The organism is Pseudomonas sp. D4002 (assembly GCF_013385665.1).
GTDB lineage: Bacteria > Pseudomonadota > Gammaproteobacteria > Pseudomonadales > Pseudomonadaceae > Aquipseudomonas.
The window spans coordinates 1-54,361 of sequence record NZ_JACAPN010000023.1 but is presented as its reverse complement, the minus strand read 5'-3'; the positions used below and the strand labels follow the sequence as shown (position 1 = coordinate 54,361).

The 54,361-nt window shown below is 61.8% G+C and carries 47 protein-coding genes; 22 read left to right on the top strand and 25 right to left on the bottom strand.

The genetic code is table 11. From position 1 onward, the window contains the following. Positions 1 to 626: 626 nt before the first annotated feature. The 3 genes from HX824_RS17205 to HX824_RS17195 all read right to left on the bottom strand — a co-directional run bounded on the left by HX824_RS17205 (position 627) and on the right by HX824_RS17195 (position 2,934). Positions 627 to 1,526, bottom strand: coding sequence for a hydroxymethylglutaryl-CoA lyase (locus HX824_RS17205; protein ID WP_003211808.1), 900 nt, complete (start codon positions 1,524 to 1,526; stop codon positions 627 to 629). A gap of 12 nt (positions 1,527 to 1,538) precedes the next feature. Next, positions 1,539 to 1,937: a MerR family DNA-binding transcriptional regulator gene (locus tag HX824_RS17200; protein WP_003211806.1), complete on the bottom strand. Its 399-nt coding sequence runs from the start codon at positions 1,935 to 1,937 to the stop codon at positions 1,539 to 1,541. Positions 1,938 to 2,004: 67 nt separating this feature from the next. Next, the gene (locus HX824_RS17195; RefSeq protein ID WP_003211805.1) at positions 2,005 to 2,934 is read right to left on the bottom strand and encodes a LysR family transcriptional regulator; all 930 of its coding nucleotides are present in this window, start codon (positions 2,932 to 2,934) and stop codon (positions 2,005 to 2,007) included. A gap of 150 nt (positions 2,935 to 3,084) precedes the next feature. Here HX824_RS17195 and HX824_RS17190 point away from each other — a divergent pair, with 150 nt between their 5' ends. Then, positions 3,085 to 4,314, top strand: coding sequence for an acyl-CoA dehydrogenase (locus HX824_RS17190; protein WP_003211803.1), 1,230 nt, complete (start codon positions 3,085 to 3,087; stop codon positions 4,312 to 4,314). A 139-nt stretch (positions 4,315 to 4,453) separates the two neighbouring features. Here the strand turns inward: HX824_RS17190 and HX824_RS17185 are convergent, their stop codons facing one another. Together HX824_RS17185 and xthA are read right to left on the bottom strand one after the other, a co-directional pair. Then, positions 4,454 to 5,794: a substrate-binding domain-containing protein gene (locus HX824_RS17185; protein ID WP_177054862.1), complete on the bottom strand. Its 1,341-nt coding sequence runs from the start codon at positions 5,792 to 5,794 to the stop codon at positions 4,454 to 4,456. A 201-nt stretch (positions 5,795 to 5,995) separates the two neighbouring features. After that, on the bottom strand, positions 5,996 to 6,808 hold the full coding sequence (gene xthA / locus HX824_RS17180; protein ID WP_102369515.1) for an exodeoxyribonuclease III: 813 nt from the start codon (positions 6,806 to 6,808) through the stop codon (positions 5,996 to 5,998). Positions 6,809 to 7,011: 203 nt separating this feature from the next. On the opposite strand from xthA, the gene HX824_RS17175 reads away from it, so the two are divergent. The 7 genes from HX824_RS17175 (at position 7,012) to HX824_RS17145 (ending at position 18,046) form a co-directional block, all read left to right on the top strand. Then, entirely contained in the window at positions 7,012 to 7,662 is a 651-nt protein-coding gene (locus tag HX824_RS17175; RefSeq protein WP_003211798.1) for an N-acetyltransferase, read from the top strand. 64 nt (positions 7,663 to 7,726) lie between these two features. Further along, positions 7,727 to 9,454 (top strand): autotransporter assembly complex family protein, encoded by a 1,728-nt coding sequence (locus tag HX824_RS17170; RefSeq protein WP_177054861.1) that lies wholly within the window; start codon positions 7,727 to 7,729, stop codon positions 9,452 to 9,454. After that, positions 9,454 to 13,137 carry a translocation/assembly module TamB domain-containing protein gene (locus HX824_RS17165; protein WP_177054860.1) on the top strand — a complete coding sequence of 1,228 codons (3,684 nt, stop codon included), beginning with the start codon at positions 9,454 to 9,456 and terminating at the stop codon, positions 13,135 to 13,137. Before HX824_RS17170 ends, HX824_RS17165 begins: the two co-directional genes overlap by 1 nt. Before the next feature lie 145 nt (positions 13,138 to 13,282). Then, positions 13,283 to 13,756: a MarR family winged helix-turn-helix transcriptional regulator gene (locus HX824_RS17160; RefSeq protein WP_003211792.1), complete on the top strand. Its 474-nt coding sequence runs from the start codon at positions 13,283 to 13,285 to the stop codon at positions 13,754 to 13,756. After that, positions 13,753 to 15,216: an efflux transporter outer membrane subunit gene (locus tag HX824_RS17155; RefSeq protein WP_102605511.1), complete on the top strand. Its 1,464-nt coding sequence runs from the start codon at positions 13,753 to 13,755 to the stop codon at positions 15,214 to 15,216. The genes HX824_RS17160 and HX824_RS17155 overlap by 4 nt, the downstream gene beginning before the upstream one ends. Before the next feature lie 15 nt (positions 15,217 to 15,231). Beyond that, on the top strand, positions 15,232 to 16,449 hold the full coding sequence (locus tag HX824_RS17150; RefSeq protein WP_003211788.1) for an efflux RND transporter periplasmic adaptor subunit: 1,218 nt from the start codon (positions 15,232 to 15,234) through the stop codon (positions 16,447 to 16,449). Between the two features lie 64 nt (positions 16,450 to 16,513). After that, the gene (locus tag HX824_RS17145; protein WP_003211786.1) at positions 16,514 to 18,046 is read left to right on the top strand and encodes a DHA2 family efflux MFS transporter permease subunit; all 1,533 of its coding nucleotides are present in this window, start codon (positions 16,514 to 16,516) and stop codon (positions 18,044 to 18,046) included. A 168-nt stretch (positions 18,047 to 18,214) separates the two neighbouring features. Here HX824_RS17145 and lpxH read toward each other — a convergent pair whose 3' ends face one another. Then, entirely contained in the window at positions 18,215 to 18,964 is a 750-nt protein-coding gene (gene lpxH / locus HX824_RS17140; RefSeq protein ID WP_177054859.1) for a UDP-2,3-diacylglucosamine diphosphatase, read from the bottom strand. Next, complete coding sequence (locus HX824_RS17135) at positions 18,961 to 19,464, bottom strand: peptidylprolyl isomerase (protein WP_003211783.1); 504 nt, start codon at positions 19,462 to 19,464, stop codon at positions 18,961 to 18,963. The genes lpxH and HX824_RS17135 overlap by 4 nt, the downstream gene beginning before the upstream one ends. Before the next feature lie 246 nt (positions 19,465 to 19,710). On the opposite strand from HX824_RS17135, the gene HX824_RS17130 reads away from it, so the two are divergent. Both HX824_RS17130 and cysS read left to right on the top strand, forming a co-directional pair. Beyond that, a complete protein-coding gene (locus tag HX824_RS17130) occupies positions 19,711 to 21,411 on the top strand; it encodes a glutamine--tRNA ligase/YqeY domain fusion protein (RefSeq protein WP_177054858.1) in 1,701 nt (566 codons plus the stop codon). 20 nt (positions 21,412 to 21,431) lie between these two features. Then, positions 21,432 to 22,820 carry a cysteine--tRNA ligase gene (cysS, locus tag HX824_RS17125; RefSeq protein ID WP_008432427.1) on the top strand — a complete coding sequence of 463 codons (1,389 nt, stop codon included), beginning with the start codon at positions 21,432 to 21,434 and terminating at the stop codon, positions 22,818 to 22,820. Between the two features lie 256 nt (positions 22,821 to 23,076). On the opposite strand, the gene HX824_RS17120 is transcribed toward cysS, so the two are convergent. Further along, on the bottom strand, positions 23,077 to 23,628 hold the full coding sequence (locus tag HX824_RS17120) for a dihydrofolate reductase family protein (RefSeq protein ID WP_177054857.1): 552 nt from the start codon (positions 23,626 to 23,628) through the stop codon (positions 23,077 to 23,079). Between the two features lie 160 nt (positions 23,629 to 23,788). Between HX824_RS17120 and lepB the strand changes: the two genes are divergently transcribed. After that, positions 23,789 to 24,457 carry a signal peptidase I gene (lepB, locus tag HX824_RS17115; protein WP_008432435.1) on the top strand — a complete coding sequence of 223 codons (669 nt, stop codon included), beginning with the start codon at positions 23,789 to 23,791 and terminating at the stop codon, positions 24,455 to 24,457. A gap of 8 nt (positions 24,458 to 24,465) precedes the next feature. Here the strand turns inward: lepB and HX824_RS17110 are convergent, their stop codons facing one another. The 10 genes from HX824_RS17110 to HX824_RS17065 all read right to left on the bottom strand — a co-directional run bounded on the left by HX824_RS17110 (position 24,466) and on the right by HX824_RS17065 (position 34,128). Further along, positions 24,466 to 25,053, bottom strand: a complete 588-nt coding sequence (locus tag HX824_RS17110) for a TetR/AcrR family transcriptional regulator (RefSeq protein ID WP_177054856.1) — start codon at positions 25,051 to 25,053, stop codon at positions 24,466 to 24,468. A 31-nt stretch (positions 25,054 to 25,084) separates the two neighbouring features. Continuing rightward, positions 25,085 to 25,837 (bottom strand): 3-oxoacyl-ACP reductase family protein, encoded by a 753-nt coding sequence (locus HX824_RS17105; RefSeq protein ID WP_177023297.1) that lies wholly within the window; start codon positions 25,835 to 25,837, stop codon positions 25,085 to 25,087. A 134-nt stretch (positions 25,838 to 25,971) separates the two neighbouring features. Further along, positions 25,972 to 26,901, bottom strand: coding sequence for a sel1 repeat family protein (locus HX824_RS17100; RefSeq protein ID WP_177054855.1), 930 nt, complete (start codon positions 26,899 to 26,901; stop codon positions 25,972 to 25,974). A gap of 115 nt (positions 26,902 to 27,016) precedes the next feature. Further along, positions 27,017 to 27,952: an alpha/beta hydrolase gene (locus tag HX824_RS17095; RefSeq protein WP_177028454.1), complete on the bottom strand. Its 936-nt coding sequence runs from the start codon at positions 27,950 to 27,952 to the stop codon at positions 27,017 to 27,019. Between the two features lie 106 nt (positions 27,953 to 28,058). Then, the gene (locus HX824_RS17090; protein WP_003211753.1) at positions 28,059 to 28,427 is read right to left on the bottom strand and encodes a Na+/H+ antiporter subunit G; all 369 of its coding nucleotides are present in this window, start codon (positions 28,425 to 28,427) and stop codon (positions 28,059 to 28,061) included. Next, positions 28,424 to 28,702 (bottom strand): K+/H+ antiporter subunit F, encoded by a 279-nt coding sequence (locus HX824_RS17085; protein WP_003211751.1) that lies wholly within the window; start codon positions 28,700 to 28,702, stop codon positions 28,424 to 28,426. The genes HX824_RS17090 and HX824_RS17085 overlap by 4 nt, the downstream gene beginning before the upstream one ends. Beyond that, complete coding sequence (locus HX824_RS17080; protein WP_003211750.1) at positions 28,699 to 29,187, bottom strand: Na+/H+ antiporter subunit E; 489 nt, start codon at positions 29,185 to 29,187, stop codon at positions 28,699 to 28,701. The genes HX824_RS17085 and HX824_RS17080 overlap by 4 nt, the downstream gene beginning before the upstream one ends. Then, the gene (locus HX824_RS17075) at positions 29,184 to 30,866 is read right to left on the bottom strand and encodes a monovalent cation/H+ antiporter subunit D (RefSeq protein ID WP_003211748.1); all 1,683 of its coding nucleotides are present in this window, start codon (positions 30,864 to 30,866) and stop codon (positions 29,184 to 29,186) included. Before HX824_RS17075 ends, HX824_RS17080 begins: the two co-directional genes overlap by 4 nt. Next, positions 30,863 to 31,207, bottom strand: a complete 345-nt coding sequence (locus HX824_RS17070; protein WP_003192163.1) for a Na+/H+ antiporter subunit C — start codon at positions 31,205 to 31,207, stop codon at positions 30,863 to 30,865. Before HX824_RS17070 ends, HX824_RS17075 begins: the two co-directional genes overlap by 4 nt. After that, a complete protein-coding gene (locus HX824_RS17065) occupies positions 31,207 to 34,128 on the bottom strand; it encodes a monovalent cation/H+ antiporter subunit A (RefSeq protein ID WP_003211746.1) in 2,922 nt (973 codons plus the stop codon). Before HX824_RS17065 ends, HX824_RS17070 begins: the two co-directional genes overlap by 1 nt. A 186-nt stretch (positions 34,129 to 34,314) precedes the next feature. Between HX824_RS17065 and HX824_RS17060 the strand changes: the two genes are divergently transcribed. Further along, positions 34,315 to 35,892 carry an ABC-F family ATP-binding cassette domain-containing protein gene (locus tag HX824_RS17060; protein ID WP_177054854.1) on the top strand — a complete coding sequence of 526 codons (1,578 nt, stop codon included), beginning with the start codon at positions 34,315 to 34,317 and terminating at the stop codon, positions 35,890 to 35,892. 6 nt (positions 35,893 to 35,898) lie between these two features. Here the strand turns inward: HX824_RS17060 and HX824_RS17055 are convergent, their stop codons facing one another. Beyond that, positions 35,899 to 36,819 carry a DMT family transporter gene (locus tag HX824_RS17055; RefSeq protein WP_008432448.1) on the bottom strand — a complete coding sequence of 307 codons (921 nt, stop codon included), beginning with the start codon at positions 36,817 to 36,819 and terminating at the stop codon, positions 35,899 to 35,901. 92 nt (positions 36,820 to 36,911) lie between these two features. On the opposite strand from HX824_RS17055, the gene HX824_RS17050 reads away from it, so the two are divergent. From HX824_RS17050 to HX824_RS17020, 7 genes are all read left to right on the top strand, one after another. Then, positions 36,912 to 37,475, top strand: a complete 564-nt coding sequence (locus tag HX824_RS17050) for a helix-turn-helix domain-containing protein (protein WP_003211741.1) — start codon at positions 36,912 to 36,914, stop codon at positions 37,473 to 37,475. Positions 37,476 to 37,627: 152 nt separating this feature from the next. After that, on the top strand, positions 37,628 to 37,993 hold the full coding sequence (locus HX824_RS17045) for a hypothetical protein (protein ID WP_134326982.1): 366 nt from the start codon (positions 37,628 to 37,630) through the stop codon (positions 37,991 to 37,993). 237 nt (positions 37,994 to 38,230) lie between these two features. Continuing rightward, complete coding sequence (locus tag HX824_RS17040; protein WP_003211739.1) at positions 38,231 to 39,427, top strand: SfnB family sulfur acquisition oxidoreductase; 1,197 nt, start codon at positions 38,231 to 38,233, stop codon at positions 39,425 to 39,427. 12 nt (positions 39,428 to 39,439) lie between these two features. After that, a complete protein-coding gene (locus HX824_RS17035; protein ID WP_134326981.1) occupies positions 39,440 to 39,781 on the top strand; it encodes an acyl-CoA dehydrogenase in 342 nt (113 codons plus the stop codon). Then, a complete protein-coding gene (locus HX824_RS17030; protein ID WP_177054853.1) occupies positions 39,781 to 41,196 on the top strand; it encodes an LLM class flavin-dependent oxidoreductase in 1,416 nt (471 codons plus the stop codon). The genes HX824_RS17035 and HX824_RS17030 overlap by 1 nt, the downstream gene beginning before the upstream one ends. 124 nt (positions 41,197 to 41,320) lie before the next feature. After that, positions 41,321 to 41,908 (top strand): AMP-binding protein, encoded by a 588-nt coding sequence (locus HX824_RS17025; RefSeq protein ID WP_003211733.1) that lies wholly within the window; start codon positions 41,321 to 41,323, stop codon positions 41,906 to 41,908. 86 nt (positions 41,909 to 41,994) lie between these two features. After that, the gene (locus HX824_RS17020) at positions 41,995 to 43,413 is read left to right on the top strand and encodes an FAD/NAD(P)-binding protein (protein ID WP_177054852.1); all 1,419 of its coding nucleotides are present in this window, start codon (positions 41,995 to 41,997) and stop codon (positions 43,411 to 43,413) included. Between the two features lie 103 nt (positions 43,414 to 43,516). On the opposite strand, the gene HX824_RS17015 is transcribed toward HX824_RS17020, so the two are convergent. Genes HX824_RS17015 through HX824_RS17000 form a run of 4 tightly spaced genes read right to left on the bottom strand, consistent with a single transcriptional unit; the run spans position 43,517 to position 48,149 of the window. After that, positions 43,517 to 44,782 carry an efflux RND transporter periplasmic adaptor subunit gene (locus HX824_RS17015; RefSeq protein ID WP_177049036.1) on the bottom strand — a complete coding sequence of 422 codons (1,266 nt, stop codon included), beginning with the start codon at positions 44,780 to 44,782 and terminating at the stop codon, positions 43,517 to 43,519. Beyond that, positions 44,772 to 46,253, bottom strand: a complete 1,482-nt coding sequence (locus HX824_RS17010; RefSeq protein ID WP_177054851.1) for a TolC family protein — start codon at positions 46,251 to 46,253, stop codon at positions 44,772 to 44,774. The genes HX824_RS17015 and HX824_RS17010 overlap by 11 nt, the downstream gene beginning before the upstream one ends. Continuing rightward, positions 46,246 to 47,445, bottom strand: a complete 1,200-nt coding sequence (locus HX824_RS17005) for an ABC transporter permease (RefSeq protein ID WP_177020717.1) — start codon at positions 47,443 to 47,445, stop codon at positions 46,246 to 46,248. Before HX824_RS17005 ends, HX824_RS17010 begins: the two co-directional genes overlap by 8 nt. Further along, complete coding sequence (locus tag HX824_RS17000) at positions 47,442 to 48,149, bottom strand: ABC transporter ATP-binding protein (RefSeq protein ID WP_023658970.1); 708 nt, start codon at positions 48,147 to 48,149, stop codon at positions 47,442 to 47,444. The genes HX824_RS17005 and HX824_RS17000 overlap by 4 nt, the downstream gene beginning before the upstream one ends. Before the next feature lie 363 nt (positions 48,150 to 48,512). Between HX824_RS17000 and HX824_RS16995 the strand changes: the two genes are divergently transcribed. Next, positions 48,513 to 49,265 carry a TetR/AcrR family transcriptional regulator gene (locus HX824_RS16995; protein ID WP_003211721.1) on the top strand — a complete coding sequence of 251 codons (753 nt, stop codon included), beginning with the start codon at positions 48,513 to 48,515 and terminating at the stop codon, positions 49,263 to 49,265. Positions 49,266 to 49,662: 397 nt separating this feature from the next. Beyond that, positions 49,663 to 50,262, top strand: a complete 600-nt coding sequence (locus HX824_RS16990; RefSeq protein ID WP_371318533.1) for a LysR substrate-binding domain-containing protein — start codon at positions 49,663 to 49,665, stop codon at positions 50,260 to 50,262. Here the strand turns inward: HX824_RS16990 and HX824_RS16985 are convergent, their stop codons facing one another. Continuing rightward, positions 50,263 to 51,324: an FUSC family protein gene (locus HX824_RS16985; RefSeq protein WP_177054850.1), complete on the bottom strand. Its 1,062-nt coding sequence runs from the start codon at positions 51,322 to 51,324 to the stop codon at positions 50,263 to 50,265. It abuts the gene before it with no gap. Between the two features lie 154 nt (positions 51,325 to 51,478). Further along, the gene (locus tag HX824_RS16980; RefSeq protein ID WP_008432465.1) at positions 51,479 to 53,104 is read right to left on the bottom strand and encodes an NADP-dependent glyceraldehyde-3-phosphate dehydrogenase; all 1,626 of its coding nucleotides are present in this window, start codon (positions 53,102 to 53,104) and stop codon (positions 51,479 to 51,481) included. Between the two features lie 159 nt (positions 53,105 to 53,263). On the opposite strand from HX824_RS16980, the gene HX824_RS16975 reads away from it, so the two are divergent. After that, entirely contained in the window at positions 53,264 to 54,124 is an 861-nt protein-coding gene (locus HX824_RS16975; RefSeq protein ID WP_177054849.1) for a Dyp-type peroxidase, read from the top strand. Positions 54,125 to 54,361 lie beyond the last annotated feature (237 nt).

Here is a 54,361-nt window from a genome sequence, read left to right as displayed (position 1 = left end):
GCTGTTCAAAAGTGAGCCGCTGTAAGAGCGGAACCAATCTCAGCCATCACCCAAAAAACGGATATACACGCAAATCACCTTCCCCGAGAAAGCACAAAGGGGACCCGAAGGTCCCCTTTAATTTGTCGTTGCGTGCTCTTTTTTTATTATTGAGGGGCGGTCTATTGTTGTTTTTGGCAACCGTGGCCCTTTACCGCTGTTTTTGGCGACCCCCATCCGGGGTCAAGAGCAAACGTATTTTTTTGAGCGCTGATCTGCTTCTTCGCACGCGATCCAACCAGTGGGTAGCTACCTTGAGGTAGTTTTTTGTTCTTCTCTATCCGGTTGCGGGTTTCGGCAAGCCGTACCCTGCGAAGCACATCTTCTCCAAAAAAATCTGTTAGCTGCGTCTCTGCCGTGTTGTTTTTGTTATGTCAGAGTCGTTACGTCTTATTTTTATTAGGTTTGGTGCTTTTTATTCTTGTTATGCAATAGAGATAGCAGAAGCCGTGCCAACTTTATAAAGTCCTTTAAAATCAATGCCTTGATTTTTTGGCGAGAAATTTCCTTCAGGAAATGCGACAAAATATGTTCCCGTGTTACCCGATGTGTAGCCGCGAGGTAACACATCGTCACAAGCGCACTACTCAACCGGCGCTGCGAGCCTTCGCCACGCGCGAACCGGTGGGGCGGCCGAGTACCGTACAAATCTGCTGACCCGCCAGAATCAGCTTGTCCATGTCGATACCCGTCTCGATGCCCAAGCCATTGAGCAGGTACAACACATCTTCAGTGGCAACGTTACCGCTGGCCCCTTTGGCATAGGGGCACCCGCCGAGGCCCGCAATAGAGCTGTCGAACACCTGGATACCTTCCTCAAGGCTGGCGTAGATATTGGCGATGGCCTGGCCATAGGTGTCATGGAAGTGCCCGGCCAGCTTGTCCCGTGGCACCTGCGCGCCGACCACCTCGAACATCCGGCGTGTTGCGCCTGCAGTGCCGGTGCCAATCGTGTCGCCCAGGGACACCTCATAGCAGCCCATGGCGAACAGCTCGCGAGCGACTGCCGCGACCTGTTCCGGCGCGACCTGACCTTCATAAGGGCAACCCAACACACACGACACATAACCCCGCACACTCACACCGTGCTGCCTGGCCGCGTCCATGATCGGCACGAAGCGTTCCAGGCTTTCGCTGATGGAGCAGTTGATATTGCGCTGGGAAAACGCCTCGGAAGCCGCCGCAAATACGGCCACTTCTTTTACGCCCGCCGCCAGTGCATCTTCAAAACCCCGCAGGTTTGGCGCCAGCGCGCCATAGGTCACGCCCGGCTTGCGCTGGATCTGCGCAAACACCTCGGCCGACCCGGCCATCTGCGGTACCCATTTGGGCGACACAAAACTGCCGACTTCGATGTAACCCAGGCCGGCGGCACTCAGGGCGTCCACCAATTGCACCTTGTCGGCGACGCTGATGGGTTGCGCTTCATTCTGCAGGCCGTCGCGGGGGCCCACTTCCACCAGGCGCACATGAGAGGGGAGGGACATGGCAGCTACCTTTTATGAATGGCCAACCTGGCCCTGAATGGTCTGTTCCAGCGCCTGGGTGCAACGCTCTTCGGCGGTGTCCAGTTCGAGCTTCATCTGTTCGATGTCGAGCAACTGTTGTTCCAGCTGCTCGCGGCGCTCGGCGATTTTCGCCAGCATGCTGTGCAGCTGTTTCTGGTTGCCGCTGGTAGGGTCGTAGAGTTCGATCAGTTCCCGGCACTCGGCCAGGGAAAAACCGATGCGCTTGCCCCGCAGGATCAGCTTCAGGCTGACCTTGTCGCGGGGCGAATAAATGCGCTCCTGGCCCCGGCGTTCCGGGGACAGCAGGCCTTGTTCTTCATAGAAGCGAATGGCGCGGGTGGTGATGTCGAGCTCGCGGGCGAGGTCGGAGATGCTGTAGGTCGTGCTCATGAGGGCGCTCAAGGAGTGTCTTGAGCGTTAAGCTAATGGCTGGTTGACGTTAACGTCAAGCTCGCTCCTACAGTTTGTCCAGCTTCTTCTCATGGGCCGTCACCTGCTGGCACAACTCGATCATCTGCTCGCGCATCCAGCGGTTGGCCGGATCCTGGTCGGTGCTTTCATGCCAGTACAGATGGGTTTCCACCATCGGCACATCATTCACCGGCAGGTTGAACCAGTGCAGTTCATGGCGCCGTGCAAAGCGCTCCGGCACGGTCATTACCATGTCGGTTTGCTGCAGCACCTGCGAGGCCATCAGGTAGTGCTGGGAGCGCAGGGCGATCTTGCGTTGCAGGCCCATCTTGCCCAGCGCCAGGTCGACATGGCCCAGGCCGTTGCGCCGGCTGGAGATATGAATGTGGGTCAGCGACAGGTAGTCATCCAGCGTCAGTTTGTCCTTGCCCGCCATCGGATGGCCCTTGCGCATGGCGCACACGTAGCGGTCTTCCATGAGCTTGACGTGGCGCACTTGCGGGTCGGTGTTGAGCGGCGCATCCACGGCAAAGTCCAGGCGACCGGCCGCCAGTTCCTTGGTGGTTTCCCGGCGCTTGGACAGGAAGCTCTCGATTACCACCGTCGGTGCCAGGCGGCGCAAGCGCTGGAACAGCGGCGGCAGAATCACCGCTTCGGTGAGGTCGGTCATGCTGATGCGGTAGGTCTTGGCCGCCTGTTGCGGGTTGAAGATCCGGCTTTCCTGTACCGACACCCGCAGCAGCGACAGCGCGTTACGCACCGGGCCAATGATGTTCTGGGCCATGGGCGTGGGCACCATGCCTTGGGCTGTGCGCACGAACAGCGGGTCGTTGAAGGTCTCCCGCAGGCGGGCCAGAGCGTTCGACACCGCAGGTTGAGTAATCCCGACAATCTGCCCGGCGCGGGTCAGGTTGGCTTCGGTGTAGATCGCGTCAAAGACGATGAAGAGGTTGAGGTCGACCTTGCTCAGATTCATTTCGCTGCGCTCTTATTGTTAGGTGTCCATACGCCGATCATATATCGGTGATGAATGTTAATACACGCCGAGAATAGGCTAGGTAAATTATCAACGCTGTTCTAGCATCGATTCATGACCTCAACAACCTCCATTGAGAAGGTGCTGCCCATGGATTTCGCCTATTCGCCCAAGGTTCAGGAACTGCGTGAACGCGTCACCGCGTTCATGGACGCCTACGTTTATCCGGCCGAGCCTGTGTTCGAACGCCAGGTTGCCGAAGGTGACCGCTGGCAGCCCACCGCCATCATGGAAGAGTTGAAGCTCAAGGCTAAAGCCGAAGGCCTGTGGAACCTGTTCCTGCCGGAATCCGAATTGGGCGCCGGCCTCACCAACCTGGAATACGCACCCCTGGCCGAAATCATGGGCCGCTCCTTGCTGGGGCCGGAGCCGTTCAACTGCTCGGCACCGGATACCGGCAACATGGAAGTGCTGGTGCGCTACGCCAACGAAGAGCAAAAACAGCGCTGGCTCGAACCGCTGCTGCGCGGCGAAATCCGCTCGGCATTTGCCATGACCGAGCCGGACGTGGCTTCCTCCGATGCCACCAACATGGCCGCCCGTGCAGAGCGCGACGGCGACGAGTGGGTGATCAACGGTAAAAAATGGTGGACCTCCGGCGCCTGTGACCCGCGCTGCAAGATCCTGATCTTCATGGGCCTGAGCAACCCGGATGCGCCGCGTCACCAGCAGCACTCGATGATCCTGGTACCAGTGGATGCGCCCGGTGTGAAGATCGTGCGCCCGCTGCCGGTGTTCGGCTACGACGACGCACCCCATGGCCACGCCGAAGTGCTGTTTGAAAACGTCCGCGTGCCGTACGAAAACGTCCTGCTGGGCGAAGGCCGGGGCTTTGAAATTGCCCAGGGGCGCCTTGGTCCGGGCCGTATTCACCACTGCATGCGTTCCATCGGCATGGCCGAGCGCGCGCTGGAACTGATGTGCAAGCGTTCCGTCAGCCGTACCGCCTTCGGCAAGCCGCTGGCCCGCCTGGGTGGCAATATCGACAAGATCGCCGACTCGCGGATGGAAATCGACATGGCGCGCCTGCTGACCCTGAAAGCTGCCTACATGATGGACACCGTGGGCAACAAGGTCGCGAAAAGCGAAATCGCCCAGATCAAGGTGGTGGCGCCGAACGTGGCGTTGAGGGTGATCGATCGCGCCATCCAGATCCACGGTGGCGCCGGCGTATCCAATGACTTCCCGCTGGCCTATATGTACGCCATGCAGCGCACCCTGCGCCTGGCCGATGGCCCGGACGAAGTGCACCGCGCAGCAATCGGCAAGTTCGAGATCGGCAAGTATGTGCCGCGGGAAATGATGCGCAGCGGGCAGTAAAACCGAGGTGTCTTCATCGCAGGCAAGCCAGCTCCCACAGGGGAATGCAGCCAACTGTGGGAGCCGGGCTTGCCGCGATGAGGCCAGTTGATCGTTCCCACGCTCTGCGTGGGAATGCTGCCCCGGACGCTCCGCGTCCTCAATACACCCAGACCTCCACCCGCCGGTTCTTGATCCGTCCCTCATCTGCCGTATTTGCCGCCACCGGCATCTCGGCACCGAACCCCTGAATGTCCCTCAGCACCACGCCGCTTTTAACCAGTTCCCGGCGCACCGCCATCGCCCGCAACTTCGACAATAGCGCCGCCCGTTGCGCATCACTCTTGGCATCCCCAAACCCCACCAGCGTCACCTGCTTGTCCAGCTTGGCGTGGCTCTTTATATAAGCCACTACCCGCATCAGGTCCTGGCGCGCCTTGTTGTCGAGGCTGGCACTGCCTTCCTCAAACCGGAAATTCACCGTCAGGCGCTGCGCTTGTCGGGCAATCGCCTGGTAATCCCCGGGCATCGGCGCCCGTGGTTCCACCGCCATGGCCTGCACCTGCTGTGCGATAAAACCGTTGGCGGCGACGATCGCCTGGCCCTTGCTGCTTTGTGCAAAGTCCACCAGGGCCTTGGCCCAGGGGTTTTGTGCAACAGGTGGCAGGTAGAAGAACAACCGGCGTGACAGTGGGTAGTCCTCGGTGGCGATCAAACTGTTCAGCGGCAGCATCGGCTGCGAGTCGCCATCGACGATGGCCACCGCCTTGGCCTGGCGTACATAGGGCAATCCGATAAAACCGATGCCCTGGGGGTCATGGCTGACAGCATCCGACAACTGCTCGCTGGATTCGAAGCGCTTGGCGCTGCCATCCAACGACTTGCCGCGCCGGCTGAGCACCAGTTCCTTGAAGGTGTCATAGGTGCCGGATTGATCATCCCGCGCGTACAGGTGAATCTGGCCACCGATGCCGCCCAGTTGTTCCCAGGTCGAGACTTCGCCGCTGAAGATCTGCGCCAGTTGCGCGGTGTTCAGCGTCCCCAACGGGTTGCGTGGGTTGAGGATGATCGCCAGCCCGTCAATGGCGATGACCTGTTCGGCGTCGGGGCTTTTCAGGTCGCCGAGGGCTTCGAGGTCCACCAGTTCGCTGTCCTTGATCGGCCGGGAAGACGCCGCGAGGTCGGCGTTGGCGTTTTTCAGGGCTGCGAACCCGGTGCTGGAACCATGGGCCGCCACTTCCACCGTCACCTTCTGGCCCTGGCGAGTCTTGCCGACGATGTGCTGTTCGTTGGCCTGGTCAGATGGCTCGCTGTGCACCGCTTGCAACCCCTGTTGCTCCATCAGCCCCTTGACCAGCGCCGGGCCAAGTGCCGCGCCGATGGTATTGGAACCCTGGATGCGCAAGGCCGGGCCATGTTCGGGGAAGGGCAGAGGGGTGGAAAAAGCGGCGAAGGGAAATGCGCTGAGCAGGGCCAGCAGGGATAGAACGCGCAGCATCATGCCGGCACCTTCTCAAGCCAAAGGGAGTGCCGCAAGATTAAGTCAGAGAGGTTTCAGCAATATGACCGGCATCACGCCGTCAAAAAGTGTGGGAGCGGGCTTGCTCGCGAATACGGTGTGTCAGTCGACGTATCCGGTGACTGACACACCGTATTCGCGAGCAAGCCCGCTCCCACATTTAACGGCGCTGCTGTTAAGAAATCAGCTCAATTCCAGCCAGATCGGTGCATGATCGGAGGGTTTTTCCATGCCGCGCAGGTCGTAGTCCACACCGGCATCCTTTACCCGGGGCAACAAGCCCTGGGAAGCCAGGATCACGTCGATTCGCAGCCCGCGCTTTGGCTCGTCTTCAAAACCACGGCTGCGGTAATCGAACCAGCTGAAGCGGTCTGCCACATCCGGGTTGAGGTGGCGGAAGCTGTCCACCAGGCCCCAGTTCTTCAGGCGGGCCATCCACTCGCGTTCTTCCGGCAGGAAGCTGCACTTGCCGGTCTTCAGCCAGCGCTTGGCGTTGTCGGCACCGATGCCGATGTCGCAGTCTTCCGGGGAAATATTCACATCCCCCATTACCACCACGGCCTGTTCATTGCTGAACTGCGACTCCAGGAGGGTTTGCAGGTCCTCGTAGAAGCGCTGCTTGGCCGGGAACTTGGTGGGGTGGTCGCGGCTTTCGCCCTGTGGGAAATAGCCGTTCATGATGGTAATCGGGTTGCCGTTGGCGTCGGCGAAGGTGCCCCAGATAAACCGACGCTGGGCGTCTTCTTCGTCACTGGCAAAGCCTTTGTGCAGCGCCAGCGGTTCCTGGCGCGAGAGCAGGGCAACACCGTAGTGGCCTTTCTGCCCGTGGTAATACACGTGATAGCCGAGGGCCTTGATCTCATCCAGCGGGAACTGGTCGTCGTGGACCTTGGTTTCCTGCAGGCCGATCACGTCCGGCTGGTGTTTCTCGATCAGTGCCGCCAGCTGATGAGGGCGGGCGCGCAGCCCGTTGATATTGAAAGACACGATTTTCATGGTCGGCGGTCCAGTCTGGCAAAAGGGCGATGCTAGCCGACAATGCAGGACGGGAGCCAGCCTTGTAGCAGCTGCCGAGGCACAAGGCTGCGTTGGGCTACGAAGCGGCGTCCGGTGGCTACACTGAACGAAACAGTGCCGCAGACGTTCGTAATAACAAGAGCGCGACCTTTTGAGTCAGCGCCCAGGGGAGATTCACTGTTATGCCTGACACCTCGACTGCCATCGCCCAGATCCACATGCTCGACAGCGGCTACTCCCGCGAAGCCCGTTCGCTGTTGTACCAGGCCTATCGCCATGAGCCGACGTTCGCCTACATCTTCGAAGCCGAACGTCCCGGTTACGAACAGCGGGTGCGCGCCACGGTGCGTGAGCTGGTCAAACAGCACTTCTTCCAGAAACTCCCGGCGATTGGCCTGTTGGTCAACGACCGGCTGATTGGCATCGCCCTGATCGCGCCACCGACCCGCCGCCTGGGCATCACCGAAAGCTGGGCCTGGCAGTTGCGCATGTGGCTGAGTACCGGTGTGCGCGGTACCCGGCGTTACCTGGAATACCATCAGGCAGTGCTGGCGTGCCTGCCCTCGGATTCGGTGCATGTGCTGCCGTTGCTGGGGATTCACCCGCAATTCCAGGGCAAGCACTACGGTGAGCAACTGCTGGAAGCGGTGCACAACTGGTGCGCCGAAGACCCGCATTCCTCAGGCGTGGTGCTGGACACGGGGAATTCTCGCTATCTGGAATTCTATAAGCGCCAGGGCTATGAAGAGATCGGCGAGGTCGCTGTAGGACCGGTACTGGAACACGTGTTCTTTCACGCAAATCCGCAGGTGTTACAGGCTGCAACGGTTTAAGACAGAATTATTCAGACAAATCCGGGTTCTAACTCGCTCCCAAGCTCGTGTAGCATCCCGGCCTATGAAGTTTCCAGGAAGATTTACCAGCGGCTTGATTCTGCTGTTCACGAGCTGCGGCGCCTTGGCGCAAAGCGAATTGGATGTGCGCATCAAGCCTTCAAACGACGCGTTGAAAGCCAACATCGAAGGCTATATCGGCGGGGTCGGCGATCGTGACGAAGAAGCCCTGCTGCGGTTCAGCCGTGGCGCCGAGGAGCAGGCCCGCAAGGCCGCCCAGGCGCTGGGCTACTACCAACCGCAGATTGCCAGCGATGTGAAGGGCGGCAAGAACCCGCGCCTGATCCTCACCATCGACCCCGGCGAACCGGTGCATTTGCGCAATGTGACCATTCGGGTCGACGGCCAGGCCGCCGACCTCAAGGCCTTTCGCGTGCCCGCCAGCGACCAACTCAAATCCGGCGCCGTGCTCAACCACGGCAACTACGAAGACGCCAAGCGCGTCATCCAGAACCAGGCGTCACGCTACGGCTTTTTCAGCGGGCGCTTTACCAGTCAGAAACTCTCGGTCGACCCCAAGGCGGGTGTGGCCGATATCGAACTGATTTATGACAGTGGCCCACGCTACACCTTGGGCAAGGTCAGCTTTGCCGGCGATACGCCGTTTGATGAAGACCTGCTGCAACGCATGGTGCCGTTCAAGAGCGGCGCGCCTTACGACTCCGAACTGATCGCCGAACTCAACCAGAACCTGCAATCCAGCGGCTTTTTCGAAGGCGTGCGCGTGGACGCCGCTCCGGCGGCCTCGACCAATGACGTGATCCCGGTGGCCGTGCAACTTGAAACCCGCAAGCCGCGCACCATGGGCCTGGGCCTCGGTTACTCGACCGACGTCGGCCCGCGGGGCAAGGCCAACTGGACGCGCCACTGGGTCAACCCCCAGGGCCACAGTTATGGCTGGGAAGCCGAGCTTTCCGCGCCTCGGCAGAACGTCGGGTTGTGGTACGACATTCCCATGGACCCGCCACTGACCGACAAACTTCGCTTTGCCGGCGGTTACCAGAATGAAGAAATCGCCAACACCGACACCCTGAGTAAACTGCTCACCCTCGGCCCCGAGTGGCACAGCAAGTTGCCCAGCGGCTGGACGCGGGTGATCTCGCTCAAATGGCAGCGCGAAGAGTATCGCCTGGGCAACGACTCGGGCCTGAGTACGCTGCTGATGCCGGGCATCAGTTATTCCTACCTGCGCAGCGACAACCGCATCGACCCGCACAATGGCTATCGCCTGCTGTTCGACGCCAAGGTCGCCAAGGAAGGCCTGGGTTCCGACACCAACCTGCTTTACGGCACGGCGACCATCAAGGGCTTGACCACCCTGTGGGACAACCACCGTTTCCTGGCCCGGGCGCAGTTTGGCGGCAGTGCCACCAACGGCTACAAATCCGTGCCGCCGTCGTTGCGCTTTTTTGCCGGTGGCGACCAGAGCGTACGGGGTTACGAGTACCAGACCCTGTCCCCGGAAAACGATCGTGGCGACCGCATCGGCGGCCGCTACATGCTGGCCCTGAGCGCCGAGTACCAATATTCCATCGCCGAAAAATGGCGGATCGCGACCTTTATCGACCAAGGCAACTCGTTCAACACCCTGGAAATGCCAAGCCTGAAAACCGGTGTGGGTGTGGGTGTGCGCTGGGTGTCGCCGGTTGGCCCGATCCGCCTCGACCTGGCCCATGCCCTCGAAGATCCGGGCGGCATTCGTTTGCACTTTTCCATGGGGCCTGAGCTGTGATGCGTGGTTTGAAAATAGCGGGGCTGGCCATTCTGGCGGTCCTCGCGGTGATAGTGCTGGCACTGGGGACGGTGCTGGGTACCCAAGCCGGCAGCCGGTGGGTGCTGGGCCAGGTGCCGGGTTTGACCGTGGAGAATTTCCAGGGTCGCCTGGGCGGGCAGTGGAGTGCCGACCATCTGTTATGGCAGCAGGACAGCAGCCGCGTGGAGCTTCAGTCGCCAAAGTTCGACTGGTCGCCGGCCTGTTTGATGCGCATGACCTTGTGCATCAACCAACTGGATGTGGAGCAGGTGAGCCTGCAATTTCCACCCGGCACCGAAGAAAGCAGCGGCCCGATTACCCTGCCGGACCTGAAACTGCCGGTCGCCCTTCAGTTGGGTGACATCCGCGTTGGCAGCCTGCTGTTCAATGGCAGCGAAGAGCTCCAGGGCCTGCAGCTGGCGGCGCACTGGACTGCCGCCGGGATGCAGATCGATTCGGTGCACCTGCAACGGGACGGTTTGGTCCTTGACCTGTCCGGCCTGCTGCAACCCACCGGCAATTGGCCGCTGGCCGCCAGCGGCAACCTGAGCCTGCCTTACGCGCCGGGCGGTGCGCCCTGGACGCTGGCGCTGAAGGTCGATGGCGATTTGCTCAAGACCCTCAAGCTCGACGCCGACAGCAGCGGCTACCTGCCGGCCAAGCTCAGCGGCGAATTGCAACCGCTGGTGGAAAACCTGCCGGCGCAGTTGCACATCACCGCCGACGGCTTCAAACCCAGCGCCGATTTGCCCGATACCCTGCAACTCAATCAGCTGGACCTGACCGCCAAGGGCGACCTGAGCAACGGTTACCAGTTGCTGGGCAAAGCCGTACTGCCCGCGGAAAAAGGCCCGGTGGACCTGCTGCTGCAAGGCAAGGTCGACGCCAAGGGCGCGCAGATCGCCGGGCTGGATTTGAATGCCGGTGACAAGCAAAGCCTCAAGCTCAGTGCCAATCTGGACTGGCAGCAAGGCTTCAGCGCCGACGCAAAAATCGACTGGCTGGATTTCCCGTGGCATCGCCTGTACCCGGTGATCGACGAACCCCAGGTGGCCTTGCGTACCTTCAATGGTGAAGTTTCCTACAAGGACGGCAACTACCTGGGCAACTTCAAGGCCGACCTCGACGGCCCTGCGGGCAAGTTCAGCCTGGCCAGCCCGTTCAGTGGCGACCTCAAGCAAGTGTTCCTCCCCGAGTTGAAACTCGCGGCTGGTCAGGGCAAGGCCGAAGGCCACCTGAACCTGCAATTTGCCGATGGCATCGCCTGGGACACGGCGCTGGACCTGTCGGCGATCAACCCGGCGTATTGGGTCGCGGAGTTGCCCGGCACCCTCGCGGGCCCGTTGCGCAGCAAGGGCGAAATGAAGAACGAGCAACTCAAGCTCAATGCCGACCTCGACCTCAAGGGCCGTCTGCGTGGCCAACCTGCCGTGCTCCAGGCCAAGGCCGAAGGCGCAGGCGAGCAATGGACCCTCGGCACCCTCGACATTCGCCTCGGCGACAACCGCATCTATGGCAGCGGCAGCCTGCAACAGCGCCTTGCCGGGCAGATCGACATCAAGCTGACGCGCCTCGCCCAGCTCTGGCCGCAACTGCGCGGGCAGATGAATGGTCGCCTCGACGTCGCCGGCACCCTGAAAGCGCCGCAAGGCAAGCTCAACCTGGTTGGCCAGCAACTGGCGTTTGAAGATAACCGCCTGCAAAACCTGACCCTGGACGCGAACCTGGATAATGCCCAGCGCGCCAAAGTCGACCTGAAAGGCAGTGGCATCCAGGCCGGTGAAACCCAGCTCGGCACCTTCAGTGCCAGCGCCCAGGGCGATATCAAAAGCCAGAAAGTCCAGCTCGACCTGGCCGGCCCGTTGCTCAAGCTGGCCCTGGCCCTGGACGGCAACCTCGACAAAGGCAACTGGCGCGGGCGCCTGGCCAGCGGCGATGTGCAAGCCGGTGGCCAGGACTGGAAGCTGCAAGCGCCGGCGAAGATCGAGCGCCTGGCCGATGGCAAGCTGAACTTTGCGGCGCACTGCTGGGTCTCCGGCCCGGCGAGCCTGTGCGGCGAAGACCAGCGCCTGATGCCCGAGCCGAAGCTGCGTTATCACCTCAAGCAGTTCCCAATCGACAGCCTGGCGCAGTGGTTGCCCAAGGATTTCGCCTGGCAGGGCAAGCTCAATGCCGACGTGCAGCTCGACCTGCCGGCCAGCGGCCCCAAAGGCGTGGTCTCGGTGGACGCCAGCGGCGGTACCCTGCGGGTCAAGGACAAGGACCAGTGGCTGGATTTCCCCTACGACACGCTGAAGCTGGAAACCACCCTCAACCCCACGCGCATCGACACCCAGCTCAATTTCCGTGGCGGCAAGCTCGGCGAGTTGCTGTTGCAGGCGCAGCTCAATCCGCTGGCAAAGAACAAGCCGATCACCGGCAACTTCACCCTGACCGGCCTCGACCTCGCGGTGGCCCGCCCCTTTGTACCCATGGTCGAGAAGCTCAACGGCAAGCTCAACGGTAACGGGCGAATTGGCGGCAGCCTGCTGGCGCCTCAGGTCAACGGCAGCATCAACCTGGTGGGGGGTGAAATCTCCGGCCCGGAACTGCCCACCAGCATTGAAGGCCTGAATATCCAGGCGTTGATTGCCGGCGAAAGCGTGCAGCTCAATGGCGGCTGGCGCAGCGGCAAGGCCGGGCAGGGCACTATCAAGGGGCAGATCGACTGGGGCCAGGCCCTGGCGGTGGATATCGCGCTGCAAGGCACGCAACTGCCGGTCACCGTGGAACCGTACGCGGCCCTGGAGGTGGCGCCCGACCTGAAGATCAGCATGAAGAACGACAAGCTGGCGATCTCCGGCAAGGTGCAGATTCCCAAGGGCGAGATCACCGTGCGGGAATTGCCCCCATCGACGGTCAAGGTCTCGGATGACACGGTGATCGTCGGCAGCCAGACCGAAGAGGGCAAGCCGCCGATGGCCATGGCGATGGACATCGATGTGGAGGTAGGCAAGGACAAGCTGAGCTTCGCCGGGTTTGGCCTTACCGCCAACCTGCAAGGCCATGTGCACATCGGCGACAACATGGACACCCGTGGTGAACTGTGGCTCAACGACGGCCGCTACCGGGCCTACGGCCAACGCCTGACTGTGCGCCGCGCGCGATTGTTGTTTGCCGGGCCGATTGACCAGCCGTTCCTGGATATCGAAGCGGTGCGGATCACCACCGAGCCGTCCCGGACCGTCACCGCCGGTATTCGTCTGAGCGGCAGTGCCGAGCAGCCGACTACGCAAATTTTCTCGGAGCCGGCCATGGCCCAAGAGGATGCATTGTCGTACCTGGTGTTGGGGCGTTCGCGCACCACCAACGGTGAGGACAACAACATGCTGGCCGAAGCGGCGCTGGGTCTTGGGTTGATGGGCAGTGCCGGGGTCACGTCGGACATCGCCAAGAACCTGGGCATCCAGGACTTTGAACTGGACACCCAGGGCAGTGGCAACAACACCGCCGTGGTGGCCAGCGGCAAGATCTCCGAGAAGCTCAGCCTGCGTTATGGCGTGGGGGTGTTCGAGCCGGCCAACACCATCGCCTTGCGCTATTTGCTGAGCAAGAAGGTGTACCTGGAAGTGGCCAGCGGCGTGGCCAGCTCCCTGGATATTTTCTACAAGCGCGATTTCTGATCCGTCCACGGTAATGGTGGGAGCCTGGCTCCCACCATTTATCCGCTAATTAGCAAGCAACCTAACTATTCGTTTGACATTCGCTGCCTAGGCAGTAACATCGTGTCACACATTCACTGCTTAGGCAGTTAATAGGCTGGTCACGATGAAGCACTTCACCCCCGAAAACTTCCACAACTGCCACCTCGGCCTGCTGCTGGGCCGGGCTGCGCTGCTCAAAGACAAGATCATCGACACCCACATGGAACCCCACGGCATCACGGCCGCGCAGTTCAAGGTGTTGATCATCATGGCCCAGTACGGCGTCGACACCCCGGCCGAGCTGTGCCGCAACCTGTCGTTGGACAGCGGCTCCATGACCCGCATGCTCGACCGCCTGGAACAAAAGGACCTGCTGGCGCGCAAGCGTTCCGAGCAGGACCGGCGCCAGGTGCAGTTGGTGCTGACCGCCGAAGGCCAGCGCGTGGCCGACATGCTGCCGCACATCGGTGCCCAGGCCTTGAACCAGTTGGCGGGCGCGCTGGAGCCGGGTGAATTGCAAACCCTGGAAAAAATCCTGAAGAAAATTCTGATAGCTGCGGGTGACCCCATCACCATTCAGCGGGTAGGTAGTGCATGAACAATCGCTCCTTGCGTGCCGGCCTCAGCCTTGTGCTGGTGGCCATGACTATGGCCGGTTGTGCCAATTTCAGCGGCTTGAACACAGAAGGCAAACGCCTCGAAGCCAATAACTTGCAAACCGGCAAATCCCTCAGCGGCGTGACCCTGTCCACCGCCGCCTGGCCCACCGCCGACTGGTGGAAAGGCCTTGGCGATCCACAGCTCGACGGCCTGATCCAGGAAGCCCTGCAGAACAGCCCCGACATGCAAGTGGCCAGCGCCCGCGCCCACCAGGCCGAAGCCGCTGCCTATGCCGCCGACGCCGAGCGCATGCCAACCCTGGATGCCAGCGCCGGTGTCAGCCGTTCGCGCCTGGCCAAGGACCAGGACCCGTTGGGCCAGGGCGATGCCTACGCCACCGTGCGTAACATCGGTGCCAGCTTCAATTACAATTTCGACCTGTGGGGTGGCCAGCGCGCCGCCTGGGAAGCCGCACTGGGCCAGGCCCGCGCGGCCGAAGTCGACCAACAGGCCGCGCGCCTGACCCTGGCGGCCAACGTCGCCAAGGCCTACAGCGACCTGGGCCAGGCCCATATCGTGCGTGACCTGGCCAATGATGACCTCAAGCGCACCCGGCAGATGCTCGACCTGGGCCAGCGTCGCCTGAACTCCGGGATCGACAGCCAGTACCAGTACCAGCAAACCGAAAGCCTGGAAGCCAGCTCCCAGTCGCAACTGATCGATGCGGAAAAACAACTGCAGAGCGCGAAGATCGCCCTCGCGGTGTTGCTCGGCAAAGGCCCGGACCGTGGCAGCGAACTGGTACGCCCCAACGTGCTCAAGCCGAGCGCGGTTGCGGTGCCTTCGGTGTTGCCTGCCGAGCTGGTGGGCCGTCGCCCGGACCTGATCGCCGCACGCTGGCGGGTGGAGGCGGCGAGCAAGAACATCGCGGCCAGCAAGACCCGTTTCTACCCCAACCTCAACCTGAGCGCGAGCGCCGGGGCCGAGTCGTTGCTGGGGGATGCGATGTTTGGTTCGGCCAGCCGCTTCTTCAGCATTGCGCCGACCGTCTCGCTGCCGATCTTCGACGGCGGCCGCCTGCGCGCCGACCTCGACGCTCGCGACGCCGACTACGACCTGGCCGTGGCCCAGTACAACAAAACCCTGGTGCAAGCCTTGGGCGATATCGGCAACACACTCTCGCAATTGCGCGAGACCGGCCGCCAGATCCAGGCCCAGCAACACGCCGCTGACATTGCCCAGCAGTCCTACGACACCGGCGTCCAGCGTTACAGCTCAGGTATCGGCAATTACCTGGACGTGCTCAGCATCGAACAGCAACTGCTCCAGGCCCAGCGTCAGTTGGCCACCCTGAATGCCGAGCAAATCGATCTTTCGATTCAACTGATGCAGGCCCTGGGCGGCGGTTTCCACGCCGATAACGTGGCCTCGACCACCCCAGCCACGCGCACTGAATAATTCAAGGTACTTGTCATGGCCACTGCCGAAACCAGCAACAACGCTCCTGAAACAAACAAGGCTGAACAACCCAACACCAGCAATCCGCGCAAACGCAAAGTCATGCTGTTTGTGCTGGCGCTCATCGTCATCCTCGGCGCCTTGGGCGTGTGGGGTTGGTACGAATTGTATGGTCGCTTCAGCGAAAGCACCGACGACGCCTACGTCAACGGCAACGTGGTGGAAATCACCCCGCTGGTGACCGGCACCGTGGTGAGCATCGGCGCTGACGACGGCGACCTGGTGCATGAAGGCCAGGTGCTGATCAACTTCGACCCCAACGACGCGGCCGTCGGCCTGCAAAGTGCCCAGGCCAACCTGGCCCGCACCGTGCGCCAGGTGCGTGGCTTGTACAGCAACGTCGATGGCATGAAAGCCCAGGTGCTGGCGCAACAAGCCAACGTGCAAAAGGCCCAGGACAACTACAACCGACGCAAGAACCTCGCTGCCGGCGGGGCGATTTCCCAGGAAGAACTGTCCCACGCCCGTGACGACCTGACCTCGGCGCAAAACGCCTTGGCCAACGTGCAGCAACAGTTCAAGACCAGCAGCGCCCTGGTGGATGACACGGTGATTTCGTCCCACCCGGACGTGCAGGCTGCCGCCGCACAGTTGCGCCAGGCTTACCTGACCAACGCCCGCAGCACCCTGATCGCACCGGTGACCGGCTATGTGGCCAAGCGTACCGTGCAATTGGGCCAGCGGGTCCAGCCGGGTACTGCACTGATGGCGGTGATCCCGCTGGATCAACTGTGGATCGACGCCAACTTCAAGGAAACCCAGCTGCGCAATATGCGTATCGGCCAGCCGGTGGATATCGAATCCGATATCTACGGCAGCGACGTGAAATTCAGTGGCACCGTCGACAGCCTCGGCGCGGGCACGGGCAGCGCGTTTGCCTTGCTGCCGGCGCAGAACGCCACCGGTAACTGGATCAAGATCGTGCAACGGGTGCCAGTGCGTATCCATGTGAACGCCGATGAGTTGGCCAAGCACCCGCTGCGCGTGGGCCTGTCTACCGTGGTCGACGTCGACCTGCACGACCAGAGCGGCCCGGTACTGGCCCAGCAGGCGCCGCAGAAGGCGTCGTTCACCACCAACGTTTACGACCGCCAGTTGGCCGAAGCCGACGCGATGATCACCCAATTGATCCATGACAACAGCGTCGCCGCTCCCAAGGCTGCCCAGCGCTGATTCGCCAATCCATCAGCTGCGGCCCCGGCGGCCGTAGCGCCAATCATGTTGCACAGGATTCGCGATGAGTAACGCTAACGCCTCCTTCACGCCGCCCAGCTTGCTGATGGCCACCATCGGCCTGTCCCTGGCGACCTTCATGCAGGTGCTCGACACCACCATCGCCAACGTGGCGTTGCCGACGATTTCCGGCAACCTCGGCGTGAGTTCGGAGCAGGGCACCTGGGTCATCACCTCGTTTGCCGTGAGCAACGCCATCGCGCTGCCGCTCACCGGCTGGCTGAGCCGTCGCTTCGGCGAGGTGAAGCTGTTTCTGTGGGCCACCATCCTGTTTGTGCTGGCCTCGTTTCTCTGCGGTATTTCCACCTCGATGCCCGAGCTGATCGGCTTTCGGGTATTGCAAGGCCTGGTTGCCGGCCCGTTGTACCCGATGACCCAGACGCTGCTGATCGCGGTCTATCCCCCCGCCAGGCGTGGCATGGCCCTGGCGTTGCTGGCGATGGTCACGGTGGTGGCGCCGATTGCCGGGCCGATCCTCGGCGGCTGGATTACCGACAGCTACAGCTGGCCGTGGATCTTCTTTATCAACGTACCCATCGGCATCTTTGCCGTGATGGTGGTGCGCTCGCAACTGAAGAAACGCCCGGTGGTCACCAGCTACCAGCCGATGGACTACGTCGGCTTGCTCAGCCTGATCGTCGGCGTCGGCGCCTTGCAGATCATCCTCGACAAGGGCAACGACCTGGACTGGTTCGAGTCGAATTTCATCATCATCGGCGCGGTGATCTCGGCTGTCGCCCTGGCGGTGTTCGTGATCTGGGAAATGACCGACGAGCACCCGGTGGTCAACCTGCGGCTGTTCGCCTATCGCAACTTTCGCATCGGCACGATTGTGTTGGTACTCGGGTACGCGGGTTTCTTCGGGATCAACCTGATCCTGCCGCAATGGCTGCAAACCCAGATGGGCTACACCGCCACCTGGGCGGGCCTGGCGGTGGCGCCGATCGGGATTCTGCCGGTGTTGATGTCGCCATTTGTGGGCAAGTACGCGCACAAGTTCGACCTGCGCTTGCTGGCTGGCCTGGCGTTCCTGGCGATTGGCTTGAGTTGCTTCATGCGTGCCGGGTTTACCAATGAAGTGGACTTCACCCACATCGCCCTGGTGCAGTTGTTCATGGGGATCGGCGTAGCGCTGTTTTTCATGCCGACCTTGAGCATCCTGATGTCCGACCTGCCGCCGGCGCAAATCGCCGACGGCGCTGGCCTGGCGACCTTCCTGCGGACCCTGGGCGGCAGCTTTGCGGCATCGTTGACCACCTGGATCTGGATTCGCCGGGCGGACCAGCACCATGCCTACATGAGCGAAAACATGACCACCTACGACTCGGCCACCCGGGACGCCTTGCAGGCGCTCGGCGGGGCAGGGCACAAGGCGTATGCGCAGTTGGACCAGATACTGACGAGCCAGGCGTACATGATGTCCACCGTGGATTACTTCACGTTGCTGGGGTGGATGTTCATGGCGTTGATCGTGATTGTATGGCTGGCGAAACCGCCGTTTGCAGCGAAGGCGGGGCCGGAGGCTTCTGGCCACTAAGCCTCAATCCATGAGCATTCCCACGCTCTGCGTGGGAATGCCGCTTTGATGATCGTTCCCACGCTCTGCGTGGGAACGCCGCTCTGGACGCTCTGCGTCCGCTTTTGAAGGTCGTGACGCAGAGCGTCACAGGATGCATTCCCGCGCAGAGCGTGGGAACGATCTGGGTCAAGCGCCGGGCAGTGCCAACTGCGGATTGACGAAGTCAAACGCCGCCAGTTGAAACCCTTGCTCATCCACCTGCAACGCCCACCCTTGCTTGTCCCAATCCCCCAGCACAATGCGCTTGGCCGCTTGCTCGCCAATCTGCAACTTGTGAATCGCCGGGCGGTGGGTGTGGCCATGCACCAGCGTACGCACGCCGAACTGCTGCATCACCTTCGGCACTTCCTCGGGCGTTACATCGACAATGTCGTTGGTCTTCATCCGCGTCTGCGCGCGGCTTTCACTGCGCAGCTTGCGCGCCAGCTTGTGCCGCGTGCGCAAGGGCAGGTGGCGCAGGATGAACAGCGTGATGGGGTTACGCAGGATGCGCCGCAGCTTCATATAGCCAAGGTCGCGGGTACACAGGCTGTCGCCGTGCATCAACAGCACGGGCTCGCCTGCGAGTTGCACCACACTCGGGTCCTTGAGCAAGGTTGCGCCTGCGGCTTTGCAGAACGCCTTGCCGATCAGGAAATCCCGGTTGCCATGCATGATGAAAATCTGGGTGCCGCTGTCGCTCAGCTCGCGCAGAGCCTGGCAAATCGAACGCTGGAAGGGCGTCATCCCATCGTCGCCAATCCAGGCTTCGAAGAAGTCCCCCAGAATGTACAACGCCTGGGCAGAACGGGCGCGGCCGTGCAGTAAATCCAGAAACGCCCGGGTTATGTCCGGGCGCTCCTCTTCCAGATGCAAATCTGAAATCAGCAATATCACTCAACGATCTCGGCTTTCTCGACGATAACGTCTTCTACCGGAACGTCCTGGTGACCTGCCTTGCCGGTGGTTTGCACACCCTTGATCTTGTCGACAACGTCCTGGCCTTCGGTGACTTTACCGAATACTGCGTAGCCCCAGCCCTGCACGTTCTTGCCGCTGTGGTTCAGGAAGGTGTTGTCGGCGACGTTGATGAAGAACTGCGCGGAGGCCGAATGCGGCTCCATGGTACGGGCCATGGCGACGGTGTACTTGTCGTTGGAAAGGCCGTTGTCCGCTTCGTTCTGGATGCTTGGACGCTTGTCTTTCTTTTCTTTCATGCCCGGCTCGAAACCGCCGCCCTGGACCATGAAGTTGCCGATGACACGGTGGAAAACAGTGTTTTCGTAGTGGCCGGCTTTAACGTACTCGATGAAGTTGGCGACGGTGATCGGCGCTTTCTCGGCGTTCAGCTCGATGACGATGTCACCGTGGTTGGTGGTCAGTTTGACTTGAGTCATGTTCACTACTCTTTCAAGGAATTCGTGGGTTTGGGCGTTTTGCGCCTTACCTGCTTGGCAAAAACGGCAGCCAAGGCGCGCAGTTTAGCGTGACCAGCGGGAATTTCGAGGTGGTTTTTTACCGCCCATGCAATAAATGCAGCAGTTTTTGGCCACGCTCTGTCAGGGCCTTGACAGCATCGGCTATGATAAGCCCTTTGTTTGTCGGCCTCACCCGGCCAAGTACTTCGTCTGTTCAAGGATCCTATGAGCAAGCCCACTGTCGACCCTACCTCGAATTCCAAGGCCGGACCTGCCGTCCCGGTCAATTTCCTGCGCCCGATCATCCAGGCGGACCTGGATTCGGGCAAGCACACGCAGATCGTCACCCGCTTCCCGCCTGAGCCCAACGGTTACCTGCACATCGGCCACGCCAAGTCGATCTGTGTGAACTTCGGCCTGGCCCAGGAGTTCGGTGGCGTCACGCACCTGCGTTTCGACGACACCAACCCGGCCAAGGAAGACCAGGAATACATCGACGCCATCGAGAGCGACATCAAGTGGCTGGGCTTCGAATGGTCCGGTGAAGTGCGCTATGCCTCCAAGTATTTCGACCAGTTGTTCGACTGGGCCGTCGAGTTGATCAAGGCCGGCAAGGCCTACGTAGACGACCTGACCCCGGAGCAAGCCAAGGAATACCGTGGCACCCTGACCGAGCCGGGCAAGAACAGCCCGTTCCGCGACCGTTCGGTGGAAGAGAACCTGGACTGGTTCAACCGCATGCGCGCCGGCGAGTTCCCGGACGGCGCCCGCGTACTGCGTGCCAAGATCGACATGGCCTCGCCGAACATGAACCTGCGCGACCCGATCATGTACCGCATCCGCCACGCCCATCACCACCAGACCGGTGACAAGTGGTGCATCTACCCGAACTACGACTTTACCCACGGTCAGTCGGACGCCATCGAAGGCATCACCCACTCCATCTGCACCCTGGAGTTCGAAAGCCACCGTCCTCTGTACGAATGGTTCCTCGACAGCCTGCCGGTACCGGCGCACCCGCGTCAGTACGAGTTCAGCCGCCTGAACCTGAACTACACCATCACCAGCAAGCGCAAGCTCAAGCAACTGGTCGATGAAAAGCACGTGTTTGGCTGGGACGACCCGCGCATGTCGACGCTGTCGGGCTTCCGCCGCCGAGGCTACACCCCGGCATCGATCCGCAATTTCTGCGAGATGGTCGGCACCAACCGCTCCGACGGCGTGGTCGATTACGGCATGCTCGAATTCAGCATCCGTCAGGACCTCGACGCGAACGCCCCGCGCGCCATGTGCGTGCTGCGTCCGTTGAAGGTGGTGATCACCAACTACCCGGAAGACCAGGTCGAAAACCTCGAACTGCCGCGTCATCCGCAGAAAGAAGAGCTCGGCGTGCGCAAGCTGCCGTTCGCCCGTGAAATCTACATCGACCGTGATGACTTCATGGAAGAGCCGCCAAAAGGCTACAAGCGCCTGGAGCCGAACGGCGAAGTGCGCCTGCGCGGCAGCTACGTGATCCGTGCCGACGAAGCGATCAAGGACGCCGATGGCAACATCGTCGAACTGCGTTGCTCCTACGACCCGGACACCCTGGGCAAGAACCCGGAAGGCCGCAAGGTCAAGGGTGTGGTGCACTGGGTGCCGGCGGCGGCCAGCGTCGAGTGCGAAGTGCGCCTGTACGATCGCCTGTTCCGCTCGCCGAATCCCGAGAAGGCCGAAGACAGCGCCAGTTTCCTGGACAACATCAACCCTGACTCGCTGCAAGTTCTCACGGGTTGTCGTGCCGAGCCATCGCTTGGCGACGCACAGCCGGAAGACCGTTTCCAGTTCGAGCGCGAAGGTTACTTCTGCGCGGATATCAAGGACTCGAAACCCGGTGCTCCGGTATTCAACCGTACCGTGACCTTGCGTGATTCGTGGGGCCAGTGATTCTGTTTTAAGGAACTGTCGTGCTAACGATCTACAACACACTCAGCAAGACCAAAGAAGTCTTTAAGCCGCTGGATGGCAACAAGGTGCGCATGTACGTGTGCGGCATGACCGTGTACGACTACTGCCACATCGGCCACGGCCGCAGCATGGTTGCCTTCGACCTGGTGACCCGCTGGTTGCGTTTCAGCGGTTATGACCTGACGTATGTGCGCAACATCACCGACATCGACGACAAGATCATCAATCGCGCCAACGAAAACGGCGAGTCGTTCGACGCGCTGACCGAGCGCATGATTGCTGCGATGCACGAGGACGAGGCACGCCTCAACATCCTCAAGCCGGACATGGAACCGCGCGCCACGGACCATATCCCGGGCATGCACGCGATGATCCAGACCCTGATCGACAAGGGTTACGCCTACGCCCCGGGCAATGGCGACGTGTACTACCGCGTCGCCAAGTTCATGGGCTACGGCAAGCTGTCGCGCAAGAAAATCGAAGACCTGCGCATCGGTGCGCGGATCGAAGTCGACGAAGCCAAGCAAGACCCGCTGGACTTCGTGCTGTGGAAAGGCACCAAGCCCGGCGAGCCGAGCTGGGAGTCGCCATGGGGCGCCGGGCGTCCGGGCTGGCACATCGAATGCTCGGTAATGTCCACCTGCTGCCTGGGCGAGACCTTCGACATTCATGGCGGCGGCAGCGACCTTGAGTTCCCGCACCACGAAAACGAAATCGCCCAAAGCGAAGCGGCCACCGGCAAGACCTACGCCAACGCGTGGATGCACTGCGGCATGATTCGCATCAATGGCGAGAAGATGTCCAAGTCCTTGAACAACTTCTTCACCATTCGCGACGTGCTGGAAAAGTACCATCCGGAAGTGGTGCGCTACCTGTTGGTGTCGAGCCATTACCGCAGCGCGATCAACTACTCGGAAGACAACCTCAAGGACGCCAAGGGCGCCCTGGAGCGTTTCTACCACGCGTTGAAAGGCCTGCCCTCCGTGGCGCCTGCGGGCGGCGAAGCGTTTGTCGCGCGGTTCACCGAAGTGATGAACGACGACTTCGGTACGCCTGAAGCCTGCGCGGTGCTGTTTGAAATGGTGCGTGAGATCAACCGCCTGCGCGAGAGCGATCTCGACGCAGCGGCGGGGCTTGCCGCACGTTTGAAAGAGCTGGCGAGCGTGCTGGGCGTATTGCAGATGGAAGCCGATGACTTCCTGCAGGCGGGCGCTGAAGGGCGTGTGGATGCCGCTGAAGTTGATGCGCTGATCCAGGCACGTTTGACTGCCCGGGCCAACAAGGACTGGGCGGAGTCTGACCGTATCCGTGACCAACTGACCGCGATGGGTGTGGTGTTGGAAGACGGGAAGGGCGGGACGACGTGGCGGTTGGCTGATCAGGCTTGATTGGTGATTGCTGAATGAAAAACGCCCCGACTGGTTCGGGGCGTTTTTTTTGGCCTGTCTATCCGTTATTCGGGTATTGGCGGCTATGGCGACCGCGCTTGCAGCGGACCACGGGCCGGACGCCTGTGCGGGGACATAGTTGACACATTCAAGGACAGATCAGGCCGGTTCAGGATCAAGCGCATAGCTGCTTAATGTGGGAGCTGGCTTGCCTGCGATACAGACACCTCGATTTAACCCAATTACTCAATGAGCATCAGCGCTTGCCACCGACCTCATACCGGCTTTGAACAAACCCATTATCCGACGCATACGTGCCGATATGCCGAAGCTCATGCTCGCCACCCAACTGGCTGAACAAGGGGATCCCCTGGCCCAGCACAACCGGAATACGCGTGATGATCATCTCGTCGATCAAACCCGCCTCAAGAAACGCCTGAATCGTCTGGCCTCCGTCGATATACAGGTGTTTCATCCCGCGCTCGGCCAACGCTGCCACGAGGCTGGTGACATCCTGGCTCACCACCTCAACCTTGCCCTTCAAAGCTGCAGGTAGCTCAACCGATTGGTGAGAGAGTGCTATGACCGGCGTGCCCTCATAGGGCCACTCCGGAAAGGACAACACTTTTTCCAGGGTCTTGCGGCCCATCACCAGCGCATCCACGGTGGCGATGAAGTGTTCATAGGTCACGCCGTTCAATTCGGCGCCTTCGTACTCAGGGCGATGAAGCCACTCGATATCACCGTCTGGCCTGGCAATAAAGCCGTCGACGCTGGCTGCGATAAAGACCGAACATTTGCTATCCATGGGGCGTGAAACTCCTTTTCCGTGTGCTTGAAAATATCGACTGTCATGGGTCGGCAACGCTAATGTTAATTTAATCTTGCGATGCAATAAGCGAGCATTGCCAAAAAACACCGTGGGTACCCGGCGCAGGCCGGTGTCCCTTTTCGTATTGCGAGGATCTATGCGCCGTTGGTTAATCCGCTACCGTTACGCAATCATTTTCTGGCTGTGCTTCGGGGTTTTCCGCACCTCCCTGGCTGACTGGAATCCCATCCCGTCCGGTTCCATGCGCCCGACGTTGCTTGAGGGCGATGTGGTGCTGGTCAATCGCGTCGCGTACGACCTCAAATTGCCCCTCACTGATATTTCCCTGGCGAGACTGGATAACCCCCAGCGCGGAGATGTCGTCACGTTCTCCTCGCCCAAGGACGGCACGCGCTTGATCAAACGCATTGTCGGTATCCCCGGTGATACCCTGGAAATGCGCGACGAGGTGTTGTGGGTCAACGGTACGCCGGCCACCTACAGTAATGGGCAGGACATCAGCGAGCCTATCGCGCCTGGCCAAACAGTTCCGGGGATCAAGGTGACGGAGCGTGCGAACAGCAGCCAGCGCACGGTGCAGTTCATGCCGACAGTACGGGCGCTGCGCGATTTCGGCCCGGTGGTGGTGCCTGCCGACAGTTACTTCATGCTGGGCGACAATCGCGATAACAGCGATGACTCCCGTTATATCGGGTTTGTGCCGCGTCGGCTGTTGATCGGGCATGCGCACCATATCCTGGCGTCAGCGCAGATCCTGGATCACTGGATGCCACGATTGGGTCGATTTGGCGCGCCGATCCTGTAGTGGGCTGATCACGCGTTTGCGCTGAGCGCCCGCAGTGCAAAACCCGCAATGCGCTCCAGCTGCTCAGTGGTGGCGCCGGCCTTGCTGGCGACTTTCATGCCGCTGAGGGTGGCCATCAGAAAATCACACGCGCCCGAGCGATCGGTGCCGACGGTCAATTCGCCTTGTTCCTGCGCACGCTCCAGTGTCTGTTCGAATGCATTGCGCAAGCGTTCGGCGCTGTGGGCGGTGAGTTGATTGATCTCATCATCTTCCAGGCCGAACTCGCAGATGGCATTGACGCCCATGCAACCCGCCGTTCCTTCCCGCAGGGCGCGGGTGGCGAAGGATTGCAGGGTGTCGTGCAGTGCCTGCAGCGGGGTCGGGCCCTGGTTCAGGCGCTCGATCAAGTCGTCGACGCCGGTGCGCTGATACTCGGCCATCGCCAGCAGGTACAACTGGCGTTTGTCGCCAAAGGTGTTGTACATGCTCTGGCGGCTCAGTCCCATGGCCTGCATCAGTTCTTCAGTCGAGGCCGCGGCAAAACCCTTGTCGCAGAAAACCCGGATGGCCTCGCGCAGCACCTGGTCGCGGTCGAATGCTCTGGGTCTTGCCATGGTTACCTCGGGGGAAATTGCAGGTGAAGGCTCAGGCCAGGTAGCCGCCATCGATGGTCATGCTTGTGCCGGTGACAAATGCCGCTTCTTCGGACGCGAGATAAGCAACCATGCCGGCAACATCGTCGGCGGTACCTACGCGGCCCAAGGGGATCAGGCTTTTGATCATGTCCGCATGGGGCCCGTCTGCCGGGTTCATGTCGGTGCTGGTCGGGCCCGGCTGCACGTTGTTGACGGTGATGCCGCGCGGCGCGAAATCAATCGCCAGGCCGCGGATCATACCGGCGATCGCCGACTTCGTCATGCTATAGACGCTGGAGCCCGGGAAGCCCGAACGTTGGGCGACCACGCTGCCGACGGTGATTATTCGGTCACCCGTATGCATCACCGCCGAGCTGGCCTTGGCCGCCGCAAACGTGGCCCGCACATTGACCGCAAACATTCGGTCGAAGTCTTCCAGGCTGAAGGTGTCGACGGTACCCATCAGCAGGATCCCGGCGTTGTTGACCAGGATATTCAAGGCGCCGAAATGCTCGACAGTGGCCGCGACCGCCCGATCTATTGCCGCCACATCGGCGCTGTCGGCCTGAATCGCCAAGGCTTTTCCGCCCTTGCTTTCGATCAGGCCAACCAGCGCTTGCGCCTTGTCGGCAGAGGAGGAATAGGTAAACGCGACCGCTGCACCTTCAGCTGCAAGCCGGCGGACAATCGCTTCGCCGATACCGCGGGAACCGCCGGTGACCAGGGCGACTTTGTGGTTGAAGCGAGGGGTGTGAGCTGTCATGGGGGAGGCCTGAAGTTTAGTGGATTAAATAATCCACTAAACCGTACCAGCCTGGAAATACTTAGCCAAGCTGTTTTTGGATTAATTAATCTTTAACTGCCGGATGTGCTCTCGAATCCGTCATCAGACGCCGGTCATTTCAGGTAGCTGTAGGTCAACCTGAACTCCGACAGCGCCGGGTGCTCGGTTTTCCACTGGCGGCCATACGCCTTGGCTGTTTCCATTTCTTCGGCAGTCAGCGCGCTGGCCAGTTGTTGCAGGTAGCCTGCGGCATCGGCGTGCCGTGGGTTTTGCCGGGTACTGTCCATGACCAGCCAGTAGAGCCCATAGGCGTGGATTTTGTTCTCGGGGTAGTGATAGCGGTTGGTGCCACTTTCATCGATATCGAACCCGCCGAGTGCACCGGCATAGGTCATGACGCCATCAAGGTCATTCAGCGCCAGCCGTTTTTCCAGGTGTATGCGCTGGTAGGAGAGGTTGCGGTAGTAGGTCTGCATGTTGGCCAGCCACTTCATCGCTGGCGGGAAGCCCTTGAAGGCCGCATACCTGAGCATGGAGTCGCGGTTGTCACTGGCCTCCGGGTTTTTGTCGTACAACAGCGCCGCAATGTAATAGGCCTCGGCGCAGCCGGCATCACCTGCCTTTCTCAGCCACGAGCGATCTTTGGTCAGTTCATACAGCTGCAGCATCGCTGCGCCGTCGCCAGCATCGGCACCTGCCTGGGCGAGGGTCTTGGCCTTGGCCAGGTTGGTTTCGCCACCCAGGCGCATCAGGGCGTACACATGATCCTGGGCAGCGGCCAGGCGGTACCACGCCTGGGCCTCGGGGTCGACACTGCCGACCCGGCGCCGGATGGCTTCGCCCAGGGCGTATTGGGACGGCGCATCGCCGGCCGAGGCGGAGATGGTCAGGTGGATTTCGCACTCTTCGAATTCACCGAGTTGATACAACTCGAGACCCCGCTGCTTGGCTGCCTGTTGCTGGCTCGTCAAATGTGAAATCAGCGCATTCAGCGAGTTGAGCAAATCAAACAGCGTGGTCAGTGCATCGGAATGGGTATACATGATCATTACCTGTATCGGGATACGTTGTCCGATAAAGGTAGGTGGGGCGGTGGGGTCCCAGGTGACAGATAGTTATCGGCAGGAGCGCTGCCTTTCCCGCGCTCCGGGCAACCCCTCAAGCGCTACGGCTGCCACGTATTGCCTGGTCCAGAAACAACGCCGCATTCGCCACGGCCTGCATGCCTTCGGGCAAGATTGCCGCAAACAAATGCCAGACATGAAACATCCCAGGCCAAACCTCCAGCGACACGCGTACCCGGTTTTCCCCCAGGTGGGTGGCCAGGCGCATGGCGTCGCTGAGCATGACTTCGTTTTCGCCGATCTGCACCAGAATGGGCGGCAATCCCCGGACGTCCGCGAACACCGGCGATGCATCGGGATCATTCGGCAGCGCGCCGTTGAGAAACGCTTTTGCAAGCAGCGTCAGCCCCAGGCGGGAGGCTTGCGGGTCGAGGCCGTCACGGTTGTCGATGGAGGCGCCGGTGTGTTCCAGGTTGGCCCACGGCGACAAGGCGGCGCCCCCGGCGGGCAGTGGCAGGCCTGCGTTGCGGGCCTTGACCATCACCGACACCACCATTGCGCCGCCGGCCGAATCGCCCGAGAACACGATGGACCTGGGGTCATTGCCCTGGTCGAGCAGCCAGCGATAAGCCTGCAACGTGTCATCAATAGGTACGGGGAACGGATGCTCGGGCGCCAGGCGGTAGTCGGGCAGGTAGACTTTTGCACCCAGCAGTTTTGCGAAGTGGCCGGCAAGGCCCAGGTAGCCCCGCGGGCTGCCGCCGACATAACCACCGCCGTGGATGTAAAGCAGCACCTGGTCACCCTCAAACCCATCAGGCACGACCATCATGCCCGGTACGCCACCCATATCGACGTCACAAAAGCTGACACCGGCGGGAATCGGATGGGAACAAAGCACCTGCTCATAAGCCTTGCGCTGCTCATTGAGGGTGAGGGTGGTTTCCTGGCCCGTGAGAAATGGGCCGAAGTCAGCGGCGCAGGCAACCCACGCGTCGAGATGGGCCTGGACAAGGGGAGTGAATGCCATGGGGGAGAACCTCATAAAGTGATCCCGATACCGGGATTAGCGATTGAGGTTCTATTTTATGGATTCTATTGGAGAACGAATTTCACCACTGCGGCGCCTGTGGGGATCAGCTGCCGCTGTCAGTGCGACGGCTGCTGACTTCAGCCGGCACATCATCCCCGGCCATGCGCTTGCGGAACAACGCGGTGCGTGCCAGCAGCAATGTGGTCACCGGCACTGTGATCGACAGCAGGATCGGGATCAACCAACCGTGCAACACCGGCCCGGACTTGAGCACCGAAAAGTAGATGATCGAGGCCAGCGCCACACACCAGGCGCCCAAGGTCGAAGCCAACGCCGGCGGGTGCATGCGCTGGAAGAAGTCTTTCATCCGCAACAACCCAATCGCCCCAATCAGCGCAAACAGGCTGCTAAGCACCAACAATACCGCGACGATCACTTCAACCCACAGCGGCAACACATCGACATTGATCATTCGATCACCTCCCCACGCAGCAGGAATTTCGCCAGGGCAAACGACCCCACAAAGCCAAACAGCGCAATCAACAGCGCCGCTTCAAAATACGTGTCACTGGCATACCGAATACCCAGCACCAGCATCATCAGCATGGCCAGGATGTACAGGTAATCCAGCGCCAGCACCCGGTCTTGGGCCGACGGGCCTTTGAACAGGCGCACCAGGGTCAGCACCATGGCCAGGGAGAACAGGAACAGGCTGAACAGGATCGCATTGGAGAGCAGGGCGCTCATTCGAAGATCTCCATCAGGGGCCGTTCGTAGGCGTGTTTGAAGTGCTCGATAAACTGCGCTTCGTCATCCAGGTCGAACACGTGGATCAGCAGGACGCTGCGGTCCAGGGCCAGTTCCGACCATACGGTGCCCGGCGTCACGCTGGTGATCATCGCCAGCACGGCCAGGCCGTTGGCATCCCGCAGGTCCAGGGGGATCTTGATAAAGCGCGAACGCGGTGGGCGCGAGCCGCAGGTCAGGATGCCCCAGGCCACGGCGAGGTTGGAGATGATCACGTCACGCCCCACCAGGAAGAACAAACGGATGATCACCCCCGGGCGGCGGATGCGGATCGGCAACGGGCGCAGCGGCGCCATCATCAGCGGTGCGGCAAAGCCGAGGATTGCCCCCAGCAGCAGGTTGCCGGGGCTGACGGACAGGTTCAGCACCAGCCACAACAACCACAATGCCAATGACAGCCACGGGGCAGGGAACAGGCGCTTCATGGCTGCACCTCCAGGGCGGCGGCCTTGGCTTCAGGGCTCGGCACCGGACGCGTCGCCATGACCGCCATCACATAGTGTTCCGGGTTGTTCAGGCTCTCGGCGGCCGCCTGGGTATAGCGCATCAGCGGCTCGGCCTTGAAGGTCAGGGCGATGCTCAGGCCCAGCAGGAAGAAAATCGGCACGCATTCGAAGCGGCGCAGCAGCGGCGATGGACGTTCTTCCGGGGTCCAGAAACGCTGGATGCCGAGGCGGGCAAAGGCGATCAGCGAAGCCAGGCCGGAGAAGATCAGCAGTGCCACCAGGCCCCAGGCGGCCGGACGCACCGGTTCGTCGATGGCATTGCCCAGGCCCATCGGGTTGATCAAGGCGCTGAGCAGGCTGAGCTTGCCGATAAACCCGGACAGCGGCGGCATGCCGATGATCAGCAGGGCGCAGGCGATAAAACTCAGGCCGAGGAACGCCACCGTCCAGGGAATCACCTGGCCGACCACGGCTTTCTGTTCATCGTCGAGGTTGGTGCCGGGCGGTGGATGCAGGGATTCCATGGCCTTGGGCAGGGCTTCGATTTCGTCGTCCAGGGGCATGTCGTTGGCCGAGCGCGAACGCTCGATCAATTCGGCCAGCAGGAACAGCGCGCTCAGCGCCAGGGTGGAACTGACCAGATAAAACAGCGCCCCGGCGGTCAGGCTTGGCTGGGCAAACCCCACCGCCGACAGCAGGATCCCGGCGGACACCAGGATGCTCAGGCTGGCCATGCGTTCCAGGCGTTGCGCCGCGATCATCGCCAGCGCCGCGCAGACGATCGTTGCCATGCCGCCGTAGATCAGCCAGTCGCCGCCAAACAGTGCCGAGGCACCCGCCTGGCCGGAGAACAGCAGGTTCCACAGACGCAGCACGGTGTACACGCCGACCTTGGTCATGATCGCAAACATCGCCGCCACTGGCGCACTGGCCGAGGAGTAGGCAGGCGCCAGCCAGAAGTTCAGCGGCCACATCCCGGCCTTGGCCAGGAAGGCGACGGCGAGGATGCCCGCACCGGCATGCAGCAGGCCGCGATCGGCTTCCGGCACCAGGGGGATTTTCAGTGCCAGATCGGCAAAGTTCAGGGTACCGGTGACGCCATAGATCAGCGCCGCGCCAATCAGGAACAAGGTCGAGGCCAGCAGGTTGATCGAGATGTAATGCAGCCCCGCCGACACCCGCGCCCGGCCGGAACCGTGGAGCATCAGGCCGTAGGACGCCGCCAGCAGCACTTCGAAAAACACGAACAGGTTGAACAGGTCGGCGGTCAGAAAGGCGCCATACAGGCCCATCAACTGAATCTGGAACAGTGCATGGAAGCTGGTGCCGGCGCGGTCCCAACGGGCCATGGCAAACAACAGCGCGCTGACGCCGATGATCCCGGTGAGCACCAGCATCATCGCCGAGAGTTGGTCCACCACCAGCACGATGCCGAACGGCACCTGCCAGTTGCCCGGCAGGTACACACCGATGGAGCCGGGGCCGCCTTTCTGGGTCCAGTACAGCAACAGCACGGCGATGCCCAGGCCCACCATGCTGGAGAACAGGTTGATCCGCGCCTTGAGCGGGCGGTGCTTCTCGCCGAGCATCAGCATCAGCGCGGCGGTCAGCAACGGCAGCAGGATCGGCGCGATGATCAGTTGATTCATCCAGGTCATTCCTTGGGCTCCCGGCCGTCCACATGGTCAGTGCCGGTCAGGCCCCGGGATGCCAGCAGCACCACCAGGAACAGTGCGGTCATGGCGAAGCTGATCACGATTGCCGTCAGCACCAGGGCCTGGGGCAGCGGATCGGTGTAGTTGAGCAAGTCTTGCGGCACGCCATCCTTGATGATCGGCTCCTTGCCGATAAACAGGCTGCCCATGCTGAAGATGAACAGGTTGACCCCGTAGGAGAGCAGGCACAGGCCCATCACCACCTGGAACGTCCGTGGCCGCAGGATCAGCCAGACGCCGGAGGCCGCCAGGACCCCAATGGCAATTGCGATGACTTCTTCCATCAGGCGGCTCCTCCTGGGCTGGCAACGGCTTTCGCCTGGTTGCTGGGTTTATGGGCGCGCACCGATTGGTGGCCGAGGGCGGTGAGCATCAGCAAGGTCGAGCCGACCACCATGGCGTACACACCGACGTCGAAGAACAGCGCGCTGGCGACGTGGATGTCCCCCAGCACCGGCAGGCTGAAGTGCCAGGTGTGCGTGGTGAGGAACGGGTAGCCGGCGAGCAGTGCGCCCAGCCCGGTCAGGGTTGCCGACAACAAGCCAAAGCCCATCCAGCGCATCGGCCGCAGGCTCATCTGCGCCTCGACCCACTGGGTACCGGCGACCATGTATTGCAGGATGAACGCGACGGACATCACCAGGCCGGCGACAAACCCGCCGCCCGGTTGGTTGTGCCCACGCATGAACAGGTAGAACGAGACAACCAGCGCAATCGGCAGCAGCAGGCGCACCAGCACCGCCGGCACCATCATGAAGCCCAGGGCGGTGTCGCTGGCCTGGCGCGGGTTGATCAGGTCGGTGGCCACGTCGGGTGCCAGTTGGCGCTGTTGCGCGGGCAGTTCCATGCTTTCCTTCGACGGACGGAAGCGGCGCAGCAGGGCGTAGACGGTCAGCGCCACGGCGCCGAGCACGGTGATTTCTCCCAGGGTGTCGAAGCCCCGGAAGTCCACCAGCATCACGTTCACCACATTGCTGCCACCGCCTTCTGGCAGGGCACGGCTGAGGTAGAAGGAGGAGATGTCGTTGGGGGTCTGGCGGGTCAGCATCGCGTAGGAGAGCAGCGCCATGCCGCCACCGACCACGGTGGACAGCAGGAAGTCCCGCAGGCGGCGGATGCGTGCCTTGCGCAGCGAGCTGGGCAGTGGGGAAACTTCTTCGATCCGCCGTGGCAGCCAGCGCAGGCCCAGCAGGATCAGCACGGTGGTGACCACTTCCACCACCAGTTGCGTCAGCGCCAGGTCTGGCGCCGAGAACCAGACGAAGGTCACGCAGGTCACCATCCCGCACACGCTGACCATGGTCAGGGCTGCCAGCCGGTGGTACTTGGCTTGCCAGGCGGCGCCCAGGGCGCAGGCGATTGCCAGCAGCCACAGGGTGACGAACACGATGGAGCCCGGGATCTTCGGCCGGTCGCCCCAACTGATGCCGCTGTAGAGCATCGGGATCAACCCGGCGATCACCGCCGCCAGCACCAGCAGGAACAGCTGGGTTTGCAGGCGTTTGGTGCTGATGCGTTTTTCGATCTTGCGCACCCCGCGCATCATCACCACCAGGCAGCGCTCGAAGCCGCGCTTGCCATTGAAGTAGCTGATGATCGGCGGGTATTTGAAGCGGCCCAACTTGAGTTGCTTGCGCAGCAGCAGATAGAGCACCACGCCGCCGGACATGGCCACCAGGCTCATGATCATCGGCGCGTTCCAGCCGTGCCAGATGGCGAGGCTGTATTCCGGCAGTTCGCCGCCGACCACCGGCAGGGCCGCTGCGGCGAGGATCGAACCGACCACCTGGGCCGGGAAAATCCCCACCAGCAGGCAGGTAAACACCAGCAACTCCACCGGCGCACGCATCCAGCGTGGCGGCTCGTGCGGGGTGTGGGGCAGGTTGGTGGCCTTGGGGCCGAAGAACACATCCACGGTAAAGCGCAGGGCATAGGCCACGCTGAAGGTACCGGCGATGGTGGCGATGACCGGCAGGGCGATTTCCACCCAGGCGGTGGCGGAGATAAATACGGTCTCGGCGAAGAACATTTCCTTGGACAGGAAACCGTTGAGCAGCGGCACGCCGGCCATGGACGCACTGGCGACCATCGCCAGGGTGGCGGTAAACGGAATCAGCTTGAACAGGCCGCTGAGCTTGCGGATGTCACGGGTGCCGCTTTCGTGGTCGATGATCCCCGCCGCCATGAACAGCGACGCCTTGAAAGTGGCGTGGTTAAGGATATGGAATACGGCGGCGACAGCGGCCAGCGGGCTGTTGAGGCCCAGCAGCAAGGTGATCAGCCCGAGGTGGCTGATGGTGGAGTAGGCCAGCAGGCCTTTGAGGTCGTTCTGGAACATGGCGCAATAAGCGCCGAGCAGCAGGGTAATGGCACCGGCACCGCCGACAATCCAGAACCACTCTTCGCTGCCGGACAGCGACGGCCACAGGCGGGCCAGCAGGAACACGCCGGCCTTCACCATCGTTGCCGAGTGCAGGTAGGCCGACACCGGCGTCGGTGCAGCCATGGCGTGGGGCAGCCAGAAGTGGAAGGGGAATTGCGCGCTTTTGCTCAGGGCGCCGATCAGCACCAGGGCGAGCATGATCGGGTACAACGAATGGGCACGGATCTGATCACCGGCAGCCAGGACCTGGTCCAGGTCGTAGCTGCCGACGATATGCCCGAGCAGCATCACCCCCGCCAGCAGGCACAAGCCGCCCGCGCCGGTGACCATCAGCGCCATATAGGCGCCACGCCGGGCATCGGCGCGGTGGTGCCAGTAGCCGATCAGCAGGAACGAGAACAGGCTGGTGAGCTCCCAGAAAAACACGATCTGGATCAGGTTGCCGGAGATCACCAGGCCGAGCATCGCACCCATGAAGGCCAGGAAAAACGCGAAGAAGCGCGGCACCGGGTCTTCCGGCGACATGTAATACCGGGCGTACAGCGACACCAGGGTCCCGATGCCCAGCACCAGCATCGAGAACAACCAGGCAAAACCGTCCATGCGCAATACGAAGTTCAGCCCGAGGCTGGGCAACCACATGAATTCTTCACGTATCACGCCACCATGGGCGATCTGGGGGTACAGCAGGGCGACTTGAACCGTCCCGACCAGGGCCACAAGGCCGGCCAGCAGGGACTCTGTGTTGCGTGCGTTGTGCGGCAGCAAGGCCGCCAGACAGCTGCCGATAAAAGGCAGAAGCAGTAGAACTATCAGGGACATAGGCTTCTAATCTGCGGGAGTTTGGGATGCATCATACGTGCCGGAATCTTGATCACCAAACGGCAAGATGTGGCAGGATCCTACAAGGTAGGCTGAAAAAGGCTGTTTGGCATTGTTTCAATGCCTGTATCCAGGGAAGGTATGCTGTTCAAAGGTTTTTTTCAGCCTGTTGCATAAGGACGTGTGATGACCCAGCGATTGCTCCACCTTGACCATGTCGCCTGCAGCCTGCCGGATGGACGCAGCCTGTTCGACAACCTGAACCATGCCTTCAGCGCCCGTGCGACCGGCCTCGTGGGGGCCAACGGGACTGGCAAGTCCTTGCTGGGCGCAATGCTCGCGGGCACCCTGCAGCCCACCCGCGGGCATGTGCGCCGCGAGGGCAGTGTGTACGCGGTGACGCAACTGTTGGAGCCCGAACGTTATCCCAGCGTGGCGGCGCTGGCAGGTGTCGACCAAGTGCTGGCAGCGTTGGCGCGCATCGCCGAGGGCAGCGTGGACGAACACGACCATGCACTGGCCGTTGATCAATGGGATTGCGCGCCTCGACTGGCGGCGGCCCTGGAGCAAATCGGCCTGGGGCACTTGACTGCCGACTCGCCAACCGCGGCCCTCAGTGGCGGCGAACGCCAGCGCGTCGCTTTGCTGGGCGCCTGGTTGTCGAGGGCAGACTGGTTGATCCTCGATGAGCCCAGCAACCACCTGGACATTGATCAGCAGCACAAGCTTGCCCAGCAGATTGATCGGTGGCCCGGCGGCCTGGTGCTGATCAGCCATGATCGCGGGCTGCTGGAGCACATGGACGAGATTGTCGAACTGTCGCCCAAGGGCTTGGCGGTGTACGGCGGTAATTACAGCCACTATGCGGCGACACGGGAGCAGGAGCAGCAGGCGTTCCAGTCGGCGTTGCAGTGGGAGCGCGCGCACGCCAAACGTGAGCAGCGTGAAGCGGTCATCCAGATGGAGCGTCAGCAGCGCCGCAATGCCCGGGGCGACCGCCAGGCCCGGGATGGCAACCAGACCAAACTGATCACCAACGCCCAGAAAGAGCGCAGTGAAAACAGCCAGGGCAAGTTGCGCCTCAACCAGCAGCTGGCGCGTGAGCAGCAACAGCAGCGGATCGCCGAGGCGCGTGCGCGGTGTGCGCCCGAGATCCAGCGCATGATGCTGTCGCCGGAAAGCGTGGTGCCCCAGGGCAAGCTGGTGTTGCAGTTGAACGACGTGGTGTTGCCGTTTGGCAGCCCGGCGCCGATCAATCTCACCCTGACCGGCCCGATGCGCATGGCGATCCTGGGAGCCAATGGCAGTGGCAAGTCGACCCTGCTGCGGGTGATTGCCGGCCAGTTGCCGGTGGCTGCCGGTGAGTTGGTGCGCAGTTGTCATATCGGCTGGCTGGACCAACACGCCGGGCTGGAGCACCCCGAGCGCACGGCGGTGCAATGGCTTTACGAAAGTAATCCGCTACTGGCGGAAAGCGAAGCGCGTACCCGGCTGGCGCAAATGGGCATCGATGCCGACCGGGCGGTCCTCGATACGCGCCAACTGAGCGGCGGCGAGCGTCTGAAAATTGCCCTGGCCGCACAGCTCTACGCCGAGCATCCGCCGCAATTGTTGTTGCTGGACGAACCCGACAACCATCTGGACTTGCCCAGCCGGATTGCCCTGGAGCAAATGCTCAATCAGTACCAGGGCGCGCTGATTGTGGTGTCCCATGACGAGGCGTTCCTGCAGGCCATCAACCTGGACGGTGAGTTGCGCCTCTGAGGCCGTTCAACCCTGGTTTTCATGTTCCAGTTCGGCCTGGGGCTCGGCGAGCCGCTGACGGCGGGTTTTCATCTCACTGACAATCACCGCCGCCACGATCAACGCCGCGCCCACCATGGCAATCGGCGGGAAGCGCTCCCCGGCAATCCGCCCGACTACGCCGGCCCACACCGGCTCCCCGGCATAAATCAGCGTGGCGCGAGTCGGCGAGACGCTTTTCTGCGCCCAGTTCATCGCCACCTGAATCACCGCGCTGGTCAGCCCCAGGCCCACCGCGCTGAACAGCAGCAACCAGGAAAACCCCGGCAGCGCCTCGCCCATCGGCACCACCATCAGGAACGACAGCACCGACGCCGTGGCCAGTTGCACCACCGTTACCCGGCGTACATCCACCTGCCCGGCAAAGGCGCTGATCAGGATGATCTCGGCGGCAATCGCTACCGCACCGATCAACGTGGCGATTTCACCGGGGCTGAAATTCAATGATGCCCCGGCCGGGCCGGTCAGCAGCATCAGCCCGGTAAACGCGAGCATGATGCCGATGCTCGGCATCAACCCCGGCCGCCGTCCCAGTACCAGCCATTGCAGCAGCGGCACGAATGGCACATACAGCGCAGTAATAAATGCCGACTGGCTGCTCAGGATCGTCTGCAAGCCAATGGTCTGCAAACCGTAGCCGAACATGATCGCCACACCGATAAAGCAGCCAGCCTTCAATTCAAACAGCGTCAGGTTCCGCAGGCTGCGGAATGAGAACGCCCCGACGATGAGCGCCGCTGCAGCAAAACGCAGGCCGACGAAAAACATCGGGCCGCTGACCGCCATGGCGTGCTGCACCAGCAAAAAGGTGCCGCCCCAAAACATGGTGATCACCACCAATACACATTCGGCTTTGCTGAAACGGGAAAACAATGGGGAGGTGGTCATGGCGGCTCGGTCTTGCACAGGAAGGGCGCGGACCGCACAATGCGCCGCAAGCTGGGCAGTATACTGCGCAACCCCACCCTGTGAGCAATATAGTGCACAAAGAAAATCCGCAACGGGCCTCGGTCCTGCAACACGTCAGCCAGAACGTTCGGCGCCTGCGCCATGCGGCTGAGTTGAGCCAGACGGCGCTGTCCGAAAAATCCGGCGTCAGCCGGCGCATGCTGGTGGCAATCGAGGCGGGGGAGAAAAACGTCAGCCTGTCGACCCTCGACCGGGTGGCCGAAGCCCTGGACGTGGCCTTCAGCGACTTGATCCAGGCCCCGGATGCCGCTGATCACAGCCGTATCAACGAACTGGCCTGGGCCGGTGACATCCCCGGCAGCAAAGCCGTGCTGCTGGCCAAGGCCACCGCGCGTCGCGAGGTGGAACTATGGGAGATGCGCCTGGAGCCCGGCGATCGCTACATGCCTGAACCGGACCCCGAGGGTTGGAGCGTGCAGTTGTTTGTGTTCGAAGGCACCCTGACGCTGGTGCTGGGGGATGAGGAAAAAAACGTCGCCACCGGTGAGTTCCTGATGTTCGCCAGCCGCTACCTTCACGCCTATCGCAATGACGGCGACGTGGCGGTGCGGTTTGTGCGCAACGTGGTGATTTAAGACTCTTGGCTTTGAGTGTTGTCAACTGTCAGATTTCACAGCTTACATCAGCGTTGGATTGAATCTAGTGTGGGAGTTACTGCTCAGAGAACTGGCTCAATCGGAGCGCGGGCGGAAGGGGCAGTTGGCTTCACTAAATGGAGAGCACACTGATGACAGCGCAAGACTCAAAGCACATCAAGAGTAGTGACTTGCTTCCCCGTCCACGCATTAATCCCTCTCACGGGAACCATGTGAATTATCCCGAGATGCAGGGTGGGCAAGCCTCGATCATTATTCCCGCGTATCCGGGACTGGCTATCGGGCAAACAATCAGGTGGACGGTCAGGGGGAACGGCTTGCTGTTTGGTCACATCGAGGTAAAGTCGCTGGAGCACCAATACAAAGATGTTGTGAACGGTATTGTCTTCCGCCGTGAGGTGGTGGAGGCAAAATATGGCGTGCGTCAAGATGGACATGACGAGCGCCTTTCTGACCATAGTTTTTATATCGTGGACGACCGTCCTGCCGATGCCTGAGTGGTAGCGAGTTGGCTTTCAATACCGAAGTCAGTGTCGCCGGTATTGAAAGCCACCACGGGGCCTTGCTCCCGGATGATCAACTGTTGGCAGCGCAACAGTGGTTGGACACTTTGCTGTTTTGAACCGCCAACGACTTCCCTGATATACCGGCAACCCGGTGATTTCATTGCACATTGCATTCGGGCACGACTCCTGCAATCACTCCAGTATCTCTCTGGAGCCTGGAGTCGGCCCATGTCAGCCCAACCCCTACAACCTGCCCACATCATCCGTTCGGACGCCGAGGCCATTGCGGTTGCCACCGAGTTGGCCAAGCGTTTTGCCGTGGACGCCGGCGTGCGTGACCGCGAGCGACGCCTGCCGGTGGCCGAGCTGGACGAATTCTCCGCCAGTGGCCTGTGGGGCATCACCATTCCCAAGGCCTACGGCGGCGCGGGAGTGTCCTATGTGACGGTGGCCGAGGTGATCAAGCTGATCTCCGCCGCCGACCCGTCCCTGGGGCAGATTCCGCAGAACCACCTGGGCGTCGTCGACATCCTCCTGCAAACCGCCAGCGAGGAGCAAAAGCAGCACTACTTCGCCAAGGTCCTGCTGGGCTATCGGTTCGGCAATGCCTTCTCCGAAGCCAAGAGCAAGAACGCCGGCACGTTTGACACACAAGTGCGCTTTGACGGCGACAGTGCGTACATCAACGGCGAGAAGTTCTACTGCACCGGCGCACTGTTCGCCCATATCGTGCCGACGGTGGGCGTCAACGAAAAAGACCAGGCGTTCATCGCCTTTGTCGAACGGGACGCGCCGGGCCTGCAAGTGATCGACAGCTGGGACGGCTTCGGCCAGCGCACCACCGCCAGCGGCGGCGTGACCCTCGACGGTGTGAAGGTGCCGCTGAGTGCGGTGATCCCCGCCCACCAGGCCTTCGACCAGCCCACCGCCAACGGCCCGATTTCGCAGATCATCCAGGCGGCCGTCGACACCGGCATCGCCCTCGGGGCCCTGGAACAAGCCAAGATTCATGCACGCCAGGCCCGGCCCTGGATCGACAGCCAGCAGGATCACGGCTGGCAAGACCCGTTCACCATCGCCGCCATCGGCGACCTGGAATGGCGGGTCCACGGCACCGAAGCGATCCTCGCCAAGGCCGGCATTGCCGTCGACCAGGCCCTGGCCAACCCCAACGAAGACACCGTGGCCAATGCCTCGTTGGTCGTCGCCCAGGCCAAAGTGCTGTCGGCGGAAACCGCCTTGCTCGCCAGCAGCAAACTCTTCGAACTGGCCGGCACCCGCTCGGTGTCCGGCAAGCACAACCTCGACCGCTTCTGGCGCAACGCACGTACCCACACCCTGCACGACCCGGCCCGCTGGAAATACCACCTGATCGGCAACTTCGTGCTCAACGGCGTCAAGCCCGCACGCCATGCCTGGAACTGAGGAGCTGCATCCATGACCGCACTGAATCAGGCGCGCCAACTGCTGGAAAGCACCCGGCGCTTTGTCGAGAAAAGTGATGACCCCTACGTGATCAGCCGCTTTGGCGATTTGCAGATTCGCGTGGAGGTAGCGGCTGCTTTGTTTGAGCGTGCCGAAACCCACCCAGGCCCGGTGGCCCTCACAGAAGCCCAGATAGCGGCTGCCGAGGCCCTCATCGCTGCCAGCAACGCCGAATTCGAACTCACCGGCCAGCGTACTGCGCTGCCGCCGACCCTTGATGATCCCCTGCGCTGGAAATACCAGATTGTCGGCAACTACCACCTCAACGGTGTCGCCCCCCGGAGTAACGTTTAATGCCTCGTGAAATCCGTTTGAATGCTTTCGACATGAACTGTGTCGGCCACCAGTCGCCGGGCCTGTGGGCCCACCCGCGTGACCGCTCATGGCAGTACAAGGACCTGGAATACTGGACCGACCTGGCAAAAATTCTCGAGCGCGGCAAGTTCGACGGCCTGTTCATCGCCGACGTGCTGGGCATCTACGACGTCTATAACGGCAACGGTGACGCAGCGATTCGCCAGGCGACCCAGGTGCCGGTCAACGACCCGCTGTCGCTGATCGCACCCATGGCGCTGGTCACCGAACACCTGGGTTTTGGCCTCACCGCTTCACTGTCCTTCGAACACCCGTACCCGTTCGCCCGGCGCCTTTCCACCCTCGACCACCTGACCAAGGGCCGCGTCGGCTGGAACATCGTCACCTCGTACCTGGAAAGCGGCGCGAAGAACCTCGGCCAGAAAGCCCAGACCGAACACGATGCGCGCTACGACTACGCCGAGGAATACCTGGAGGTTTGCTACAAGCTCTGGGAAGGCAGCTGGGAAGAGGGCGCGGTGTTACGCGACCGCGAACGGCGGATCTTCAGCGACCCGAGCAAGATCCACGAGATCCGCCACGTCGGCAAACACTTCCAGGTGCCCGGCATTCACCTGTGCGAACCGTCGCCACAACGCACGCCGGTGCTGTACCAGGCCGGGGCGTCGAGCCGTGGCAAACAGTTCGCCGCCGAACAGGCCGAATGCGTGTTCGTTGCCGCACCGTCGAAAGTGCTGCTGAAGAAAACCGTTGCCGATATCCGCCGCCGTGCGGCCGAGGCGGGGCGTGACCCGAAGAAAATCCTGATCTTCAACTTGCAGACGGTGATCGTTGGCGAGACTGATGCCAAGGCCAAGGCCAAGTTCGACGAATACAAATCCTATGTCAGCTACGAAGGCGCGATGGCCCTGATCTCCGGCTGGACCGGCATCGACTTCAGCCAGTTCAAGCCCGATGAACCCCTCAAGCATGTGCATACCAACGCCATTCAATCGGCGGTGGAAGCCTTCTCCACTGCCGACCCGAACAAGGTCTGGACCCCGAATGAACTGGCAGACTGGGTCGGCATCGGCGGCTTCGGCCCGTTGTTCGTCGGCGGCCCGGAAACCGTGGCCGATCTGTTGCAGGAATGGGTTGAAGATACCGATGTGGACGGCTTCAACCTGGCCTATGCACTGACCCACGAGACCTTTATCGACGCGGTCGAGTTACTGGTGCCGGAGTTGCAGAAGCGCGGCGTGTACAAGACCGAATATGCCCAGGGCACCCTGCGGGAGAAATTGTTTGGGGACGGCGCGCGGTTGGCGGACAACCATCCGGGGGCCAGCTATCGTGATTTGTCGGGTGTACATAAAACAAATGTGGGAGCGGGCTTGCTCGCGAATGCGGACTGACATTCAGCATTGATGTTGCCTGACGCACCGTTTTCGCGAGCGAGTCGAGCCGTCCCACCGCCGCCCACATAAATCCGGCCAGCGGACCACCGCATGCTTGTTTCACCAATAGGAGCATCACCCTATGAGCGTGCATGAACTTGAACTTGCGCTGGATGTGGAATGGCCCGCCGAACGGGTCACGGTGTTGCCCGAGGCGTTGGCGCAGTTGCGCCATTGGGCACAGGTGACCCCGTTGCACAGCGCCCTGCGCCACAAACGTGACGGCCAGTGGTATGCCTGGCGCTGGATTGATGCGTTGCGGGATGTCGAGCGCCTGGCTGATGGCTTGCGTCAGCAGGGCTTTACCGAGCAGTCGCGGCTGGCCCTCAGCGGTGCCTTCGAACCCGGCCTATTGCTGCTGGCCCTGGCCGCCCAGGTGATCGGTGGCCAGATCCTGACCCTGGCGGATGACCTCGAGCCCGCTGCCCTGCAGCAACAAGTGTGGCGCATCCGGCCTACCCACGCGTATGCCCCTGGGTTCCAGACGTTGGCGATGGTGCGACGGATCGACCCTGTGGACACCTCACAACGGCTCTGTCGCTGGTGGCAGCCTTCGGGCAAGACCGAATTGTGGAGCGGGGAAAGCACCCATTGGCAAGGCGGCCTGGCGACGGTGCTGGAGCAATGGCTGATTAGCGGCCAGAGCCTGGGCTTCCCGCAGTCGGGCTGAACTAGGCGTCCCGGGTGGATGTGCTGGATACTGCACGGGGCGATTTTTACCACAACCATTCAGGCAGACAGTAAGGGCGCAATTTCATGAGTGAAACCGAACGCGGACAGGCGACGAGCGCCATTCGCAACGCCGATGTGCTGATTGTTGGCGGCGGCCTGAGCGGGACGATGCTGGCGGTGCAGTTGCTGCGCCTGCCGGGCACGCGGCAGATCCTGGTGATCGAGCCGCGCCAGGAACTGGGGCGCGGCGAGGCCTACAGTGCGGTAGAGCTTGGGCACACCTTGAACGGCAACGCCGCGCGCATGAGCGTCGACCCGGACAACGCCGATGACCTGACCCAGTGGCTGACCGCCTACATCGCCGGCGGCGGCTGGCGCGAGTCGGACCAGCAGCACGTGCCCATCAGCGAACTGTTTCCGCCCCGCGGGATTTTTGGCCTGTACGCGCAGCAGCGGCTGGCCGAGGCCAAGGCGATTTCCGCGTCGACCGTCGAGCACATTCGCGCCGAGGTGACAGACCTTGAGGTGGATGAACACGCCACACGGCTGACCTTGAGCGACGGCCAGCAACTGCGCGGTGCCTGTGCGGTATTGGCCACCGGCATGTTCCCGGCGGCACGCACGCCACAGACCGAATCCAGCGGCTTGAATGCCGCTGCCGTCGACCCGTGGGATGTATCGGCCATGACCCAACTGGACCCGCAATCCACCGTGCTGATCATCGGTTCCGGGCTGACCATGGTGGACGCCGTGGTGTCCCTGGAACAGGCCGGCCATCGCGGGCCCATCGAGATTTTTTCGCGCCACGGCCTGTTGCCCCATGTCCGTCGGCAGCCGCCGGCCTGGGTCGACTTCCTGGGAGAAGACCACAGCCTGCGCAGCCCCCGGCAATTGCTGCGGGAGGTGCGGCGCCAATGCCGGCTCGCGCTGGAGCAGGGGATTGACTGGCAAGCGCCGCTGGACACCGTGCGTGCCAACATCGGGCGGTTGTGGAGCCAGGCCAGCGAGGGCGAGAAACGTCAGTTCGTGCGGCATGTGCGGCCCTGGTGGGAAAGCCACCACCACCGTTCGCCGCCGTTGAGTGCCGAGTTGGTGGCGCGGTTGCATGGGGAAGGGCGGCTGCGGATCCGGGCGGCTTCGTACAAGGGGCTGGTACCTTCGCAAGGTGAGGTGACGATCCGCCTGCGTCATCGTGGAGAGCAGGATGTGGTGCAGGTGTCAGGGGCAGCGCTGATCAACTCCAGCGGGATTGAATATGACTGGCGGCGCGTGGCCCGGCCGTTGCCCAGGCAGTTGCTCAAGCGCGGGCTGATTCAGCCCGGGCCGTTGGCGTTGGGGATTGCGGCGGATTTGTCGGGGGCGGTGCTGGATGCCCACGGGAATGTCAGCCGGCGGCTGTTTGCCATGGGCCCGCCGTTGCGCGGGATGTGGTGGGAAAGTACCGCAGTGACGGATGTCGCGATTCAGGCCAAGGCGCTGGCCGCGAGGTTGGCACACCTCTGAATCTAATGTGGGAGCTGGCTTGCCTGCGATAGCGGTGGGTCAGCTGCATCTTTATCAACTGAGAGATTGCTATCGCAGGCAAGCCAGCTCCTACAGGTCGGGTTCATGGACCGACCTTCACAAACCCAGGCTTCAACCCAAACACTTCAACCCCCTGGGCCGTCGACTGCCCGGTGGTCACCGTCACCCGCTCCACCGGCTTATCCATCGCGGCCCGATATTCCACCGTCATCACCCCATCCCCGCGACTGATCGCCTGGGCCGGTACGACAATCGCCTGGTCATTGTTGTAGGTCACAATGGTCAACCGCGCACTCATCCCCAACCTTACCCGTTGCAACTGTTGTGGGGTCAGCTTGGGAATCGACAGGGTCACCGGAAACTGCGCGCTACCCTGGCTGTCGCTGGCAATCGCCAAGCCACTGACCACGCTGACCGATCCCGTCAGCCGTTCCCCATCAAACCCGTCGCCCATCACCTCCACCGCCTGCCCTTGGTGCAACTGGTTGATGTCCAGCTCCGACACCTTGGCGACGATTTTCAGTTTCTCGATATTCGCCAGTCCAAACAGCACCTGGCCCTGGCTGACCTTGCTCCCGGCCTGCACCGGCGCGCTATTGCTCCCGCCGCCCTGGGTCGATGAGTTACTGCCCGGCGCCGGCACCACAATGCCGGAGAACGGTGCCTTGACCTCCTTGCCATCGAGCAGGGTGCGCAGGGCTTCATATTTCACCGTGGCGTTGGTCAGCTCCATATCGGCGATCTGCCGGTATTCGCCCTTGCCTTGTTCAACGGTCTGTTGCAGCTCAGCGCGGGCGGCCGTCAGGTCGAGTTGTTGCTGGGTGGCCTGCTGTTTCAGGTCGTCGAGTTCGTTGCGCGGGATGATGCCGCGCTTGAACAGGTTTTCGCTTTCGGTGAGTTTGCGCTGGGTGTTGCTGGCGGTCATTTCGGCAGTGCGCAGGGTGCGGCGGGCGCGCCCGACTTGCTGGCCGCTGTCCCAGTCCTGCATTTCCTGCACCGTGCGCCGGGCCTTGAGCTGGGCGGAGAGGGCGTCGCGCAGTTGCACTTCGAGGGTGGCCGGGTCCATGCGTAGCAGCACCTGCCCGGCCTCGACCCGCTGGCCCTGTTCCACCAGGTTGGCCTGCACATTACCGTCGAACGGCGCGGTGAGGGTGATGGTGGTGTCAGGCTCGATCTTGCCCACCAGGCCGATCTGATGCACCAGCGGGTCGACCTTCACCGCCAGCCACTGCTCGGCGTTGCCGGGCTGGTTGGCGGCCGGGCTTTGACGGCTGAGCAGCGAGACGCCGACGCCGGCCACCAGCACAATCAACACGACGCCCAACAGGCGCTTCTTATTAGTAGTCATTGAGGGCGATTTCCCAACTTTCCAGCGTCATGCCCAAGGTCAAGTCGAGCTGAGTCTGGGCGTTCAAATAGGCAATCAGCGCATTGAGCCGCGAGTTCTCGGCGTTGCGCAGGTCGGTTTCGAAACTCAATACCTGGAAGTTCGTGGAGCGCCCGGCGCTGAGTTTTTCCCGTTCGATTTCGATCTTGCGCTTGGACAACTCTACCGCCCGCTGGGAAATTTCATACTGGCGCCAGCGAGTGCCCAGGTCGCGCACCACATCGTTGACGTCGCGCTCCAGTTGCTGGCGGGCGTCGGCGATGATGATCTCCTGGTTTTCCACATCGACCCGCGCGTGCACCTCGGCCTGGCGAGTGCTGATGTCGCCGATGGGAATCTGCACCTGCACGCCCGCGTAGCTGTCCCAGCGCCGGTTGCTGTTGTAGCCGTTATCGTCATTGGTGGCGGCCCGAATCTGGTTGGCACCGGCCACCAGGTCCACTTGCCAGCGGCCGGAGTCCTTGGCGATCACCAGGTTGAGGTCGGCCTGCTGGCTGCCGAGCAGGGTGGCGAGGTATTCCGGCTGCTGGTTCTGCGCCAGCACGAAAGCCTGGCGTTTATCGATGTCCATGGGCCTGGCTTCAAGGGCCTCGGTGGCGCGGATCGGTGTCGACAGGTCGAGGGCCAGCAGGCGCAGCAGGGCCAGGCGGCTGGTGTCCAGTTGGTTCTGGGCTTCTTCCACCCCCAGTTGCTGGGTGGCGATATCGGCTTCGGTCTGCACAATCTCGAACTCGGCCATGCGCCCGGCACTGATCAGTGCCTTGTTCACTTCAAGCAAAGTGCCGGAGCGCTTGAGGGCGTCCTGCACGATGCTCAGTTGTTCCTGGGCCCGCAGCAACTCGCGGTAGGTGGCGATGATGTTGCTGATGGTTTGCGCCACGTTGGCCTTGAGGTTCAGGCGGTTGGCCTGTTCCGACAGGCGTGACAGGCGCAGCGGGGCGGTGGTGGCGTCCCAGCCGGCACCGCGCATCAGTGGCTGGATCACTGACAGGTCGAGGCCGTCGCTGCGGTAGCGTCCGGCGCGATCGGCGTTGTTCAGTTGCTGGGTCCAGTTCATGCTCAGGCGCGTGCCGTACTCACCGAGCAAGGTGGCATTAGGCGCGAGGTTAGCGTTGCGGGAGCTGTCTTCAGTGCCTTTAGTCGTGCGGTAGTAGCTGTTCAGGGTCAGCTTGGGGTTGAACGTGTCTTCAGCTACCCGCAGGTCGAATTTCTGCGCCACCCGTTGCAGGTACGCGCTGCGAATCGCCGGGTTGTTGCGCAGGCCCAGGTACACCGCGTCGCCCAGGGTCAGGGTGGTGGACTGGGCATTCAGCGACACGCTGCGTTCATAGCCACTGCGGGTGGTACTGGGTGCCGAGGGGCGAATCACCACGTCGGCGGCCACGCTGTGCAGGCTTACCAAGGCGGTCAACAACAGCAGGCGTTTATTCATCGCGCAGGGCCTCCACCGGCTGCAGCCGCGAGGCCGACACCGCCGGATAGATCCCGAAAAACAGCCCCACCAGCAACGTGCTGCCGACCCCGAGCGGCAGCGCGGCCACCGCCAGGGAAAACTGCCAGCCGGACAGCCTGGCATACAGGTACGCGGCGGTCATGCCCAGTACCGCGCCGCATACCGCACCCACGGCGGTCAGGGTCACGGCTTCCAGCAGGAACAGGTTGCGAATGTCGCGCTGGCGCGCCCCGAGGGCCATGCGGATCCCGATTTCCCGGCGCCGTTCCGAGACGTTCATCAGCATCACGTTCATCACGCCGACGCCGCCGCCCACCAGGGAGATCGCGCCCAGGGCCAGCAGCAGGTAGGCGAAGGTCCGGCTTTGGCGGGTCATGCCATCGATCATTTGCTGGGGTACCTGAATGTCGACATCGTGGTCGGTGAGCTGGGCTCGCAGTGCCACGGCTGAGTCCTGGGCGAGGCGTTCCATATCCTGGCCGGGGGTGGCACGGATGATCACGTTGCCGATTTGCGGGCTGGCGTAGATCCGGCGCATGCCCGGGGCGGGGACGAACAGCGATTCGTTGGCCTGTACGGGAATCAGCATTGCCCGGGGCTGGCTGTGCAGAATGCCCACGATCAGGAACAGGTAATCGTTGATACGTACCCGGTCGCCCAGTTGCAGCGGGTCGCCGGGCACGCTCAAGGCCTGGACGACCTGGTCACCGACGACCGCATAGGTTTCCCCAGCATCGAAACTCGACAGGAAGCGCCCGTCGCGCACCGACAGGCGCATGGCATCCTTGAGGTCCGGCGTACTGCCGACGAGGCTTGCGTTCCAGGTACGGCCATGGAACACCACTGGCCCGCTGAACAGCGAGACCGCACCGATATGGGCAATGCCTGGAACGCTGCGGCGCACGGCTTCCAGGTCCAGGCTGGCGGGCATTTGCGCAGTGCTGGCACCCCTGGGCGGGAATTGCGCCACCAGGGTGTCGGTGCCCATGTCCTTGAAAATCATCGCAGCGTCTTCGGCGGCGTTGTGCCCGATATTGATCAGCGCCACCACCGAGGAACTGCCGATGACGATGCCCAGCAAGGCCAGGATCGAGCGCTTGCCCAGGGTGCGCAGGCTGACAAACGCCTCGTACAGCAACTGGCTCAGGCTTTGTTCGACCCGCAGGCTCATAGGCGCCCGGCCTCTTGCACCACGCCATTGCGCACCAGGATCTTGCGATTCAGGCGTTCGGCAATGTGCGGGTCGTGGGTGACGATGATCAGCGTCACCTGCTGCTCGCGATTGAGCGCCAGCAACAGGTCCATGATCTCCTGGGCGGTGGTGCTGTCGAGGTTGCCGGTGGGTTCGTCGGCGAGGATCACCGACGGGTTGCCGACCAATGCCCGGGCGATGGCGACCCGTTGGCGCTGGCCGCCGGAAAGGTCGGCCGGGCGATGGTGGGCGCGCTCGGCCAGGCCCACCTGGTCGAGCATGCGCAGGGCCTGTTCCACCGAGTCGTGGCGTGACACGCCGCGGTAGCTCAGGGGCAGGGCGACGTTGTCCAGGGCACTGAGGCGTGGCAGCAGGTTGAAACTCTGGAAGACGAAACCGATCTGCTGATTGCGGATCGCCGCCAATTGATCGGGGCTGGCGCTGAAGATGTCATGGCCGGCAAAGCGGTACTGGCCGCAGTCGGGCAAATCCAGCAGGCCGAGAATATTGAGCAGGGTACTTTTGCCGGAGCCGGAGGCGCCGAGGATGCCGCAGCTGTCACCGGTTTCGATGGCCAGGCATACATCATTGAGAATCGACAGGTGTTGACCGGCCAGCTGATAGCTTTTGCCGATGCCTTGCAAGGAGATAAAGCCTGGGTGCGCGGGGGTATCTGTCATCATGACTACGCCTGCAGCCTCGACAGCGCCGTGCTTCCCCCGAAAATCCTTGTAACAAGTTCAGGAGCTGCCTGGTACACGTCACGGACTGGTTTTATTTCTTGTTTTTAAAATATTGTTTGAATACTAACCGCGATCCAGCCGTTCCGCCAGCCATGGATATAGAGCGGTTTTACCCTTTGAAACGATTCTTCAAAGGGACGTTTCCGGCGCTGCAAAAATCCATCAGCTACCCTCAATGAGCCCGTTGCTGTTGGCTTTGAATAGTATGGCGCTGTGTCACTACTTGCTTTCAGGCAGCGGCCCCGGTATAAAAAATCAAATTAATTTTTAAAACAATATTTCCGCAGTGGAACCCCAATCCCTATGGTCGCGAAGAAACTCAGCGCTCCAAACGTTACCAAGACCCGATTGCTGGATGCGACAGAGGCTCTTTTCATCAAATACGGCTATGACGCTGTTTTGTTGCGGCAGATAACCGAGAGGGCCCAGGTCAATCTCGCTGCGGTGAATTACCACTTCGGGGACAAGGACTCCCTGATGAAAACCCTGCTGATGCAGCGCCTGGAGCCGCTCAACGAGCAGCGCCTGGAGTTGCTCGCCCGGTGCGAAGCCGAATCCGACGGCCCGCTGGATTGCGACACCTTGCTCGGGGTGCTGTTCGCCCCGGCCATGGGCCTGGAACGCAGCGACCCGGCCAGCGGGGAAGGGCGTTCATTCATCCGGTTCCTGGGGCGGGTGTACAGCGACACGTCGCCGTTTATCCAGGAATACCTCAAGGTGCATTACCAGCCGGTGTTCCAGCGCTTCTTCGAAGCCTTCGCACTGGCGCTTCCGGACTTGCCGCGCAACGAGCTGGGGGTACGCCTGCAATTTGCCCTCAAGGCGATCTCCGGGGTGATGGCCGGTACCGAGCTGCGTTTGCTGATGAACTCCATGAGCCTGGGACGCCCGGCCACGGATGCCGAGGTCATGGCCAAGCTGATTACCCTGGTGTCGGCGGCGATTCGTGTGCCGCAGCAAAGTCCTGAAGCCGAAACGGCCCTGGCGCGGGTGCTCGATACCCAGCGCGCGATACGTGAGCAAGCGGCGTCGCCTGTCAACAAGGTGGCTCGTTGAGCCATCAAGACCGGCTCGCAATGAGCCGGTTTGCTTCGACTCCTCTCTCCAGAAACCGTGTGCCCACTCAAATCCCGGGCAAAAAAAACCCGCTGGGGCGGCGGGTTTTTAACTACAACGTTTGTAACGGATGAGGCTTTACCCTACGTCTCTGGATGTGAATAAAACGTGAAAAATATGTAAGAGAAAGTGTGAAGTCTATTGGCTTGTGTAATCCCGACAAATGGCAGTCAGCGTTTACTGTGAACCTGGCCGATAAAGTCTACAAGGTACTCACTCACCCGTTCCGGCGCATCCTCCATCAGAAAGTGCCCGGCGTTTTGCACCACCTGCAGCACGGCCCCACGGATGTCGTTGCGCAGGCGCCCACGACGCGGCGCTGACGCATTTCAATCCGGTGCAGTTACAAGGTTCCATCCGCCTGGGCGCCACCGAACAGGTGCCGATGGCCGAGTTGTCGAACTTGCTCGGCCAGTTTTCCCGGCAACACCGCCAACTGGATGTGCGAATTGTGGTGGAGCAGAGCCACGTGCTTCGCCAGGCCCTGGTGGACCGTGAGCTGGACCTGGCGCTGCACCAGGATTTCATCCCGCGTATCGAAGCGCGGGACCAATTGCTGTGGACCGAACAGGTGCACTGGTGCGCCCGGCCCGGCTGGCAGCCTGCGCCTGACGAATGCGTGCGGCTGATCACCTTCGGCCCCGGCTGTTTTTACCGGCAACTGGCCCAGGAACGCCTGAGCGCCTTGGGCATTCGCTGGCAGGTGGTGGTGGAATGTGGGTCGGTGGGGGGTGTGGTATCGGCCATCGCCGCCGGGTTGGGCATCGGCCTGCTCAGCAGTGACCATCTCGACAAGCGCGTGGAAGTGTATCGCCCCTTCGACCAGCGGATGCCGCTGCCCGAAGTGGCGAACGTGTTGCGCTTTGCCGAGGACAGCCCCGAGCCCCGGTTACAGGCGTTGCAGCAGCTGTTGATACAGGCGCTGCACCGGGGCTGATCAGATTTTCCAGTGGCTGGCGCTCTTGGCCAGGCGCTGGCGCATGGCGTCAATATTGGCTGCCAGTTGCAGGGTCAACAACCGGTAACCGTCCGACGCGTTGACCACCGGCACTTCAAAGGTCTGTTCGTGGGTCGGCGTGGTGCTCGGACGTTCCAGCCGGTCGGTGGCCCCGGATTGCAACGCCCGCGCCATCCCGATCAACTGCACCCGAATCTGCCGGTGCTCGGCTTTCAACGCCACCTGCATGCGCGCCAGGGCTTCCTTGTCCCGTGGGTCGGGGCGGGTGTTGCCGAGGATCTCCAGGGTGCTGATGCACATCCGCAAATGCCGCTGCAGGGTGTCCAGCTCGGTCATGGAAATCCGCACTTCCTTGGACACCGATGGCATCAGCGAGCGTAGTTGCAGCATCGCGGCGTTCAGGCGATTCAGCAGCTTGAGGTGTTCATCATCGGTGACCGATTGGCCGCTGATGATCCGGCTATAAATCGCCGCGCAATCGCGCAAGGCACTGGCCAGGTTGTAGCGCCAGGAATACACCGCATACAGCGGCAGGGCGAAGGAAAACGCCAGGGCCAGGACGATGCCGATCAGGATGTCGACCGTGCGCCACAACCCGTCCGATATCGGATTATCGCCATGGCCCGCAACGATAAATACGGTGATGGCCGACAGCAACGCGATGTATCCGCCCTTGCCGATGGCGTGATAGGAAAAGAACCCGCACACCACCGACATCAGCAAATAGGTCAAAAGTGGCTGCCCCAGATACGCCTGTTGCAGCACCAGCAGCAAACCGACGCTGGCGCCGATCAACGTGCCGTAGGCGCGCTCGAAGGCTTTCTTGCCGATATTGCCGTGGTGCTGCAAACCGCCGATCACGATCAGCATCGTCACCGAGGCCCACTCACCATGGGGCAGGTTGATGCCGGTGGTGAGCAGGATCGTTGCGAGCAACCCAATGGAAACCCGCACCGCGTGGATCAACTTGGCGTGACGGTAGCGCCGATACGGGTCCAGCAACGGACGCAGCAAGCGGCGGGCGAAGAGAGGGAGATTCATTGGTATCAGGGTAACCTCGTTGTTCAGGCTTCACTCAGTTCCAATGTGGGAGCGGGCTTGCTCGCGAAGGCGGCGTGTCAGTCAATACATCCGGCGACTGAACCACCGCTTTCGCGAGCAAGCCCGCTCCCACATTTTTAGATCGGTGTCGGGCTCAGAAAATATAGTCAGTGGTCAGAAAGCTCGACGTGCGTTCCTGCAGGATGTCACTGACCAGTTCCTTGTTGCTCGCCTGGAACTTGGTCGCCACCAGGGTACGGATCGAAAACACCCGCAACGCATCATGTACCGACAGCGTGCCCTCGGCCGAGTTCTTGCGCCCGTTGAACGGGAAACTGTCCGGCCCGCGCTGGCACTGGGCATTGATGTTGATCCGGCCCACCTGGTTGGCGAACGCGTCCACCAGGCGCCCGACTTCCCTCGGGCTGGTGCCGAAGATACTCAGTTGCTGGCCGAAGTCCGACTCCAGCACGTAGTCGATCACCGTCTCCAGGTCGCGGTAAGGCACGATCGGCACCACCGGACCGAACTGCTCCTCGTGGTACACGCGCATCTGCGGGTTCACCGGGTACAGCACCGCCGGGTAGAAAAACGAGCCACGGCTGGCGCCGCCATTCTCGTTCACCACCTTGGCGCCATGGGCCAGTGCGTCGGTCACCAGGCCGCCGAGGTAATCCACCTTGCCCTGCTCGGGCAGTGGCGTCAGCGACACACCGTCTTCCCACGGCATGCCAGGCTTGAGGGTCGCCAGCTTGCGGTTGAATTTCTCGATAAAGCTGTCGACCACGTCCTCATGCACAAACAGGATCTTCAACGCGGTGCAACGCTGGCCGTTGAACGAGAGCGAACCGGTGACAGCTTCGTTGACCGCATTGTCCAGGTCGACCTGCGGCAGCACGATCCCGGGATTCTTTGCATCCAGGCCCAACGCCGCGCGTAGCCGGTGCGGTTTCGGGTGCAGTTTCTTCAAATCGCTGGCGGCCTTGTTGGTGCCGATAAACGCAAAGATATCGATCTTGCCGCTGGCCATCAGCGCGCTGACCGTCTCGCGACCGCTGCCGTAGATCACGTTGATCACGCCGGCCGGGAAGCTGTCGCGAAACGCCTCCAGCAACGGGCGAATCAGCAGCACACCGAGCTTGGCCGGCTTGAACACCACGGTGTTGCCCATGATCAGCGCCGGGATCAGCGTGGTGAAGGTTTCGTTCAGCGGGTAGTTGTAGGGGCCCATGCACAGTGCCACGCCCAGCGGCACCCGGCGGATCTGCCCCAGGGTGTCCTGTTCCAGCTCGAAGCGGCTGGAGCGACGGTCGAGTTCCTTGAGGGCATTGATGGTGTCGGTGATGTAGTCGCAGGTGCGGTCGAACTCTTTCTGCGAGTCCTTGAGGTTCTTGCCGATCTCCCACATCAGCAGCTTGACCACTGCATCACGCTGTTCGCGCATACGCCGCAAAAACGCTTCGACATGCTGGATGCGATCCACCACGCGCATGGTCGGCCACGCGCCCTGGCCACGGTCGTAGGCGGCCACGGCAGCGTCGAGGGCGGTCAAGGCGGTGTCGGCGTCCAGCAGCGGGGTGCTGCCGATGATGACCGGCGTGTCACCGTCGGCACCGCGCAACTGCACCGGGCTGCGCACTTCGGCCAAGGGGCCGTTCCACACATGCAACTGGCCGCCGACCAGGTAATCACGTTGTTCGATGGGCGCCGCGAGCCGGAATTGCTCGGGAATCTCGGCGGCAGTGGGAAACAGCTGGGCGAGCAGGTTGTCGGTGGTCATGTCGCTACCCCTGGAGTGGTTGCAAAACGTGACTAGAGATTCACCCATCAACGCCCCGTGTGGCAAGGGCTAGACGCATTAACCCGCGAACCTTGGAAAACCTTGAGCACAACCGTGAGCTCGCCGGGTAAACTGCGCGGCTTTCTTGAAGGAGTTCACATGAGTCAGTACCAGCCGGGCATTCTTGCCGCACCGGTGCCGTTGCAGGCACGCCATCTGTTTTTTGCCATTGAGTCGCTGGATGCCGTGCCTGCCGCACTGGATGCGCTGGTGCAGTTGGTGGACGCCAGTGCGGTGGTCGGTTTTGGTGAGCCGCTGGTCAATGCCCTTGGCGCCCGGATTGACGGGTTGCGGGCGTTCCCTCGTGTGAGCGGGCCGGGGGCGGAGAATCCGTCGACCCAGCAGGCGCTGTGGGTCTGGTTGCACGGTGTGGATCGCGGTGAGTTGCTGTTGCGCAGCCGGGCGTTCGAGAAGGCCCTGGCGCCGGGGTTTGGTCTGGTGCAGATGACCGAGGGGTTTCGCTACAAGACTGGGTTTGATCTGACCGACTATGAGGATGGCACTGAGAATCCGCATGATGATGCGGCGGTGGAGGCTGCGGTGGCGCAGGGTGGTGCGAGTTTTGCGGCGATCCAGCAGTGGCAGCATGATCTGGATGGGTTTGCGGCGTTGCCGGCTCTGGAGCGGGACCACATTATTGGTCGGCGCCATGGTGATAACGAGGAGCTGGAGGATGCGCCGGAGTCGGCGCACACCAAGCGTACGGCTCAGGAGAGTTTTACCCCGGAGGCGTTTGTGGTGCGGCGGTCGATGCCATGGGCCGAGAATGGTCAGGCGGGGTTGATGTTCCTGGCGTTTGGGCATTCGTTTGATGCGTTTGAAGCCCAACTGCGGCGGATGAGTGGGCTTGAGGATGGGATTGTTGATGGGTTGTATCGCATTAGCAAGCCGTTGACTGGGGGGTATTACTGGTGTCCGCCGGTGCGTGATGGGCGGGTGGATTTGAGCTTGGTGCGCTGAGGTTTTTGTTCGGGGTACATATCCATTATTTAGGTAACGGCCGCCTATGGTTCCGCTCTTACAGCGGGTCACTTTTGGCAAACGCCCGGAATGCCGGCCCAGCCAAAAGTAACCAAAAGGTCTTTGCCCCACCACTCGGTGCCTCGCCTAGGCTCGGCATGCCCGCACTCCGGCCCGGTTCCGCGGGCCGCCGCGACGGGCCATCCATGGCCCGGCGCGGCTAAACCGGCATCCTTG

What these genes read in the sequence shown, in the direction of transcription:
- HX824_RS17205 (WP_003211808.1), bottom strand. Translation starts at nt 1,526, where the DNA reads ATGTCCCTCCCCTCTCATGTGCGCCTGGTGGAAGTGGGCCCCCGCGAC.
- HX824_RS17200 (WP_003211806.1), bottom strand. Translation starts at nt 1,937, where the DNA reads ATGAGCACGACCTACAGCATCTCCGACCTCGCCCGCGAGCTCGACATC.
- HX824_RS17195 (WP_003211805.1), bottom strand. Translation starts at nt 2,934, where the DNA reads ATGAATCTGAGCAAGGTCGACCTCAACCTCTTCATCGTCTTTGACGCG.
- HX824_RS17190 (WP_003211803.1), top strand. Translation starts at nt 3,085, where the DNA reads ATGGATTTCGCCTATTCGCCCAAGGTTCAGGAACTGCGTGAACGCGTC.
- HX824_RS17185 (WP_177054862.1), bottom strand. Translation starts at nt 5,794, where the DNA reads ATGATGCTGCGCGTTCTATCCCTGCTGGCCCTGCTCAGCGCATTTCCC.
- xthA (WP_102369515.1), bottom strand. Translation starts at nt 6,808, where the DNA reads ATGAAAATCGTGTCTTTCAATATCAACGGGCTGCGCGCCCGCCCTCAT.
- HX824_RS17175 (WP_003211798.1), top strand. Translation starts at nt 7,012, where the DNA reads ATGCCTGACACCTCGACTGCCATCGCCCAGATCCACATGCTCGACAGC.
- HX824_RS17170 (WP_177054861.1), top strand. Translation starts at nt 7,727, where the DNA reads ATGAAGTTTCCAGGAAGATTTACCAGCGGCTTGATTCTGCTGTTCACG.
- HX824_RS17165 (WP_177054860.1), top strand. Translation starts at nt 9,454, where the DNA reads ATGCGTGGTTTGAAAATAGCGGGGCTGGCCATTCTGGCGGTCCTCGCG.
- HX824_RS17160 (WP_003211792.1), top strand. Translation starts at nt 13,283, where the DNA reads ATGAAGCACTTCACCCCCGAAAACTTCCACAACTGCCACCTCGGCCTG.
- HX824_RS17155 (WP_102605511.1), top strand. Translation starts at nt 13,753, where the DNA reads ATGAACAATCGCTCCTTGCGTGCCGGCCTCAGCCTTGTGCTGGTGGCC.
- HX824_RS17150 (WP_003211788.1), top strand. Translation starts at nt 15,232, where the DNA reads ATGGCCACTGCCGAAACCAGCAACAACGCTCCTGAAACAAACAAGGCT.
- HX824_RS17145 (WP_003211786.1), top strand. Translation starts at nt 16,514, where the DNA reads ATGAGTAACGCTAACGCCTCCTTCACGCCGCCCAGCTTGCTGATGGCC.
- HX824_RS17135 (WP_003211783.1), bottom strand. Translation starts at nt 19,464, where the DNA reads ATGACTCAAGTCAAACTGACCACCAACCACGGTGACATCGTCATCGAG.
- HX824_RS17130 (WP_177054858.1), top strand. Translation starts at nt 19,711, where the DNA reads ATGAGCAAGCCCACTGTCGACCCTACCTCGAATTCCAAGGCCGGACCT.
- HX824_RS17120 (WP_177054857.1), bottom strand. Translation starts at nt 23,628, where the DNA reads ATGGATAGCAAATGTTCGGTCTTTATCGCAGCCAGCGTCGACGGCTTT.
- lepB (WP_008432435.1), top strand. Translation starts at nt 23,789, where the DNA reads ATGCGCCGTTGGTTAATCCGCTACCGTTACGCAATCATTTTCTGGCTG.
- HX824_RS17110 (WP_177054856.1), bottom strand. Translation starts at nt 25,053, where the DNA reads ATGGCAAGACCCAGAGCATTCGACCGCGACCAGGTGCTGCGCGAGGCC.
- HX824_RS17105 (WP_177023297.1), bottom strand. Translation starts at nt 25,837, where the DNA reads ATGACAGCTCACACCCCTCGCTTCAACCACAAAGTCGCCCTGGTCACC.
- HX824_RS17100 (WP_177054855.1), bottom strand. Translation starts at nt 26,901, where the DNA reads ATGTATACCCATTCCGATGCACTGACCACGCTGTTTGATTTGCTCAAC.
- HX824_RS17095 (WP_177028454.1), bottom strand. Translation starts at nt 27,952, where the DNA reads ATGGCATTCACTCCCCTTGTCCAGGCCCATCTCGACGCGTGGGTTGCC.
- HX824_RS17090 (WP_003211753.1), bottom strand. Translation starts at nt 28,427, where the DNA reads ATGATCAATGTCGATGTGTTGCCGCTGTGGGTTGAAGTGATCGTCGCG.
- HX824_RS17085 (WP_003211751.1), bottom strand. Translation starts at nt 28,702, where the DNA reads ATGAGCGCCCTGCTCTCCAATGCGATCCTGTTCAGCCTGTTCCTGTTC.
- HX824_RS17080 (WP_003211750.1), bottom strand. Translation starts at nt 29,187, where the DNA reads ATGAAGCGCCTGTTCCCTGCCCCGTGGCTGTCATTGGCATTGTGGTTG.
- HX824_RS17075 (WP_003211748.1), bottom strand. Translation starts at nt 30,866, where the DNA reads ATGACCTGGATGAATCAACTGATCATCGCGCCGATCCTGCTGCCGTTG.
- HX824_RS17070 (WP_003192163.1), bottom strand. Translation starts at nt 31,207, where the DNA reads ATGGAAGAAGTCATCGCAATTGCCATTGGGGTCCTGGCGGCCTCCGGC.
- HX824_RS17065 (WP_003211746.1), bottom strand. Translation starts at nt 34,128, where the DNA reads ATGTCCCTGATAGTTCTACTGCTTCTGCCTTTTATCGGCAGCTGTCTG.
- HX824_RS17060 (WP_177054854.1), top strand. Translation starts at nt 34,315, where the DNA reads ATGACCCAGCGATTGCTCCACCTTGACCATGTCGCCTGCAGCCTGCCG.
- HX824_RS17055 (WP_008432448.1), bottom strand. Translation starts at nt 36,819, where the DNA reads ATGACCACCTCCCCATTGTTTTCCCGTTTCAGCAAAGCCGAATGTGTA.
- HX824_RS17045 (WP_134326982.1), top strand. Translation starts at nt 37,628, where the DNA reads ATGACAGCGCAAGACTCAAAGCACATCAAGAGTAGTGACTTGCTTCCC.
- HX824_RS17040 (WP_003211739.1), top strand. Translation starts at nt 38,231, where the DNA reads ATGTCAGCCCAACCCCTACAACCTGCCCACATCATCCGTTCGGACGCC.
- HX824_RS17035 (WP_134326981.1), top strand. Translation starts at nt 39,440, where the DNA reads ATGACCGCACTGAATCAGGCGCGCCAACTGCTGGAAAGCACCCGGCGC.
- HX824_RS17030 (WP_177054853.1), top strand. Translation starts at nt 39,781, where the DNA reads ATGCCTCGTGAAATCCGTTTGAATGCTTTCGACATGAACTGTGTCGGC.
- HX824_RS17025 (WP_003211733.1), top strand. Translation starts at nt 41,321, where the DNA reads ATGAGCGTGCATGAACTTGAACTTGCGCTGGATGTGGAATGGCCCGCC.
- HX824_RS17020 (WP_177054852.1), top strand. Translation starts at nt 41,995, where the DNA reads ATGAGTGAAACCGAACGCGGACAGGCGACGAGCGCCATTCGCAACGCC.
- HX824_RS17015 (WP_177049036.1), bottom strand. Translation starts at nt 44,782, where the DNA reads ATGACTACTAATAAGAAGCGCCTGTTGGGCGTCGTGTTGATTGTGCTG.
- HX824_RS17010 (WP_177054851.1), bottom strand. Translation starts at nt 46,253, where the DNA reads ATGAATAAACGCCTGCTGTTGTTGACCGCCTTGGTAAGCCTGCACAGC.
- HX824_RS17005 (WP_177020717.1), bottom strand. Translation starts at nt 47,445, where the DNA reads ATGAGCCTGCGGGTCGAACAAAGCCTGAGCCAGTTGCTGTACGAGGCG.
- HX824_RS17000 (WP_023658970.1), bottom strand. Translation starts at nt 48,149, where the DNA reads ATGATGACAGATACCCCCGCGCACCCAGGCTTTATCTCCTTGCAAGGC.
- HX824_RS16995 (WP_003211721.1), top strand. Translation starts at nt 48,513, where the DNA reads ATGGTCGCGAAGAAACTCAGCGCTCCAAACGTTACCAAGACCCGATTG.
- HX824_RS16985 (WP_177054850.1), bottom strand. Translation starts at nt 51,324, where the DNA reads ATGAATCTCCCTCTCTTCGCCCGCCGCTTGCTGCGTCCGTTGCTGGAC.
- HX824_RS16980 (WP_008432465.1), bottom strand. Translation starts at nt 53,104, where the DNA reads ATGACCACCGACAACCTGCTCGCCCAGCTGTTTCCCACTGCCGCCGAG.
- HX824_RS16975 (WP_177054849.1), top strand. Translation starts at nt 53,264, where the DNA reads ATGAGTCAGTACCAGCCGGGCATTCTTGCCGCACCGGTGCCGTTGCAG.